This is a genomic window from Streptomyces sp. NPDC007971 (assembly GCF_042958635.1).
GTDB lineage: Bacteria > Actinomycetota > Actinomycetes > Streptomycetales > Streptomycetaceae > Streptomyces.
Map to the genome: position 1 here is coordinate 1 of NZ_JBIBJK010000038.1, position 55,272 is coordinate 55,272.

The following is a 55,272-nucleotide window of genomic DNA, read 5'->3' on the forward strand; positions in this document are numbered from 1 at the left end:
ATGAAGACCTACAAGATCCTCCGCGACTGCCGCTTACGCGGAGACGGCGTTCACCAAGCCGTCCTCGGCGTGGCCCGACTGCACAACCTGGCCCTGGCCGGGTAGCCCCACCTGGACCAACGATCAGGCCAGCCCTTGCCCGACACCCGCTTACGGGACACCGTTTAGTGCCCCGGGGAGAAGCCGTCCGGAGAACAGCCCGGCTGCCAGCCGCAGCGCGTCACCCAGCCTTTGAGTCCGAGTGTTCAGCGGCAGCCCGGCAGGGTCGGTCGCGATCGTGGAGTACCGGGCCTCCAGCGCGTCAGATTTGAGGGGTGTGGATCTTGTGGCTGGATTCAACTGGGCAGGTCAGCGTGGTCGCGTGAGCCGTCTCACACTTGATTGACCGTGTACGGTCACTGCCCGTTTACTTTCCGAGACCTTTACAAGATTCATATACGGGGGGATTTCGTGAAGCCTCACTGGGCTGGCGTGTCGCCGGCGTGGAGGGCACGAAGAACACGCGCCTGCCTTCTGGGTGGTGCCGTGGCCTCGCTCGTACTGTCGGTACTGCCCGGGTTGCCTGCTGCGGCAGCTCTGCCGATGTCGGGTGCGGCAGCGGGGAAAGGGCCGGTGGATGAGACGACCGCGTCTGCCCGGGCTCAGGTCTCGGGGGAGCCGGTGGAGGTGACGGCGGACCGCACCGAGTACTCCACGACCAGGGCGAACCCGGACGGTTCGTTCACGCTGACGCAGTCCACCACCCCTCAGCGGGTGAAGGAGAGGGACGGCGGGTGGGGCACGGTCGATCCGGTACTGGAGCGCCGTGCGGACGGCCGGGTAGCCCCCAAGGGCGCGGTAGTTGACTTGTCCTTCTCCGGCGGCGGGTCGGGATCGGACATGATCCAGCTGGGCAAGGACGGACGATCGGTCACCCTGGGCTGGCCAGGCGCCCTGCCGCAGCCGAAGCTGAACGGTGCGACAGCGACCTATGCCAACGTGTTCGACGGGGTGGACCTGCAGCTGACAGCCACGGCTGAGAGCTACCGGGAAGTCCTCGTCGTCAAGACGCCCGAGGCGGCGCAGAACCCGGCGCTGGAGCAGGTCAAGTTGACCGCGTCCGGGGACGGCCTGTCCGTGGTGCCGGGAGCCGGCGGCGGCCTGCGGGCCATCGATGAAAACGGCAACGCCGTGTTCCGCGGCCCGGCCGGCCAGATGTGGGACTCGGCCGGTGACAGCGCATCAGGCCCGCAGACACAGTTGATGCGTACTGACGCCGGGGGACCCGCGCAGGGTCAGACGCACGATGATCCGTCGCAGCCGGGGGACGGCGACGCCACCGCGGTGCTGCCGGTGAAGGTCGATGACGGCGCGGTCGCCGTGCACCCCGACCTGGGCCTGCTGCGTGGCAAGAACACCGTCTACCCTGTCTACATCGACCCCTCGGTCGGCCTGGGCGTCTCGGAACGCACGAAGATCTCCTCGGACGGCGACAAGTTCTGGATGTTCGACGGGGATAAGGGTGTCGGCAAGTGCGGTAATGCCGACGGCTACTACTGCGGCGGCGGCTACGTCGACCGCATGTACTTCGAGTTCGCCCCGACCAAGCTGGCTGGCAAGCAGGTCCTCGATGCCACTTTCCGTGCCCATGAGACGTGGTCGTTCAACTGCGACCCGCACTGGCTGGACCTGGTACGCACCGACAACATCTCCGAGGGCACCCGGTGGCCCGGTCCCAAGCAGTTGGACCTGATGGGGGACCGCTACGTCTCGGCTGGCCGCGGGAAACTGTGCAGTCCCGACCAGCCGGATGCCTGGATCGAGTTCAATGACAACGGCAAGGAGTCGGACGAGAACCTCACCAAGACCGTCCGGTCGTTCGCGGACGGCAAGATGAGCCGCCTCACCTTGATGCTGCGTGCGAAGGACGAGAGCGACCCGCGCGCGTGGAAGCGCTTCGACGACAGCGCCGAACTTCAGGTCACCTTCGCCTATAAGCCGGGCGTGCCCACCAGTGTCGGCGTCATCCCCGGCAATAGCACTACCGCCTACTGTGAGAAGTCCTCCTCCGACCCACTGATCGTTACCCGAGCGGATCCGATGGTTCAGGCCCGCGTCCAGACGCAGGTCGAGGCCCACAAGGGCGACGAAGAAGGTTCGCTGCAGGCCGAGTACGTGGTCGAACGCGGTGACGATGCAGCCTGGCACCAGGTGTGGACGGGGCACAGGCCCGATACGGGCTGGGATCCCGATGAGACCCTCGAGAAGATGCGGACTACCGATCGTGCTGACGGTGGCCTGTACCGGTACAAGGCGCGAACCCAGTCGCACTGGTCATACAGCGGGAAAAGCGGCGACCTGTGGTCGCCCTACAGCTCCTGGTGCTACTTCAAGATCGACTCAAGCGCACCCAAGGCACCCCGCATCACTGCCGGCTCTCCCTATACCGAATGCACCGCTGACCTGTGTGCCGGCAAGGGCGGCCCAGGAGTGCCCGGTTCTTTCACCTTCCAGCCCAACACGGCCGACATCACCAATGGGCACACCGACAACACCGCCTATGAGTGGAAGCTGCTGTCCACGCCGGCCAAGCAGGTATCCGGTGGTCTCAACGTTCAGGTCAAGGACGTGAAACCACCGCTCGCCGGTACTCAGGTGCTCTCGGTGCGGGCCAAGGACGTCCGCAACCGGTGGGGCACGCCCGCGGAGTTCGTCTTCAAGGTGGCCCCTGCCACAGGAGCTGTCGGCCGCTGGCACTTCGACGACGCAGCTCCTGGTTCAGGAGTGACCGTCGCCAAGGACACCGCCACGGAGGGCACTAGGCACGACGCCACCCTCTACACCTCACACGCTGGCTGGTCCACTCTGGGACGCCGCGGAGAGTCCGACTACTCGCTCTACCTCAACGACAGCAGCACCGACACCACGCGTGATGGTTACGCGGCCACCGCGGCACCGGCGGTGAACACCAAGGACTCCTTCACCGTCTCCGCCTGGGTCTACCTGACCGACACGTCACAGACTCACGTAGTGCTGTCGGCCCCGGGAACCCAGGCCTCGGCGTTCACGCTGTACTACTCCCCGAGCTACAAGAAGTGGGTGTTCAACCGCACTGCCGCCGACGTCAAGGAAAACCCCGTCTACCTCCGGTCGATCGCCGATGCCGGGCCGCCGCCGCTGAATGTGTGGACGCATCTGGCAGCCGTCTTCGATAACAAGGGTGATACCGACAAGACGAACGACACCATCCAGTTGTTCGTCAACGGGCGCCCGCAGGACAAGCCGGTGGTGCTGAACGATCTGTCCGCTGCCTACCAGCCGTGGACGTCCACGGCCGGCCTGCAGTTCGGCCGTTCGTTGGTCGGTGGGGTCGGGGGAGAGAACTTCCGCGGCCGTATCGATGAGGTCTCTGTGTGGCAGTACGCGCTCACTGCGGAGCAGGTTGCGCAGGAGGCGCAACTGACGCAGGACGGTGTGGCGGCCGACGAGCTCGTCGCGGACTGGGACGCCACCGCTTCCACCGGTACGCAGGTCAAGGAAATCACTTCCTACCCCGCGCCGGCGCTGGCGCTGTCGTCCAGCGGTGTGGTGCTGGATGAGGACAACAACGCCCTTGTTCTGGACGGGACGTCGGGCTATGCCTCGACCAGCAGCCCGGTGGTCGACGAGACCGGCTCATTCACCGTTTCGGCTCACGTGAGGCTGGATGCCGACAAGCTGGCGGCCAAGCCGGTCGGCTATCAGGCTCAGGTGGCCGGGCAGGCAATCGGCGGTGAGTCCTCCTGGGCGCTGTGGGTGGTCAAGCCCGCCGCCGACACCTACCAGTGGAAGTTCACCCGCACCGCCGTCGGATCGGACAGCAAGGTCACGCAGAGCGCTGAAGTGGCAGCTGCCGATCCCGCCGACGTCGACACCGGCGTAGATGTCACGGGCGTGTTCGACGCGCAGGAATCATGGCAATGGACCGACCCGGCCGATGTATCGAAGACCGAGGACCGGTACGGCCGACTGCACCTGTACGTGGGCGGGACAGAGCAGCCCGGCGAGGATAACTCCGGGTTCTCTGCGGTCCAGCAGGGTACCGGCGCGCTGTCGGCGGGCAGGGGAGCGGCCGGTGGATCCACGGGGTACTACCTGCCCGGCTCGCTGGAGTCACTGCGGGTGTGGACCGGGGCGCTGAACTTCGATCAGATCCTTTCCCAGGTGCTGGACACACCGGACGGCACCTGACACGCGCTGAGGCGGCCCGCTCTTTGATCGGGCCGCCCGGCACCAGGCGCCGGAATACCCCACCTCGATTCCCTTTTTCATCCTCCTCAACGGCACGCGTCCGGCGTGACACAGCCCGACGCCGCGTAGGAAGAACCGCCATGAACTCCTTCGGCATACCCAGGCCGACTTCAGGCCGCAGGGGCAGACACAGAACAGGCTGGTCCCGTCGCATCGCTGCGACTACAGGCCTGGCCCTCCTGCCGGGCCTACTCACCCCCGTCGCTTTCGCAGCGGACACCGACCCCCTGGGGCGTCCTCACCTGCAGCCCCCGCACGCCACGAAGGTCAGCCCTTTCACCGCCAAGGTGAACACGAAGGCGGCGGCGGAGGTGAAGAAGGCCGACGCGGCAGACCGAACGGCGGCCGCCCGGGCCCGCCACGATCAGCAGCGAAAAGTCACCTGGCCGAAGGCCGGCAAGGCGTCGCTGACCGTCCCCGCCAAGGGCACTGCCAAAGCTGCCCCGGGCTCCCTGCCTGTCACGGTGACCGACCCAGGCACAGGCAAGACGGCCGAATCTGTCACGGTCGAGGTTCTCGACCAGAAGACCGCTGCCAAACTCGGTGTTAAGGGCGTGGTCCTCAAGGTCACGGGCCCCGAGGCCGGAGGCAAGGCCCGCTTCGGTATCGATTACTCCGCCTTCGCCGCGGCCTACGGCGGCGACTGGGCCGGCCGCCTGCAGCTGATGCGCTTGCCGAGCTGCGCGGGGAAGGATCCGGCGGCCGCGAAGTGCCGCAAGCGCGTCGTCCTCAACTCCCTCAACCGCCGTGACACAGACAGCCTGTCCGCGCCGGTGACGCTGGCGTCAGGCCGGCAGTCCATGTTGCTGGCCGTCGCGGCTGGGGCCAAGTCCGGTGCCGGTGACTACAAGGCGACGCCGCTGTCTGCGTCTTCGACATGGGAGGCAGGAGGCTCATCCGGCTCCTTCACCTGGTCCTACCCCCTGCGTGTGCCTCCGGCCGCGGCCGGTCCCGAGCCGGGCCTGTCGATCTCGTACGACTCCGGCGCGGTCGACGGACAGACCGCCAACTCCAACAACCAGGGCAGCCAGGTCGGCACGGGCTTCGACCTGACCTCTTCCTTTGTCGAGCGTAAATACGGCTCCTGCGATGACGACGGCCAGGACGGCAAGTACGACCTGTGCTGGAAATACGACAACGCCTCCCTCGTCCTGAACGGCAAGGCCACCGAACTGGTCAAGGACGACACCACCGGCAAGTGGCGCCTGAAGGACGATGACGCCTCCACCGTCACCCACTCCACCGGCGCCGACAACGGCGACGACGACGGCGAATACTGGACGGTCGTCACCGGCGACGGCACCAAGTACGTGTTCGGCCTCAACAAGCTCGACGGGGCCGGCTCGGACGACCGCACCCAGTCGGTATGGACGGTGCCTGTCTTCGGTGACGATGAGGGCGAACCCGGCTACTCCAGCGGTGACTCCTTCTCCAGCCGCCACAAGACACAAGGCTGGCGCTGGAACCTCGACTATGTCGAGGACACCCACGGCAACACTGAGTCCTACTGGTACACCGCCGAGCACAACAACTACGACATGCTCGGCGACGACAACACCGGCACCGACTACGTCCGCGGCGGCTACCTGAAGGAGATCCGCTACGGCCAGCGCGCCGGCGCCCTCTTCTCCGGCTCCCCAGCCGCTTCGGACAAGGTGGTTCTCTCCTATGCCGAGCGCTGTTTTGCCTCGGGTAGCGGTTGTGACTCGCTGACCAAGGACACCCGGGACAACTGGCCGGACGTGCCGTTCGACTCCGTATGCAAGGAGGGGGACAAGTGCACCGGTAATGTCGGCCCGTCGTTTTTCACCCGTAAGCGGCTGACGGCGATCACCACTTACGCCTGGAACGCGGCGGCTTCCACCCCGGCCTTCGAGCCGGTGGACGTCTGGTCCCTCAAGCAGCTCTATCTTGACCCCGGCGACACTGGTGACTCCACCGACCAGTCCCTCTGGCTGGATGAAATCAAGCACACCGGCAAGCGGGGCACCGACCTCTCGCTGGACCCGGTCAAGTTCGACCACGTGATGCTGCCCAACCGTGTCGATGGCGCGGCCGACGACATCCTGCCGCTGAACAAGCCCCGGCTGAAGACCGTCACATCTGAGACGGGAGCACAGACGATCGTCTCTTACAAGGAGGCGGACTGCACCGCGGGCGGCAGCAAGCCGAAGCTGGACGAGAACACCAGGCGCTGCTACCCGGTGTACTGGTCGCCTAACGGCGAGAAGGACCCCAAGCTCGACTGGTTCCAGAAGTACCCCGTCAGCTCGGTGTCCACCACCGATCCCCAGGGCGGCTCGGAAGCCGTACAGCACAGCTACCAGTACACGGGCGGCGGCGCCTGGCACTACGACGAGGACCCGCTGACCCCCGCCAAGGAGCGCACCTGGTCGATCTGGCGCGGCTACCAGCAGGTCACCCACCTCACCGGGGTCTCCACCGGCACTCAGAGCAAGGAGACCACGGTCTACTTGCGCGGTATGAACGGTGACCGCGTCCTCGGCTCGGACGGCAAGACCCCCGACCCCGAGAAGCGCAAGACCGTCACGGTCTCCGGCCTCAAGGCCGACGAGATCACCGACTCCGAGCAGTACTCGGGCTTCACCCGCGAGTCGGTCACTTACGACGGCGACGCGGAAGTCAGCGGCACGGTGAACGACCCGTGGTCGAAGAAGACGGCCACCCAGCACAAGTCGTACGCGGACACCGAGGCGTACTACGTGCGCACCGTAGCCACCCACACCCGCACCGACATCACCAGCAAGCTCACCCCGTACGACCGCGTACACACGGTGAAGACGACCTACGACGACTACGGCATGGCCGAGACCGTCGAGGACGAGGGCGACGACTCGGTCACCGGCGACGAGGAGTGCGCCCGCACCTGGTACGCCCGCAACGACGACAAGGGCATCACCTCCCTCGTTTCCCGCGTCCGTACTGTCGCCAAGCGGTGCGCGACCGCGGATTCGGCGCTCGACCTGCCCGCCGACTCCAAACGAGCGGGTGACGTCGTCTCCGACACCGCCACGGTCTATGACGACAGCGCGGCCACTACCTGGTCGCCGTCGCAGAAACCTACCAAGGGCGACGCCACATGGAAGGGCCGCGCCAAGGGGTACGGCAGCGACGACGCCCCCACCTGGCAGAAGGTGTCCGGAACGACGTACGACACCCTCGGGCGTCCCAAGACCGTCACCGACACCAACGACCTGCCGGTGTCCTCCGTCACCTATGTACCGTCGGACGCCGGGCCACTCACGTCGACGGTGGCCGAAGACGCCAAGCATTTCAAGGTCACTGCGGCGCTGGACTTCGCGACCGGTGCGACCTTGAAGGCCACCGACCCGAACAACAAGATCACCGAGAGCGAGTACGACAGTCTCGGCCGCATCACCAAGCTCTGGCTGCCCAACCGCTCCAAGGTGCTGGGTAAGACTCCGAACTACGTCTACGACTACCACGTCACCAGCTCGGGCATGCCCTGGGTGTCCACCGGGACCCTGAAGAACGACGGATCCGGTTACAACACCGCCTACGAGTTCTACGACTCCATGCTGCGCTCACGTCAGACCCAGTCGCCGACCCCGCAGGGCGGCCGGCTGATCTCCCTGACGCTCTACGACGCGCGAGGTCTCGCCGTCAGCCAGCAGTCCGACATCTGGGACAGCACCTCACCTCCCAGCTCCCAGGCCGCGGAGATCGACGGGGGCCAGGCGCCCACCCAGACGGACACCACGTACGACGGAGCGGGCCGGGCGACGAAGGCCGTGACGAAGGTACACGGTGTCACCCGCTGGACGACCGAAACCATCTACACAGGTGACACCGTCGCCACCAGCGCTCCGGCCGGCGGTCAGGCGACCGCCGTGGTCACCAACGCGCTCGGTCAGACGACTCAGCGACGGGAGTACGCCGGCCCGAAGCCGACCGGCACGGACTTCACAACGACCGACTACACGTACACCCCTGCCGGCCGGCAGGAGACGATCACCGGCCCCGACAAGACGAAGTGGTCCTACACCTACGACCTCTTGGGGCGCCAGGTCACGGCGACTGACCCCGACAAGGGCAAGAGCACCACCGAGTACAACAGCCTCGACCAGGCCACCAGCACCACTCCGAACGGCGACGAGTCGAAGAAACTGCTGTACGCCTACGACGACCTCGGCCGCAAGACGGACATATGGCAGGCCGACAAGAGCGACGCCCACAAGCTCGCCACCTGGGGCTACGACCAGGTCGCCATGGGACAGCAGGACACCGCCACCCGATACGACGGCGGTGTGAGCGGTAAGGCGTACACCGAAAAGGTCACGGCCTTCGACGCCATGTACCACGCGACCGGCAATCAGCTGATCCTGCCGGACTCGGAACCTCTGGTGTCCGACAAGTACGTGGCGAAGACGCTGTCGTTCTCCACCGGCTACAACCTCGACGGATCGATCAGCCAGTACTCCGCCCCGGCAGTCGGCGGCCTCGCCGCGGAGGGAGTCTCTTACACCTACAACGCGCTCGGAGGGCAGCTCACCGCCAAGGGCACCACCGGCTACCTGCAGGGTGCCGCCTTCTCCCCGCAGGGCGACCTGCGCCAGCTCATCCTGGGCATGGACGGTACGTCCTCAGCGAAGAAGGCGTACCTCAACTGGGACTATGAGGAGGGCACCCGCCGCCTCACCCGCTCCTTCGTCACCGACGACGTGCACGGCTACATGCCGCAGGAGCTGAAGTTCACCCAGGACGACGCCGGCAACGTCACCTCCATCTTCGACGCCACCACGCAAGGAGGCACGGCCAAGGCCGACTACCAGTGCTTCGCCTACGACGGCGACCGCCGCCTCAGCGAAGCCTGGACCCCGAAGACGGCGGACTGCTCGACCTCCGGCCGGACGACGGCCAGCCTCGACGGGGCGGCACCGTACTGGACGTCCTACACCTACACCGGCGCTGGCCAGCGCAAGACGGAGACCCAGCACGCCACCTCGGGCGACAAGACCACCACGTACACCTACGACGACCCCGCCGACACCAAGCCGCACACGCTCGACAAGACCACCGGCGCCCGCGCCGGCACCTACTCCTACGACAGCACCGGCAACACCACCTCACGCCCCGGACCGACCGCCCAGCAGACCTTGGCCTGGAACACCGAGGGCGACCTGACCAAGCTCACCGAGGGCACTAAGGAGACCAGCTACCTCTACGACGGGGGCGGCGACCTGCTGATCCGCCGCGCCAAGGGAGACGGCGAAACCGTCCTCTATCTGGGCGCGGGCACAGAACTCCACCTCACCACCAAGGGCACCACGAAGACCGTCTCCGCCACGCGCTCCTACACGGCGAACGGCCAGACCATCGCGGTCCGCACGGCGACGTCCGGAGTATCGGGCACGAAGCTCAGCTTCCTCGCCGCCGACCAGCACGGCACGTCCAACATCGCCCTCGACGCGAGCACATACGCGGTCACCAAGCGCTACAACACGCCCTTCGGCGTCCCACGCGGCACGAAAGCGACGTCGTGGCCCGACGACAAGGCGTTCCTCGGTAAAACAGCCGACGGCGCGACCGGCCTGACACACATGGGAGCCCGTGAGTACGACCCCACCATCGGCCAGTTCATCAGCGTCGACCCGCTCCTGAGCCCGGATCAGCACCAGTCGCTCAACGGCTACAGCTACGCTGGCAACACACCGGTCACCCAGTCCGACCCGACCGGCCTGTGCTTCGCCGATGCCTGCGGCGTCGGCACACCCAAGGGCGACGGCTCGGGCAACATCATCACGGACGGCCCCATCGACCCGAACAACCCCAGCGCCGGCAGCTGCCACCACGGCAGCTGCGGCAGAACCCACTACAACCAGACCGGAACTGCCTCCACCAGCAGCTCCGGAAACGTCAGCTCAGACTCAGGCGCTAGCAATCGCTGCGCCCGCACCGGGCTTCCGCGAGACTGCGGTGCCCCAGTCAAGGGCCCCAGCGACAGCAACAGCTACGTCGGGAACTACCTGTCCAGCCTTGGGCAGAATGGTGACTTTTACGCGGGTATCCTTCAGTCCCTCTTGGGAGGGGTCAGTGAAGGCGGCGGCGTCATCCTCGGTGCATCGGGCGTAGTCGAATGCGCCACAGGAGTCCTGTGCGAGGCGGGCATCCCTTCGATCGCCGGTGGCGCTGGAGCTGTTGTCTTCGGCAAGAAGATGCTGGACTCTGGCTCAGACAAGCTCGGCAAGGCATTCCGCGAGGCAGATTCGGATGCCAGTCGCGGCGCGGCTCCCAAACCGGGACCTCGAGGACTGCCAGCGGCCGGAAAAATGAATCCTGCTAAGATCCGATACACCCAGGACAGCATTAAGGGGTCATATAAGGACGGTCGATCCCTGGAGGAGACAATTGATGAATTGAGCTCCGGCGAAAAAAGTGCAGACGACATTCAGCCGATCCGCGTATTCGAACGCGATGGGAATATATATTCCCTCGATAATCGCCGCCTCTATGCATTCAAGGAGGCTGGAGTGTCGGTGCGTTTTGTCAAGGCTTCGCCTCGCGAGGTCGAGCAAGAGTCATGGAAATTCACCACCAATAATGACGGTGAATCGATCCGGGTGAGGTAGCAGTGGATTTCTGGCGAGAGGCCAACGGGGTAAGTGATCGGCAGGAGTTGGTGGTCTTCTTGTCTGCCGCCGCTCAAAATTTCAAAGACGATCCTGAAGGCTGGGAAAGCAGAGATATTCCGGCTCTTTTGGAGTCCATGGCAGCATGGATTCTAGATTGCGAAGGGTTTTTCCGTAGAAACGGCGGGTCGCTTCCGTCGGATGAGGTGTGGGCCACGATAGCGAAGGTTATCGCGGCTGCTCGCGTCTACGAATAGGCGGCGCCCACCTATAGTCACAACCCCGGCCAGGAGGGCCTGGCCGGGGTGGAGGCCGAACTGTGCGTGGTAGTCCTGCCGGCGTTGCAGGAACCATTCCTCATCGTCGGCGTTCCGTTCGGTGGAGGTCCTGCTGGTAGAAATCAAGGCAGCCTCAAGGCCGGACTGGTTCCGCTGTGTGGTCGACCTTTCGCAAATCAGGGCTGTCAGGGGGATCTATACGGGCCCTACCACGGTGGACCGGGGTCGGGCGGGCCCGAAGCATCACCTGATCGCCGACGGGCACGGCAATCGGCTCGCGGTCCTGCTGGCCGGCGGAAATCGCAACGACGTCCCCAGACGGCGTCCTGGCGGGGGGGCGAGGTGCCCGGTGGCCCGCCGGTAGGACCGCAGCGCGGCGAGCTTGCTCTCCCAGACTTCCTCGCCGGGCTCCCAGACCATCCCGGCCTCGTCGAGGAGTTCCTTGCGGTGGGGGTCGAATTCTCCGGCGCGCAGCGCCTTGCGCTGTTGGTGCACCCACCGGCCCAGGGGGAAATCCGTTGTCGCGCCGACGGCGGCCTCAGTGTCGTAGGGGACGGCGTGCAGGCCGGTGATCTCGTTCTCGGCACGCCAGCGGATAAGGGCCTGGTAGCCCTCGAGCCAGACCAAGGACTGCGGGCGGATCACGCGGCAGCGGGTCAGGGCTGCGATGTCGGCGGCGTCGCGGGGGGAGGCGAAGTTGACCACGATCGAGGTGACCCGGTCGACCTCCTGCTGCGCCTGGCTGGTCTCCTCGTCACCGCCGTCGGTTCCCGCTGCGGGGGCGGGGCGGACGTGAACGGGTCGGCGCTCGGTGCCGCGGGTCAGGGCTCGGGAGGCGAGCTGGTCAACTATGCGCTCCGAGTGACTGCGCAGCGCCTGGAGGGTGTCGACCAGAGGTTGGTAGCTGGCGGAGGCGACCATGTCCTTCGGGTCCTCCCCGGGCTGCAGGAAGATCGGGATGATGATCCGAGCCGTCTTCACCGTGCCGTCCGGATGCGGACGCAGCGCCCGCCCGATGTTCTGCACGACGTCGACTTGTGAGCTGCGCGAGCCGACGATGCACACCGCTTCCACGCCGCGCAGTCCGGTGATGTCGACACCGACCCCGAGGGCCCGTACCGAGGCGAGGAACGCCCGGTGTACGCGCCGGTTCTCGGCGCTGATGCCGTTGGCGAACTGGCGGATCACCTCGCGCCGGTGGGCGATGGGGTGGTCGCCGCACAGCCAGTCGGCCCAGACCCGGTCCGGGGGTACGTGCCGGCCGTCCTCGAGCTCGTACAGCTCGGCGTCGATGGAGGAGGCGGGCAGTTCCTCAGCGTCGACCAGGGAGGCGTCTGAGGCTTCGGTGGCGTACAGCTCGGCGGCGGTCGCCGGCATCTGCTCGGCGAACGCGCGGGCTTCCTCGACCCTGTGGTGAAAGGTCATGACGGTGTGCAGGTTCTGCTGCGCCGCGTGCTCCAGCAGCGCGGCCTGGAGCAGCGCCAGGCGCCGACCGCGCAGCGCGTCCTCCGACAGGCCCGGGATCGGGTCGGGGTCCCGGATCTCCAGTACATCGATCTCGAAGCCTGCGAGGATCGAGCGTTCCACCGCTTCCGCCAGCCCGAGGTCGAAAATGCTGGTGCCGTAGGTGGCGCTGTCGTCCTGCATCGATGCGATCACCAGCTCCCGTCTATCCCGGCCGCGCTGTGGGCTGGGCGCGGCGAGGATGCGCGGTGTGGCGGTCAGGTAGAGCCGGAAGTCGATGGGGATGCGGGCGTTGTCGTGGATCGCCGCCCACGGCCGGCCCACGTCCCCGGCCGTCATGTGCGCCTCGTCCGTTTTACCGGTTGGAGGCGTGTATGCATCGAGGTCGGCCTGCTGCTTTGCGTGACGTACATGTGCGCGTCGGCTGGCCGTCCTCTGGCCGTGCAAGGCACTGACTGGTTGCCGGGTCTCGCTGGGGGTTTGAGGTGTGGCGGTGGCCGATGGGTCTCGGGCTACCTGCTGTTGCACATCTGCTACACCTCGAGATAGCGTTGTCGCGACCATGGGCACTCCTAGGTCGCGTAAGGCTGTATAAGGGATTAGATTTGGGAAATCATCCAAAATCGGACATTCGCAAGGCGTTGAGCGCGGCCAAGTCGGAGGGCTTGTCAATATCAGAAAATATTAATGGACATCGGTGGGGGGAACTTACCTGTTCGGGGTGTGGTCAGTCTCTCTCGATTCACCACTCTCCCCGAAATCCGAGTGTGTTTGCTCGTCGCATAGACGAGTTCGTAAGGCGGCATCGAAAGCACTAGGACTGGCCGGCCTTGGGCGTAAGTCCGAGGCGGGCCCTCCAGTGGGGCGCACTTTCTAGCAGAAAATGGCGCCATGCTGGAGGGCCCGTCCGAACCACGCCCGAGATGACGTGAAATTGGATCGGGCCCAAAAGAAGGAGAATATTGTGCCTGCAGAATGGACATTCACTCTAGCCCTCAACCGGCAGTTGACGCGGGACGAGGCTGACTTTATTGACACCAGCACCAGCGAGGATCTTCCGCTTTTTGCGGACGGTTCCGTTTCCTACACAATTGGTGGTTCAGGTGTCTCGGAGCTGCATTGCGATGTGGTGGCTAACACGATGCTTGAGGCCGTCGCATTGGTGTCCGGAGAAATCCGCAAGATAAACGGGCTTCGTGCCGCGCGTGTGATCCACGATGACATCGTGACCTTGGATATTGCTGCGCAGCGAGCTGGGCGAAGCCGACAGTCGTTGGTGCAACTGTCGAAAGGCCAGCGAGGGCCGGGGGGATTTCCGCAGCCAGAGGAGAAAGTGGGCGGGACTGCCTTCTATTCATGGCCGAGAATCGCGAACTTCCTTAGGGGGTTGGGTGATGAGATCGCACCTGTTTCACAAGACCTCGTTATCGCCGACCGAGCGCTACGTCTCGTCGACGAGGTCGAAAATGCGGGGTGTGCTGTATCGGCGTCGGTGTGGAGGGCGTTCGGGCTGTGCACTGCATAGCCCCGCCCTTCGGGCTTACTCGCGCAAGAGATCGGTTTGATCCCCAGAAACCGCTGGGGCGGATGGAGCGTTGGGCGGAGGGAGCGTTGATCTCTTGACCGGTGCCCCAGCAGTGTTCGCAGAACGACTGCATACCCTCATTACGAACCCTCAGGCCATCGCGGATCTGCGGAATTACTTCGGCATAGGCGTGCCGCCCGGCGGGATGCCGTTCACCGGGAGTCGGTTCGAGCACCTGGCGGGTGGAGGAGACCGTCCGGAGGTCGCTGACCGGTTCACGGCGGAGGATTTGGTCGCGGTGCAGACGTTGTCGGTCACCGTTCCGGCGCCTGTTGCGCTGGACATTCTGGAGGGCCGCCTCGGCGCGCGGCTGTCCGGTCTGCTGCAGGCCATTCCCCGGGACATCGACATGGTCGACGCCGAAGCGGACGTCCTGGCCGAGGGCTCGCCGGCGGATCAGGCCTGGAGTCTGCTCTGCGCCCAGTACGGAGTCGACTGGGTGATCGCTGGGAAGCTTTTGGCCCGTAAGCGTCCGCGTCTGTTGCCGGTCTACGACAAGGTAGTGCGCTGCGCTCTGGGTCGCCCGCGCCCCTCGTTCTGGCTTGCGCTACATGCCGCGCTGCGTGAGAACGACCGCGCCCTGCACCGCGAGTTGCTCGCGCTGCGGCAGGTCGCGGGGGTGCCAGAGACGGTGAGTGCGCTGCGGATATGCGATGTGGCGGTGTGGATGGGGCACCGGGCGGAGGGGCACGCCTGTCCTCGCTGACTTCGGCAGCGAAGGAACCCCTCCGGCGTTCTGGCGTGTGAGGGTGACGGACTTTACCAACCGTCACTGGGTGTGTGTGACGTTCGCGTGGAGTGGTCCATGGGTGTGGGGGAGGGGTGTGGACTCGGGGCCAGGGTGCCGCCGGCGGGGCGGTTCCCGGTCCGGAGGGGGCGGTGCGGGGTGGGTGGTCGGCTGGTGGTGGGCCAGTTGCGGGTGCAGGAGGTCGTCCGTGCCGGGGGCGCGTGTCTTACACGGTCGTGGACACGGACTGCTCGGTGGTGGCGGAGGCGGACGGGTTCCTGCGTACCTGCGCCGCGGGCACGGACCGGACGTACGCGTATGTGCTGGTAGATCATCTGCGGTGGCTGCGGTTCGCAGGCCTGGACGCAGGGTCGGTGTCGCTTGAGGATTTGCGGCACTACATGGCGGCACTCGGGGCTGACTATCCGGGGCCGTTCGGGTTGCCGTGGCGGGAGGGGAAGCGCCCGTACGGGCACAGCGCGTTGAAGACCGCGGCGGCCTGCCTGAAGGGCTTCTACCTTCGCCTGGGCATCCACGGCGTGAACCCCGCTCTGGCCGATGCGCTGCGGGCAACACGGTTGCCGACCTGGGTGGATCGGCGGCGGGCGATGTGACAAATCCGCTATGGATCACTAAGCCTTTTCAGCTTTGACCCTCCGGAGTGAGGATGGCTGCGGTCATAAGCCCTGGGCTTCTCGGCCGCCTGGTCATCGCCTGGGCAAGTGAGGTCGCGTACTACTCCGTCGATGTGTGGATCGTCGGTGTGTGCTCCTCGACCCCGTCACCAACCACGTCACGCCAGTGCTTTTCAGCGGAGCGGATGAGGTCGTCGCCGAGGCGTTCGAGGAACCGGCCTGCCAGGGCCAGTCGTGTTCCGGCAGCGGTGTGGGCTCCGAAGACTTCGGCGCCGCGCAGCGCGGTGGCGGCGAGCCGCTGGTTGGCGGCGGCGCTGGCCACGACGGTCCGCAAGCCCGCGTTGTCGTCGAGGAAGTACCGGTGGCGGCGGCTCCGGTCGTCGCGGCCGCGGCGGATTAGATCCTGCTGTTGCAGCAGGCGGACCGCCTGCGAGATCGTCGCGGCGCTGACGTGTAGGTGCTGCGCCATCTCGATGGCCGTGCGGCTGCCGGTCTCGGAGGCGAAAAGACAGCCCATCACGCGGGCTGCTGTGCGCGGGAGGCCGGTTTCGACGAAGGCCGCCGTGAGGTCCGTGATGAACGCAGCCGTTGCGGCGGGGTCGGGGCCGAGGTGCTCGATGGTCCGCTGTGCAGACGCGGTCGACTGCGGCCTGCGTCGGGCTCGGTGGGTGGTCGCGAGCTGTGCTAGTTCCGCGTGGTAGTGGGCGGGTCCGCCGTTGCGTGCGACCTCGCGGCTCACCGTCGAGGTGGGACGGTCCAGGCTCCTGGCGATGTCGGCGTAATTCAGGCGCTGTGCCAACCCGGCGGCGATCAGCTGCCGGTCGGCTCTGGTGAGCCTGCGTCCTGGCATCGGGGTCGGTTCCTCTGATTGGGGCGTCCTGGCCACAGTGTGCACTGCCGCCGATCGTTGCAACATCCCCTCGTTCGGCGTGCATTGACCCTCACTGTCATTGCAATCGCCAGTTGCATGGCTGACCAGCACAAACAGCAAGGTCCAGGAGAGATCGCCATTGACCGGCTCTTCGACTCGTACCTAACGTTCGGCTCCGATCGCCGAGCACGGGTGTGAGGCGATCTCTCAGGGAGGAGCGAGGTGACAGCGTGATCGAGACCGCCATCGAGCTGCCGACCGACACGCCCCGAGCCGTCCACGCGATCCGCCCGCCGAACCGACCCGCATCAGCGCCCGGTGAGACGCAGCAACAGATGTCGATCGATTGTCAGGAGCATCCATGCGAGCCAAAGGCATCACCTACGACACCGGCTTCACTCCGGGCGGCAAGAGTTCTCGGCCCGTCTTCAACGCCGACGTGGTACAACGCGAGATCCGCATGATCGCGGACGACCTGCACTGCAACGCCGTACGGATCACCGGTGGCGACCCAGGGCGACTGGCCCTCGCGGCCCGGCACGCCGCCGACGCCGGGCTGGAGGTCTGGTTCTCCCCGTTCCCTTGCGAACTGTCCGCCGAGGAGCTGCTGCCCTACTTCGCCGACTGCGCCGATCGCGCCGAAGAGGTGGGAGCGAACGTCTTCGTCGCCGGCTGCGAGTTGAGCCTGTTCGCCGCCGGTATCCTCCCCGGAAACGACAGCATCGCCCGAATCGAAGCCCTGATCAGCGGCGCTCCCGACGAGACAACACTGGCCGCCCTCGCCGAGGTTCCTGCCCGGCTGAACTCCTTGCTGTCCGACATCGCGGCGACGGTCCGCTCACGCTTCCGCGGCAAGATCACCTACGCCTCCGGAACGTGGGAACAGATCGACTGGGCGCCCTTCGACATCGTCAGTGCCGACGCCTACGGCGATGCCAGTGACGCCTTCCGTCAGGGCCTGCGCGAGTACCTCCGACACGGCAAACCGCTCGCGGCGACCGAATTCGGCAGCTGCACCTACCGAGGCGCCGCAGCCCGAGGAGGCCTCGGCTGGTGGGCAGTCGTCGACCACGATGCGGACCCGCCCCGCCTCGACGGCGACTACATCCGCGACGAAGACGAACAGGCCCGCTACCTGCGCCAGCAATTGGACGTCTTCAACGAGGAAGGTGTGGACACCGCCTTCTGGTTCACCTTCGCCAGCTACGCATATCCGCACCACGAGGATCCGCGCTTCGACCTCGACATGGCCTCCTACGGAGTGTGCAAGGTCATGCCCGACGGCAGCCTGGCACCGAAGCGTTCCTTCCATGCCATGGCTGAGGCATACCGAACAGCGACGTCAGCGTTGCCTCTCCAAGGTGAGGACAGCCTTGGCCATTGACGACATGCGATTCGGGCTGCAGCGGGAGCGGCGGAAGATTCGCCATGCCTTCAAGCGTGCGACGCCACGCTCGACCGGTGCCCGTGCCGCAGACAGCGCGCGGTTGACGGTTTGCTGGGTCGGTGTGAGCTCGCGGCCCGGCGGGCGTCTGAAGGGTGTCGTCACCCACGAGCCAGCCCCCATGTAGGCGCGATCGGCTAGCACCGCGATGCCCTGCCGTTCGCAGATCCGGATGATCCGGTGGGCGCGGGCGGCCGTCAGGTCGTGGGCACGGCCCGGCAGGGCCGGCGAGATCCACAGCAGCCGTCCTGCGGAGTCGGTCACCACCTGCACGTTCACTCCGTGCCGACGATGTTTGTGGGAGTAGTCGGCGCGGCTGTCACCGACCCGGTCGCACTCCGCGAGGGTGCCGTCCAGCAGGACGTAGTCGGGTTCGGTTTCACGCAGCGCGCGCAGCAGGCCCGGCGCACGGTCGGCAAGCAGGCCGACCACCGCAGCCGTGTAGGCATGTGCGGTACCGACGGAGATACCGAAGCCGGCGGCGATCTGCGCGAGTGTGTCGTGCCGGCGCAAGTACACGAGACCGACCAGGGCACGCTGATGCGGCGGAAGTTTGCAGCGGCGGTCACCGTCGCGGGTGACGATGAGCATCGTGACCCACTCGACCAGGGCGTGCGGCAGGTCGAGTGCGGCAGAATATGGAACCAACGCGGCCCCTGTGCCTGTGGGTTGAGACTTCGAACACCTCCCTCAACGACACGGGAGCTTCGTACGTTGCGCACACCACCAGCGTCACCCGATCAGCGGCCATGCTGAAAACGCTCACTGTCTAAGTAATGCGTTGACCTGCTGATCTAGTGACCATTCAGGATTTCTGGTGGTGGTGCCGTATTGGTCTGACCTGGGGTTTCCGTGGAGGGTCAGAGATCGGAGGGCCGTTTGAAGTGCGAATTTAGTGATCGTTCCGGAAGGTGGTGATCTCAGTAGGATTTTCCATTGTTGGGCGGCTCGGGCGGAGCGAGTCTGTGCTGATCAGGGGTGGTCGCGGTGGGCACCAGGGTCCCGTCCACGATCGGGACGGTGTCCTTGCGGAACCGCTTGCGCTGCTGCAGAGCGAGCGCGGGTCCGAGGTGGTCGATGATGCGGTCGGCCGCGGACTTGGACACCCCGAACAGCGGCACGAGCTGGCGCAGGGTCAGGTTGGTGCGCTAGTACGCAGCGACCAGCAGGACCCGGTTCTCCAGTGGCAGACTCCACGGCCGGCCCTTGCGCACCGGGTCCACACCCTCGCGCCGCAGTGCGGTCACCAGCTTGCCGAACAGGCGAGGGCTCAGCCCGGTGAACAGGGCTATCCAGGACGGCTCCGAAGCCGTGATCACACCAGACACCGCGAGATCATTTTACTCGTCACCGAGGGTCACGTTCACGGCAGTTCTGGACTGTCTCAGCGAACCTTGAGGGGCGCTTCTCGCAAGCCCGGGTGACCTGAGTCAGTCGAAGAGGGCAACAAGTCCGTTCACCCAGATCGCGAGGAATCCAAGGGCCGCGACCAGGCAGCCGACGCCCGCCAGCACACCGCCGACCGTCCACGGCTCTGAGGGCGCCTCGTACTCCCCTTCCAAGTCATTTCCATAGGAGGCGGGGTCCTTCCAGTCGACGGGGTGCCCCAATTCCTCGGCGCAGGCGGTCCGCACCGCGACCAGCTGCTCCTCCGCGAAAGCGGTGGCGGCCTTCGCCTCGGGTCCGTGCCAGGCGAGGGCCTTCATCCGCCACCCGGGAGACCCGTACCGCGCCTCGAAGACAGCGGTCTCGTCGGCGTTCCGGTCCTCTTCGAGGTACATCCAGCGTCCAGCCTCGGCGGCGTCGCCGTAGAGCCGGTAGACCTCGGCCAGACGACGGCGGAGCGTCAAGTCGTGCGGGAAGGACGAGATGAGGCCGCGCAGGCGCTGGCGCGCGACGGGAACCCGGCCGGCAGCCAGGTCTGCATCGACTCGGACAAGGGTCTCTCTCAGAGGCATGAACGCATGATCGGGTACCGCACTGACCTGCGTCGACCTGGTTTCGCCACTCAGCACTCGCTCGCTCTTGCCGGCATCGGCCGAACCTCACTGAGACGGGACATCGCCAGCTACGGGACAGCCCTTAATCGCCCCTGTCACTGCAGTCGGAGTCTCCGTCTCCGCCGTCTCCGCCGTCCGCCTCCCAGCCGTCGCCGATAAGTTCTACGGGCCCCAAGGACGTATTGCCTGCTGGTGGCGCAGCAGTCAGCTTGTGCCGACGAGCTGGGAGAGGACGTCGTCCATGGTGACGAAACGGAGGACGGTGCCCTTGGCGCCGGTGACGGCGGCCAGGTGGGTGCCGTCGGCGCGCATGGCGGTGAGGGTGTCGTCCAGTGGCGTGTCGATCTTTACCCGGGCCACGGTGTGCAGTACGGTGCGGGGGAAGGGCTTGTGTCGCTCTGGGGCGCCGAGGGCGTCCTTGATGTGCAGGTGGCCGAGGACGATGCCGCCGGGTGCGAGGACGGGCAGCCGGGAGTAGCCCGCGCTGGTGGCGGCGTGTTCGAGTTGGGCCGGGGTGATGGTGTGGCTGGCGGTGACCATCCGGCTGAGCGGGACGAGGATCTCACCGACGGGGCGGTTGCCCAGTTCCAGGGCGTCGCGCAGGCGTGCGCTGTCGGCGGGATCCAGCAGGCCGGCCTGGCTGGCGTCGTCGACCAGGCGGGCGAGTTCAATGTCGGTGAAGACGGACTCGACCTCGTTCTTCGGTTCGACCTTCAGCATGCGCAGCAGGGCGTTGGCGAAGGCGTTGATGCCGAAGACGACCGGGCGCAGGGCGCGGGTGAGGGCGACCAGCGGGGGTGCGAGCAGCAGCGCGGTGGGTGCGGGGGCGGCCAGGGCGATGTTCTTGGGGACCATTTCGCCGATGAGCATGTGCAGGTAGGTCGCCAGCGTCAGGGCGATGACAAAGGCGATCGGGTGCACCAGGGCGTGGGGAACGTGGACGGCTTCGAAGGCCGGTTCCAGCAGGTGGGCGATGGCCGGTTCGGCGACCGCGCCGAGGATGAGGGAGGAGACGGTGATGCCGAGCTGCGCGGTGGCCATCATCGCCGACAGATGCTCCAGACCCCACAGGGTGATCTTCGCGCGGGTGTTGCCGGACTGCGCCTTGGGTTCGATCTGGCTGCGGCGTACGGAGATCAGCGCGAACTCGGCTCCGACGAAGAAGGCGTTGGTCAGCAGGGCCAGGGCACCGATGAGAAGCTGGATCGCGGTCATCGGGTGTTCTCCTGATCAAGCGGGGTGGCCGTGGGCGCGGTGAGGGTGACGCGGTCGGCGCGGTGGTGTTCGACGGTGCGGACCGTGATCTCCCAGCCGTCGATCGTGAGGGTGTCGCCGTCGGCGGGGATGCGTTCCAGGCGCCCCTTCCCCGAGGACGCGGCAGCTGGCGAGGAACGGCCGGGGCAACCGCCGGCCCGCGGCGTCGATCCCGTTCGCGAACTGGCGCAGCACTTCGCGGAGCTCGTTGACGAGGTGGTCGCCGCACAATCACGCCGCCCACACCCGGGCCGTGGGAGCGTGCCGGCCGACGGCGACACGGTCCGGGAGGGATGGAGCTCACGGACTAACGGCTCGAGTTGCTGCTGGATTAGGCGGCTACGGACCGCCGACGAGGCGGGCTGACCCGGCGGCGGTCGATGCGGTTATGGAGCCGTTGAAGCATGCTGTTGTGCCGGTCGGTTTTGCTCGGTGCGGTTGGGCGGTGGCCTGCCTGTCAGCCGGCATCGCGGCGTGGGCCGACTGCTGAGTAACCCAAAGGATCGCTTGCCATTCGGTGCGTCGCCGCAAGAGTGCTCGGGTGGCCGAGAGCGGCGGTGGTTGGTCCGGTGGGGCGGCACCTCCGCGTCTTCATGCCTCATGCTGCTCCGCCTCGTTCGGGGCCCGGTGCTCGGGCGACGTGGTGCTTGCGGCGTTCCTCGTATTCCTCCTGTTGACGATCACCGTCATGAGGTTGGTGAGCGCCGTGGCCAGCGTGAGGAAGCCGCCGGCGTTCTGGATCAAATCCGACCAGTGCATGATTCTCCTGATGCTGGGGCGAGCGACGAAATACGCTCGGTGGATTGCCCCCGATAGAAGAGGTCGGGAAAGCCGTCCGGCAACGGAAATGGACGGGGCTGGACGTTGCGGGCCTGTGCGTGAGGGCCTGACCGGCGAAGACGGCGCATGAGGGAGACGTGTGGATGACCCGTCCACTGGATGTTCACCAGATCGATCTGTCGACGGTGACGACCCCGCAGCAGCTGGCCGATCGCTTGAACGAACTTCGTCAAGGCGTGGGACTGTCGTTCGCAAAGATCGAGGAGAGGTCCAAAGATCTTGCGGCCAAAAACGGAAAAACGTTCGAGAAGCTGTCGGCGTCTACAGCGCACAACTACGCCATGAAGTGCAAGCCGTTCCCGTCTGAGAGGCGTTTCGTGACGTATCTGGCCGCGTGTGCCGTGCCACCGCAGCACATCCCCGACTGGGTGGCAGCGCGTGCACAGGTGCTCCCGGACGCCCGCTCCGCGCCCCCGGGCGCCGTCCGGGTGCGCGAAGCCCGGCCGCTCCGGCTGGGGTTACGTGCCCCGATCGCGTTCGAGGATGTCCGCGATGAGAGTCCCGCCTACGTTCCGCGCGATCTGGACGACGGCCTGCGGCAGGCTCTGAGGGCCGCCGCCAAGGGCGGCGGCTTTCTGCTCCTGACGGGCCGGTCGTGCGTGGGCAAGACGCGCACGCTGTACGAGGCCGTCCTGGACGTCCTGCCCGAGTGGTGGCTCGTCCATCCGACGAGCACCGACGCGGTCCGCGAGCTGGCGGCAGCACCGACACCTCGGACCGTGCTGTGGCTGGACGAACTGCAAGGTCACCTCGATACCGCTGACGCGCTGACAGCTGGCACCGTACGGACCCTGCTCAACGCCGGCACGGTGATCGTGGGAACCATGTGGACGAACGCCTACCAGGCCCGCGGCCCGGCTCACCGCCGCGAAGGGAACAGTCGCGGGGATGAGGACAGCAGGCTGCTCGATCTCGCTCATGTCTTCCATGTGGCTGCGGCATTCACCGCCTCGGAGAACGCGCGGGCTCAGGAGCTGAGGCACAAGGACCGGTGGGCGCAGGCCGCACTCGACAGTCCGGACCTGGGATTCACGCAAGTCCTCGCCGCGGCACCCGACCTTGTAGACCGATGGGAGGGCGCACCGGATCCGTATACCGAACACGTCATCACCGCCGCGGTCGACGCCCGCCGGTTGGGCGTGCACACGCCCGTCTCGGAGGAATTTCTGCGGGCAGCCGTGCGCGGCTACCTCAAGGACCGGCGAGGCGTCGCCCCGCCTAACTGGCTCCACACTTCCCTCGACTACGCCAAGACCCCTCTGCGCGGCGTCGCCCCGGCCCTGATGCCTTGCCAGGATGAGGACATTGAGGTCATCACTGGATACATCGCCGCTGACTACCTCCTGCAGCGTGCGTGGGAGACCCGTCGCACTCTTTGTCCCGATGATGTGGTGTGGCAGGCACTGAGCGAGCACTGCCACGATGCAGAAGACCTCCAACGCCTGGCCGCAGCCGCCGATCGGCGGATGCGGTATGCACAGGCCGCTGCCTTCCATCGGAGACTGTCTGAGCGCGGAGACCACGGCGCCACCGAGGCCCTGGCAGAAGCACTGATCCGGCACGGCCGGACCGAGCTAGCCATAGAGGTGCTTCAGTCAGCCGTGCACGCCGACTGGTACCCCGGCCAGGAGCGGGTCATGGCCCGGTGGGCCGGCCTTCTGGCCGCACGCGGCCGGGCGCAGGAGGCGATCGATGTGCTTGGCACACAGGGCACGCGCCAGGAGTTGTTGAGGCTCCTGGTCCGCGTGGGGTGTCCGGACGAGGCTGTCGAGGTCGCACAGCGGTGGGCGGCTGACGGGAGCCGTGGTGCCGATGGTTACCTGGCCGACTTGCTGGTAGAGCTCGGTGACGAGGAAGCTCTGCGGGTCCGGGCATCGGCCGGGCATGTGAATTCGACTGGACGGCTGGCGGAGCTACTGGCCCGGCGCGGCCGACGAGACGAAGCGATCGCGCTTTACCTGCCGTACATCCACACTGAGCGGGGCGCTGCGGACCGCGTGGTCGAACTGTTGGTAGAGGAGGGCCGCGTTGAGGAGGCCCTGGCCACGTTGCGCCCTTTTGTCCAGGCTGGATATACAAACGCCCATGCGATGCTGGCCGAGATCCTTCACGCTCACGGCCGTGAGGAAGAGGCCATGAGTCATCTGCGCACGGTCGTCGCCCGTGTCCCCGACCTCGACGGGCTCTTGGCACAACTGTGCCCGCGGGAAGAACTGTCCGTCTTGGCGGCGACCGGCATGTGGCCCGCAGTCGCCCGGTGGACCCGTCTTCTCGCCGAGCAAGGCAAGCTGGACCAGGCGCTCAACATCGTCGAGCCTTTGGCCGACCGTGGGAACGCACTGGCCACAGAGCACCTCACGCAACTACTTGCCGACCACGGGCGTCTGCCAGAAGCCCTCGACCTGCTGAGAAACGTGATTGCCTCTGGCAGTGCCCTCTCGGCGGGACGGGCCTCCGCCAGTGCCCTCTCGGCATGGTGGGCCCCCAAGCAGCTCAGCCGCCTCCTGTTCGAACATGGCCTTATCGGCGAACTACGCACGGAGGTCGAGGCGGGCACTGAAGGCGCGGCCGAGATGCTGCGTCGTCTCAGCGATGGGGAGGCGGAGGCGAAAGCTACTGCGCAGCCCGAGCGCTCTCGAGGGTGGATCCTCCCTGAGTACGGCGTGTGTTGACGACCTCCTTGCACCTGCCGCGACGGTCAGCAAGTGCATGACTTTACGGTCCGGCACTCGCAATGACTTTCTTGGCCGATTCCCGGTACAGCGTCGAGGTCCGCCCCTACTTGCCCTGCTGGCGCTCCGCCTCGCGCCGCTCTTCGGCGGCTATCCAGCCGTCGAGCTGGCGAGGGCGGCCGGCGCCGCAAGTAGAGCAGCATCCCCGGAGCCCGCATCCCAGTCACCGACACAGACCCCGCGCCGTACCGGGAGGGGGGCTTGCGGCTGTGGTGGTGACATGGGAGCCGGCACCGGGCATCGGTCCAGCACCGCACCCGACCGAGCACGAGAGCATGCGGGTGGCGCTGCGCCAGGCGCTTACGGTGATCCTCACCCAGACCGGGCATGCGGTATAGGTTGACCCCGCATCAGGCGAAGTGCAGGTCAGGCTCCTGCCTTGAGCGCGCAAGGATCGCCAGGCGCTGCTGCCTGCCGCGGCTCGCCGTCTGGTGCGGTGGTGTGCAGGGACGCGGTCGAGAACTGTATCGGCCCTGGCGCGCCTGCGGAGCCCCGATGCTTATCTATGTCACCCCCGAAGGTCACGGGCTCCGGTCGTAGGCCTGCAGGCGACCCCGCTCCTCCGCACTCCCCGTGGCGGAGGGCAGGGTTTCACCAAGCTCATATTCTGCGGGGCTGTGACACCACCGGTCCTCTTGGCGCGGTAAGGGTGGGCCCAGGACCCAGCGGTCCCGTGACGCTCGCTATCCCTCGAGCGAGCAGCCGCATACAAGGGGCAGGCAGGAACGTCCCCCGTCGTCTGCCTGCCCCGTGTGCGGTGCTGTCGAGGTCAGTCGGTCAGCGCTTGGGGCAGGGTTTCGTGGCAGTCGATGACGGTGTCGAGGCCGACGAGTTGCAGGATGCACAGCACCGCATCTGTCGGGCTTGCCAGGCGGATTCAGCCGCCGGCCTCCGTGAGGGCGCGGTGGGCGGCGATGAGGATGTTGATGCCGGTGGAGTCCATAAAGGCCACCTGCCGCAGGTCCATCACGACACGGGGGCAGGGCATGCCGGAGAAGTCCAGGGCTTGGCTGAGCGCGTCACCGGTGTGATGGTCGATCTCTCCGGCCACTAAGCCTTTTCCGTCATCAGCCTGAGCTGGCCAAATGCAGGGTCAGGACGGCTTGGACGAGGCTCGTGATGCGGGTGGTCGAGCACCGCAGCTTGCGGAGCAGCCGCCAGGACTTGAGGGTGGCGACGGCCTGCTCGACCAGGGCTCGGATTTTTGCCTGAGACCGGTTGACGGCCTTCTGGCCTGTGGAGAGGTTCTCCCAACGTCCCCAGTACGGAACCCGGACCGTGCCCCCGGCACCTCGGTATCCCTTGTCGGCCCAGCAGGTGATGCCGGCGTCCGTGAGAGCGGCGATGATGCCGTGTTCACGGGCGGCCCGGACATCATGGATGGCTCCGGGCAGAGCCGGCGACGCCCACAGCAGCCGGCCGGACGGATCGGCCAGGACCTGCACGCTCATCCCGTGTTTCTTGTGCTTGCCGGAGTAGAAGGGGCGGTCCGCGGCGATGCGGTCGATGGGCAGCAGGGTGCCGTCCAGCAGCACGAACGCCTTCGTCGATGCCGTCCGGGCCGCCTCCGCGAGAGTCGGGGCGAGGGCGGCTAGGAGCTCGACGGCCTCGGCGACGTACCGGTAGGCCGTCGTGGTCCCGATGCCGAAACCGGCTGCGAGCTGGGCGTACGGGTGGCCGTTGCGAAGGTGGGCGAGGGTTAGCAGAGCCTGCCGGCCCGGGCTCAGACGCCGCCACCGGGTGCCGAGCTGCCGGCGGTGCTGGCGGAGCTTGGCGGACAAGAAGCGAAGGGCAGAGCTGGACACGTCGACGCCGGACGGGTAGACAAGCACACGAAGCCTCGGGTGGAGACGGTTCTTCTTGGTCGAAAACCCATCTACCAGGGGCTTCACCTGTCTGTCAGCCCAACTGACCCGCCCAGCCGCCAGGTTGGAAAGGGCTCACTGTCAGGACGTGGGTGCCGTCGGTGGTGGTGGCCACGATGGACAGCTGCCCCTACTGCGCAGCCTGTTCGATGTCCGCCACTTTTTCCTCAACCATGCCGGTGATCGTGGCACAGCCAGGGCTTCATTCGGAATCCGCTGCCCCGGATGGCCCGGGTGATGCCCGGGTGAGACGGAATAACACCGACGCTTCCGGCATCACTCTCACCATGACGCGTATCCGGCGGCCGCCATATGAACGGGGTAATAAAGGTGGCCGTGATGGAAGCAGTGTCCGTGGGCGAGGAGGGCACCACGCCCGGGGAGCGGGCCCTGCAGGCCACCGTGGCCCTGCAGGGGGACGGCCTAGTCATCGCCCAGGCCCGTCACCTGGCCGCCGACTTCCTCACCCGCGTGCAGGCCGACCACGGCCTGCCGGTCTCTCAGCGGGCCATGGATCTGACCCAGTTGGTGGTCAGCGAGCTGGTCACCAACGCCCGCAAGTACGCTCCCGGCCTGGTGCTGCTGGACCTTCGAATCACCGGTGACACGGTCGAGGTCGTGGTGTGGGACTCCGACCCGGTGCTCCCCGTGGCTCGGGCTGCGGACGCCGGCCGGGTCGGGCAGCACGGCCTGGAGATCGTTATGGCCGTCGCGCAGGCTTTCGAGGCGCAGCGGGAGCCGGTCGGCAAGCGCATCACCGTCTGCATCGCCCTGCTGGACGATCCCGGCGGCGCCATCGCCGACCGTGGCCCCCTGTAACAAGGGCAGGCGGGCACGACGCACGGGACTTCCACGGGAGCGGGCCGGTAGCCGGATGCGTACCGGGCACCCGTCTACGGCTGTCTTCCGGCACGGGCCCGACACCGCGGCCATCGTTGCCTGCCTGCCACTGCCGATGGCCGCGTAGGCGGCCGGCTCGGCACACGGACCGAGCCTGTTGTGGTTCACGCCTGGGGGAGTGGATGCGCGGAGTCGTTCGTCAGCGGCCAGTGGTGGCGTGGGTGTGGAGGTGTTCCAGGGCGTCGAGTATGACGGTGCGCCGGTACCAGGAGTGCCAGGCGGCGAGGTCGGCGGCGAGGGTTTCCAGCGCTGTCTTACTGGGCGTTGGTCATCCATAGTCCGGGCCGGTGCCGGCGGAGCCGCGGACGATGCCGTGGCCCGCCGTGCGGGCGAGTCGCAGGACCCGCACGGATACTCTCCTGCGGGGCGTTTCATGTGCGGAGGGGGCCGTATGAATCTGGCAGACCGGCTGAGCAAGGCCAAAGACCTGCTTATCGGTGACGAGCCTTTCGCGGAACTTCCCGACGTCATCGGCTACCAGGACATCGTCCATCAGTGGGACCACGGATACCGTGCGAGGCTGGAAGCCCTGATCCGCTCCGGCGACACCGGCCCCAGAGGGGCTCAGATCCACGATTTCCCCAAGAACGAGACCGTGGTTAGGCCGCTCGCTCACTTCGACCCGCGTGACCGGATCATCTATGAGGCCATGGTCTACCGCCTCGCTCCCCGGATCGACCGGCATCTTCACCCCTACGTCTACGGCTACAAGTGGTGGCACCGCTTGGCCCGGCCCGTACCGTGGTCGGCCTGCTGGGGACGGATGAAGGAGAGCACCCGCAGCACCCTGCGCCGCAATCCTGCGCTGCGCATCGCGCACACTGACGTCTCCGCCTTCTACGAGCACATCGACATCGGATCCCTCGTTGAGAGCCTGTACGACCTGGACGGCGACGAGAGTCCGGGCGAGGATCTGGCAGCCTTCTTGAACCGTTTCCAGTCCGTCACCGACGCCCGCGGACTGCCTCAGGGCCCAGACGCCTCTGGCATCCTTGCGAACCTAGTCCTGATGCCGATCGACGCTTTTCTGGCGCGCGAGAAGTTCCCGTTCGCACGCTACTCGCATGACATCAGCATCTTCCACCGGGATCGAACGGCCTTACGTGATGTGCTCATAGAGATCACCCGGCTTCTGCGCGGGATGGGTCTGACCATTGCCGGGGCCAAGACCCGGATCCTGGATCCGGAAGAAGGCCTGGCTGAAGAACTCGACACCCGTTACAGCTCCCTGAAATACGCCGTTAAGAACGGAGTCCCCGGATCACGGGACAAAGTCAGGGATGAGTTCGAGTCCCTGGACAAGGAAGGCACGTTCAGCGGAACGAAGACCCGATTCGTCCTGAACCGCATGAGCGAGCTCGGTGATGACTACGCAGTCAGTTGGTGTCTGGAAAGCCTGGAGCGTACCCCCCACGCCGTCACCGAGGTCTTCCGCTATCTCGCCATCACCGGCCGTTCGCGGGAGCGCGAGATCACCAGCCATCTGGCACGGTTCATCGATCAGGGGGCGAGTGCGTCATTCCCTTTCACCGAACAGCGCATCCTGCGCTACTTCCTGAGCACCCAGGACAGCCCTGCGAAGACGAAAGAGGCCGCGTGGATGGTCCTCGAAGACCGCAACCGCCAGGACTACTCCCGCGAGGTCGCCGCCCGCTACGCCGGGAAGCATGCCTCCCTCGCCGAGTCCCGTATCCTTCGCAACCGCTTCGAGCGCGAGTAGATACCTGCTGTGCGGAGGGCGCTGCTTGTAGGCCTGTACGAATCCGGACATCTGACGAGCGACTACCTCAGCAAGGTCAAGGACGCCTACGCGCACCTTCGATGGACCTGCACATTCCTGGCCACCGAACCCGACATAGCCCTTCCGAAGATCGGATGATCATGACCCAACCGTTCCGGCAGATCGACACCGTGCGCGCCGAACTGGAGCGCATCAAGGGCAACTGCCTCTACACCGCGCAGGGCTACTTCGAAGCTGCGAAGAACGCCGAACTGTGGGGGCGGCTGATGGTCTTCGTTCCGGCCTGCATCACCGCCATAGCCGGGCTGCTCGACGCCATCGGCATCAAGGGGCCATTCAGCGCGGTCGCAGCCGTTGCTGGCTCTGTTGCCGCCACCGCCTCCTTCCTCGGCTCCCAGAAGAACGCCGCGGATTACCTGGCCTCCGCGCGGGCCTACACCGCGCTCAAGCACCGAGTCGAATCCGAACTCGGCCTCTTGGCGCCCGACGCCGATCCCGCGGACTTGTCTGCCAGAGCGCGGGAGCTGAATGCCGACTACATCAGAATCACCGCCAACGACATCCCGTTGCCGAACCGGTTCTTCGACCAGGCCAGCAAGCGGATAGAGCAGGGCGCCGCTGAGTAACTTCAACGTCACCGCCCCAGGCCTGCGCAGGCCATCCGGTGCAGGCCTGCGGTCTTGTCATCCGGTGACAGCCTCTGTTAGGAGTTCGGCGCGCGCGCCGGGACGATGCCAGCGAGGACGAGGCCGTCTGTGGTGGCATCGCGGGCACGGTGGGCGGCCAGCCAGGCGACCTAGTCGACGCGCAGGGTGCCGCTGGTGTTCCTATGTCTCCGTCGGGTGTTCGGGCTGGGTTCCGATGCGGGTGACGCGGTCGGGGCCGGGGTGGTCGACGCCGGGGACCATGGGGTTTTCGTAGTCGAACTCGACCTTGCCGAAAGAGTCGCTGGTGAGGGGCGGCGGATCGTTGTCGGCAATGATCAGTTGCACGCGGTCGCCGTATGCGTCGGCCAGGGTCCTGAAGCGGCTGTAGATCTCGGCAGCGCGTTGCCGGTCGGGGGCGTTGTTGCCGAAAGCCTTCCGGGGTGAGTCGATCACGAGCAGGGATGGGACCAGGACTTCGGCGTGGTCGAGCCCGGAGGTGAGGAGGGTGAGGCTGTAGGCGAGGTTGACGGAGGTGGCAAGGCCTCCGCCGGAGGCTTGCAGGCTCTCGAAGGGCTGGCCATTGACGACGGGCAGGTAGCTGTCGCGGTCGATGACGGCCGTTTCGACCCAGGGCAGGTTCCAGCCGGTGAGCAGCCTGCCGAAGTCGGTGCTGACGTCGCCCAGCAGTGACTGGTTGGCTTTGAGCTGATCGGATTTCTCCTTGATGTCCTTATTGACTTGCCGGCGCTCTGCCTTGATCGAGCGGATGTCCGCGTCGATGGCGCGTACCCGGGCCCAGGATTCCCGCAGGTGGGTGATGGCATCAATGCTGGCTTTGAGCGCGGCGACGCGGGAACTGGCCTCGGCGATGGCGTCGAAGCGCGGGGCGACCGCATCGCGGGTCTGGGCGTCGAGTTCCCGGCGCAGGCTGCTGATGGCGAAGCTGAGCTGCTGCGACCGCTCCTGCGCGGTCTGCAGGTGTTCCTCGTCGGCCTGCTGGATGCGCTGTGCGTCCTCCAGCTGGTGCTGGAGGACGGTGCGTGTCTCCTCAATGGCAGCCGGGTCGATGTCGGCCTCTACGGGGTCGGGCTGGAGGCAGACGAGGCAGTGGCCGTCCTCGACGGGGCGGGTTGCCAAGTACTGCATACACCGCGGGCAGACGACGAACTCGAAGGGTGAGAGTTGGTCGATGGCCGTGGCCGACCGAGCGAGACGGGAGAGATCGAGCTGGACCTGGGCGACGACGGCCCTCCGCGCCTCGACGAGGTCGGCGGCCGCCGATACTTCCTCCTCGGCCTGCCGTGCGGCGCGGATCGCCGCCTGGAGTTCGTCGCGCAGCGCGGTGTCGGCGGCGGTCTGTTCCTCGAGTTCGGTACGGAGACCGGCCAGGGCGGAGTTGGCCCGGCCGAGGGTGTCGCGCAACTGTGTGAGTTCGGCCCGCAGCTCGTCGTCGCTGCGGGGGTCGGAGGCGGCCAGGAAGGCGCTGACGTTCGAGTGCTCAGCAACTCGGGCGTTCAGCCTTTCCAGGAGCTGGTTCCTGGTGCGCTTGAGTTCCATGAGAGCGCTGTCGGTGAGCCCGAACATCAGGCGGAAAAGCTCTTTGCGCTTGGTCTCGAACCAGCGGTCCAGGTGGCCGACGACCTGGCGGTCTATCTCCCGGCCCTGGAGATAGACATAGGCGTACAGGTCGTTGAAGGTGAGGTTCTGCGGCCGTGCCGCGCCTTCTCGGCGTGCGGCGATCTGTTCGCGTGGGAAGCCGAGCGCGTCCAGCAGGTAGTCAGAGAGCGTGGTGGCACCCTCGGAGGCGCGCACGGGCAGGGAGCGCTCCAGGGCGAGGGAGTGGGGGTCTAGGAGATCCACGACGTTGGCGGTGTCGCCCTCGATGGTCCGCCTGAGGACGAGACGCTCGTCGCCGGCCACGATCTCGGCCTGGACCGACAGCACGTGCTCGCGGACCGCGGGGGTGAGCATGGCGCTGCCGCCGAGGACGTGTTTAAAGAGCATCAGCAGGCTGGACTTGCCGGTGCCGATGGGGCCTGTGATCACCGTTGCCGGCCGGTCGAAGGGGTAGGTCTGCTCCGCCTCGGCGGTCGTGACAGTCAGGGAGACGATGCGCAGATGAACGGCCATGTCAGATCTCCGTCCGCCAGGGCCGGTCGACGGCGTCGGGCAGACGGTCGTAGATGAGATTTTTCAAGGCCGATCCTGACTTGTTGAAATGCCGTTTGAGCAGCTTGATCCGGCTGTCGACGACCGCCCATTCCGGCGTTGCGGCCAGACTGGACGCCGCGGCGACGCCCTGTGGTGTGGCGCGGAATTCGGCGCGTGCGCTGCCGCTGTAGGTGATCAGGCCGCGGGCGGCGAGCGAGCCAAGAATGCTGTAGTAGCGCTGGTCCCAGGGCCCGTACTTGTAGCGGGTCATGCGGCTCTCGACCGCGAGGCGCTCGGGCGGTGTCGGGGCCGTTCCCTCCGGCCACGACGCCTCGCCCGCGGGCAGGAGGCGTTCCAGCATTCCGGGATAGCGCAGCAGGAAGTCGAGCTTGGCGAGTTTCGTCAGTCCCGAGAGCCCACCCTTGGGGGTGGTGAACCGCGCGATGAGCAGGAGGATGCGGGCCTCGTGGTAGTGGCCCTCGCGCTGCTCGGCCTGCCGTCGCTGAGTTCGCATCCGCGCTGCGGCGGTCTCGAAGTCGGCGCTGCGCGTCATGAGGCTTCCTCGTCCGCGTCGAACGGCTCAGAGAAGAAGAACAGACACTCGTCACACAACTGGTAGGCCAGTCCCCGCAGGTGCAGGTGGTTGAGCTGGAACGGCGGAGGCGAAGGCAGAGCATCGACTTTGAGCCGCTCGGCCAGCAGGTCGTTCATCTTGATGCCGAACTCGCTGCCCTCGGCCATCTGCGCGCGCGCATGGCGTCGACAGTCGAAGGCTATCTCCAGCACGTCCGTGGACAGATTCAGCAGATCAGTCTCGTCCCCGGCAAGACCGGAGCGCCGCTCCGACCAGGTCGTGTACCACGCGGAACGCAGCCTCTCCGCGAAAGCCGCCTCGTCCGAGGGCACCCGGCCCCGACGCATCTTGCGGAGGAGCTTGGCGCCTCCCGGTGCTACCACGGGCGCCTGGCCGCGAGGGAACGTGGGTAGCTGGACCGACGTGAACACGATTTCCCGGCGGATGATGTCGCGGGTGATTCTGCGTCGGCCTATGCGCTGCTGCATCTGCGTGCTGTGCCGCACCCGGCTCGGGTCGGCTAGGTAGACAGCCAACTGACCGCGGTCGCTCTCGTCACGGTTGGCGCGCTCGATCCGGTCCACGATGGCCCGATAGCTGCTCTCAAGATCGACATGAGCCAGCTTCAACTCTTCTACAGCAGGAACCAGAAGGCGCTGGATGTTGACGTCGGTGATGTTTTCACGGTGCGGTGGCTTGCAGGAGATCTCCAGGACCGCCAGGAATCGTACGACCTTCTCCACGAAGCCTTCGGGTATCTGGATGTCCGCGTCCCTACCCACCTGAGGGATGGCCGGGACATTCGGGTAGGGCTGCTTCCAGCGGACTTTGAGCATGTGGCGTGCTATGACCTCAGCCATGTCGGCGAGCCCGGCCGTGACTTCCGGCTCAGGGCCGCACATCCGGGCCAGGACGCCTGCATTGCCCTTACCTGGCTTCAGCGCCGCGTTCGTCGCCAGTCTGAGACGGACGTTGGCGGCACACTCGCACGCGCACCAGCGGTCGAAGAGATGGGCCAGGCCGCCGCTCTTGCACAGCTCCGCGAGCGTCCACGGGCCCTGAGTCTCTTCGCGATGCTTGACCGACACCAATTCCACTGAACCGTCGGTCCACACCACGACGAAGTCCTCGTGCCACTCGCAGACGACGGAGTCGATGGTGTCCTGCGTGAGCATGACCAGGCAGTCCCTTGCTGCTACTTCCGCCTGATATCGGTAGCGACCAAGCGTGTCCGAGCCACTGTCTTCCTCCGGGACGATGTCGAAGATCGTCAGATCCGAACCGTTCAGACCGCCCGGTCCAGAAAGCGCTCCGACGTCTTCAGCGCCAGCGTCCGCGCCTGCCGTATCGACCATCGACGTCCCCCGCTCCGCCCTGCATGAGAGCACGCCTTCCCCCGCTCCGTTGCGACGGTCAGGCTTAAAGATCTCAAGCCGTATCACACTCCAGCATCACCGCGTAACTGTGTGTCGCGGCTGAAATGAAAAGGCTGCTGTGGGTGCCCGCTACTGGAATGCCGCTCAGCTGTCCAGACGGCGCCTCTGGGGGCCGTGGTGGTCGAAGAACAGGGAGTTGCCGGTGTCGAGGGTGGCGATCTGGGCCATCTGTTCGTCGGTGAGCTGGAAGTCGAAGACGTCGACATGACCGGCGGCATCGGCGCCGACCGCGTCCTGGAATGCGTCGGCACCGACCAGTCCACCCGGCCCGGCGGCGGTGTGGGCATCGCCGGTGTGCCCCATGGCGTCCAGATCGACGGCACCGCCCTGTTCTACTCCCACGCCACCGTCCAGGGTGGCCCCGCTCCCGTGCGCCGCTTCCTGCCCGATCTCGTCGACCGTGTCATGATCGGCCGCATCAACCCCGGACGCGTCTTCGACCTCACCCTGCCCCTCGACCAGGCCGCCGAAGGCTACAAGGCCATTGGACGAACGCGCGGGTGCCCGCGCCGGTCGCCTGGTTCAGCACGACCGCTCCCCGGCCGACCACGCGCCATCAAGTCTCTGCTCCGGCCCTGACCACCACCGGAGGTAGGGACCCCTCCCCGCGGTCCGCCGAGATTTGGTCGGTGAGACCGTGGGCCCACCGACCGCCAACGATCCCACATAGCTTTCGTTGAAGATCGGCGACCGCGAGAGCTCGATCACCTTGAACGCCAGGATCCTCGGGGTTAGCCCCGGCACCCTCTACAACAACATCCCCGACCTGCCACCCCCGGCCGCATCTCGGGGCAGCTCACCGGCTGACCGCTCTCGCTACTGGCCGTTTCGGTCCTGCCCAGAGGACATACTGTGATGGACGCCAAGCCCGAGCTGTTTTGTTCCGTTCCTACCGAGCTGCGGCCCTACCTGACGGAGCTCGTACGCCGCACGCGCGCGGTGTGCGGTCCCCGGCTGACCGCAGTGATCGCGACCGGTTCCCTCGCGCTCGGCGACTACCAGCACGGCCGCAGTGACATCGACGGCCCGCCCCATCCAGGGCCGATCCTGGTAGAGGGCGACTGGGGAGCGGACAGGCTGCGCCGGGACGCCGTCCGTCGGAGCCAGGGCCGGGAGCGCCTCACCCGCCCGAGAGCTGCGGACGACCGAGACAGAGGGCTAGTAGGACTCCGTTAGGTCTCTCTGGCTCTTGGGTTCTGGCTGGTGGCGGGTGTTCTGGGCAGGGGGCGGTGGCAGGTGGTGCAGGTGCCGGTCCAGCAGTTCAGCAGGTCTTGGATGGTGTCGAGGATCTGGTAGCGGGTGAGTTAGCTGTATCGGCTTTTGGGGCCAGGCGCTGTTCGGTGAGGAACGCGTGGGCGGCGGTGACCAGGGTGACGTGGTGGTGCCAGCCCATCCAGGAACGTCCCTCGAAGTGGTCCAGGCCGAGGCCGTGCTTGAGTTCCCGGTAGTCGTGCTCGATCCGCCAGCAGATCTTGGCCAGGCGGACCAGCTCGGCCAGCGGGGTGTCGGCGGGCAGGTTGGACAGCCAGTAGTCGGTGGGTGCTTCGGCGCCTTCAGACCACTCGACCAGCAGCGTGGCGTCGGGCAGGACACCGTCCCAGAAGCCGTCTTGCGTGATGGCGGCGCTTTGGGCCAGGCGGCGGGCCCGGATGCCGGCCGGCCGCACCCGCAGCGCCAAAAAATGCGAGCGCATCGGTCCGCGGGAGCCTTGCCGCCAAGTAGCCTCGGTGAGCGCCTGTCGCCCGTGGCCGGCCGCGAGCGCGGCCACTGGGGACGGCTTGTCGCGGTACCGGGGCTGCGGCTTGCGGCCGTTGCCGGACCACGGCGACGTGACCGGCTCGGCGTCGTGCGGATGGGCGGTCACATCCGAGCGGACCGCGACGACATTGCCGATGCCCCGGCCCTGAAGGCCGTCGCGGAAGTCGGCGTTCTGGCCGTAGCCGGCGTCGGCCACCACCGCCGGCGGCACCAGACCCCATCCCGCCAGCTCATCGATGCTGTCCAATGCCAGACGCCACTTCTCCCGGTGCCCGGCCCCCTGCGGAATCCCGGCCTTGCGCCGCCGTCCGGCATCGTCCGCCCACTCCTTGGGCACGAACAACCGCCACTGCAGCGGACAGGACGCGGTGTCGGAGACCGCGTGCACGCTCACCGCGACCTGGCAGTTGGCCTGCTTGCCCAGCGCACCGCAGTACTGATGGGCGACCGCCACCGACATCTTCCCGTCCTTCGGGAACGCCACGTCATCGACCGCCCAGGCATCCGGGCCGATCAGCGGTACCATCCGCTCCGCGATCCGCCGCCGTACCGGCACCGGATCCCACGGCTACTGGTTCACGAACTGCTGCAGGTTCTGCTCGTTGCCATCCGGCAGTCGCTCCGCCATCGGCTGGATCGACTTGCGCCGTCCGTCCAGCATCAGCCCCCGCAGATAACAGTCGCCCTTGGCCCGCTGATCCTTGCGCGGCACCGACGCGAACACATCAGCCACGAATAACGCCAACTTCGCCCGAGCACGGTTCACTTCGTGTGCGTCCACACTTCAACATGCCCCCAGACGGGACCGATAGACAGACCTAACGGAGTCCTAGTAGTGGAGTCCACGCTCACCATGGACCAGTCGATGCGGCCCTCGGCATCCGCGTCGGCTAGGACGGCCCCGTAGATCTTGTCCCACGTGCCGTCCGCCGACCAGCGTCTGTGCCTCTCGTACACGGTCTTCCACTTGCCGAACCGCGCAGGCAGATCCCGCCACGGCACCCAGTCCGGTTCCGGTACAGGACCCCGTTGATGATCCTGCGGTGGCTTGCCCAACGCCCCCCGCACTGACCGGACTTGGGCAGATGCGGCTTCAGCCGGGCCCATTCCTCGTTCGTGAGATCTCCCCGCCCCATGGACATGCCAACGCGCCGTAGTGCGAGAAGTCACATGATCCGCCGGACAGGCCCTAGCCGCAGTTGAAGGCTGCCGCCGCGGGCCGGCAGGGAACGATGCCAGCACGCGCGGTGGCCCGGCGGCCGGCATCGGACAGGTTTAGGGCGGAATTCCGCGGGTAATCGACGCGCGCTAGTGGGGGAGCGGCGCGGTACCTGGGGAGGTCGAGCGCCGCTCCCTGCCGGCAGCGTGTCACGGCAAGACGCCGGCCGGCGGCCAGGATGGCATCGCCCTTCGGGGGCATCCGGTAGGACATGGCTACTGGATCGGCATCGGCAACGACACGCGGACTGGGTCAGGTTCACCGTGCGGCGCACGGCAGAGCGGTCGCGGCGGCGGCCCGTGCGGGCTTCGTCGGCCGCGGGGTCATCTACGCACTGATCGGTGTTCTCTCACTGCGGATCGCGTTCACCGGCGGGGGCAGACAGGCCGACCGGGGCGGCGCGGTCGCCGAAATCGCTCAGAAGCCCTTCGGGACCGTATTGCTGTGGTTGCTCGGCATCGCCCTGGCTGGGATGGCTCTGTGGCGGCTGTCCGAGGCTGTCTTCGGACAGGCGGGCCCCGACGGCGGGAAGCCGGGCAGAAGGGCGGTGGCCGCGGGCCGTTTCTGCTTCTACGGATTCGTCGCGTACTCCGTGCTCTCCTACGCGGCCGGAGACAAGGGCAGCGGCAGTGGCAGTTCCGACAAGAACTCCCAGGACGTCACGGCGAAGGCGCTGGCCTGGCCGGGCGGACAGTGGATCGTCGGCGTGGCGGGCGCCGCGGTGGCCGCCGTCGGCATATGGATCGCCGTCCGGGCCCTCCTGCGCAGGTTCGAGAAGCACCTCAGGATGTCCGCCATGTCGCAGAGGATGCGCAAAGTCGTGTCCTTCTTCGGCATGTTCGGCGGTACGGCCCGGGGCGTCGTCTTCGCCACCGCGGGCTGCTTCGCCATCGCCGCGGCCGTCCGCCACAGGCCCGGCAAGGCCAAGGGGATGGACGACACCCTGCGCACGTTCGCCGACACCCCTGCGGGCCCCTGGCTGCTGGCGCTGATAGCGGTCGGCCTCATGTCCTTCGGGGCCTTCTCCTGGGCCAGCGCGCGCTGGCGCGACGTCTGACGGCGGGCCGGCGCCCCGAGCGGCCGCGGGCCGCCCCAACCGGAGAAGCCGGGCTGCTGAGACCGGGTCGGCCGGTGGGCGGCGTCAGAGCTGGGTGGCGGCGTGGCTGTCGGGAAGGATGGGAAGATTTGGTCGAGGCCGACGATTCGCAGCACGCGCAGGGTGTGGGCCGGGAGACCACGACCGCTACCGCGACCGGGGTTGGCACCACGGCTGGGGGGAGTCGGATCGGCGCCTTCGCTCTCGTGCCCGACGTCGCGTTGGAGGTCATGGTCGGCAAGCGGCAGGAACTGCCCCTGCACACCGGCCACGTCGCCGGCCTCACCCAGCTCCTGCGGGACTCCATTGGCACTCTCGGTGCCCGCAGCACACCAGGGGGCGGCCAGTGCTTCCACTGCGAGGGGACCGGGCATGGCCGCCCGCTGTGGGAGCGGTCGCGGTCAGCCGGCTACGACGTCGCGTAGTTCCCGTACAGCGCGCTCGCGGTGGTGCTGTGCGGGGATTCGCCTCGTACAGGTCCAGGGCGCGGCGGCGGACCAGGCCGGTGCGGTAGTCGACGGGCAGCGCCGTCAGGGCGACGACGGTGCGACGGCACGCCTCTTCGCTGTCGCCGTCGTGATGGGAGCAGGCGGCGGCGTCGATGGTCAGCAGGGTGCGCGTCATCGTGCTGGTCGGCGCGGACAGCTCCAGCGCCCGCTGCTGGCTCTCGTTCGCGCGGCGGGTGTCTGCGAGCGTGGTGAACGCGTGGCTGAGGTGGACGTGGTGCTTCTGCTCGCCGTACGTCAGCCACGTGTCCGACCGCTCGCCCTCGGGGAGCCGTTCCATGAGGGCGTCGGCGTCGGCGAGCGCCTGGCGGGCCTGTTCGGGCTGGTGGTTGAGGGCGAAGGCACGGGCGGCGACGGCGGCCGCCAGCGTCGCCGCGGCGGTCGGCCGGGTGCCGGCGATGTGGCGGGCCTGTTCGGCGAGGCCGGCTGCCGCCCTCGGAGCGCCGTAGTTGAGTGGCACCCCTGTCCGTCACCGTTCCGGTACCGGTCGCACTGGATCTCCTGGAAGGCCCGCTCGGGCCCCGCCTGTCCGGCCTGCTGCAGGAGATTCCCTCCGACCTGCCAGCACGGTCTTGGACCGCGTGCCGTTGCGACTGTTGCCGTTGTTCTTCCCGGCCGGATCGTGCTTCTCGTAGACACCGCCCACCTGGAATCGGACTCGCCGGCGTCCAGGGCGTGGGACCTGCTCGTCGGCCAGCACGGCGTCGGATGGGTCATTGCGGGCAAGCTCCTCGCCCGCAAACGACCTCGGCTGCTGCCCGTCTACGACGATGTCGTGCGCTGCACACTGGGACATCCCCCCGACTTCTGGCTGCCCCTGCACGCGGCCCTGCGCGCGCAGGAAGGGGCATCGCAGCGTGCGCTGGTCGGACTGAGACAGGCTGCAGGGCTTTCCGACTCGGTCAGCGCGCTGCGGGTGTGCGACGTGGTCGTGTGGATGCAGCACAGGACCGGACACCGCAACTGCCCCTGATCACACGACCCATTCGAGTCCGAGAGCGGCCAGCTGCTGGAGCTTGTCCGCGGTGAGCCTGGGCCCGCCTGGTCTTCGTGCAGTTCGGCCAGGTCCGTGGCTGCGAGGGCGGAACCATTGCGCCGCAGGTCAGCACGCATTGCGGAGCGCCCTCTAGATGTGCCGTCTCATGCGGTTGGTGCCAGGGAACCGCGATCTGCGAAGTTGTGGCCCTCGTCGGGAAGGACGACGAAAACCCCGGATCCAGGCGGGTCCTCCACCGATGCTGTGCGGATGCGAGCTTTCCACTCAGGGGTGGGCCACTGGGTGTCGCTGTCCCATCGGACCCCTGCAAGGTCGACCTCAACAAGATCCACGATGGTGAGATCAGCGCCAATGAAGTTATTCGCCGCACAGATCAGGTTGTGGTGAGCTTCGATGAAGTCGGAGTCGAGGTCGAGGTCGAGGTCGAGGGCGGGGTCGAGGTCGCGAACGAGAGCGCGGATGAGGGCGCGGTCTCGGTCGAGGTTGAGGGCGCGAGCACGGTCGAGGGCGTGTTCGAGTTCGAGGTCGCGAGCACGGTCGAGGGCGCGGACGAGGGCGGCGTCGAGGTCGCGGTCGCGGTCGCGCGCGCGGTTCAGGGCGCTGACGAGGGCGAGGTCGAGGTCAAGGTCCCGGGCAAGGTCGCGCGCGCGGTCGCGGTCGCGGTCTCGGTCCCGGGCAAGGTCGCGAGCGCGGTCTCGGTCAAGGTCGAAGGCGCGGAAGCGGTCGAATTCGCGAGCGCGGGCGCGGACGTCGTCGTGACTGCTGTCACGGTCGAGGGCCTGGATGATGGCAAGTTGAAGGTCGCTGGTGAGGCTGCGGATGAGGTAGCGGTCAAGGTCGAAGTCGTGGCCGAGGTAGCGCTCGAGGGCGCGGGCACGGTCGCGGACGTCGTCGAGCCTGCGGGCACGGTCGGGGGAGTGGAGGAGGGCTGCAACGTCAGACTTCAGGAAATCTGCGACGGCCAGAAGATCACCACGACGCCGGAGCCGCTCCTGTGGAGACACAGACTTCCAGCGAGCCGTTACGTCAGCCAGACTGAGCCCCGCCATGACTTCCTGGGCTGGATCGCCCTGAGAAGTATCGCCAAGGCCGGACGGCAGGCTGGCGGCCCGCAGGGGAGGCCGGAAGCCTGGGGAGCGACGTGAAAATACAGCCAGGACACGGCCGGCGAAGGACTCCGCAGCAATCGTCACGTTGCACTCCCTCCGCCCGTTGGATCTTGCTGTGCGGCAATACCCGTATCTGTCTGGGGATTCCCTGCTGGAGGACTACCCGGCCGGGGTCCCGGCAGGCGACCATCCGGCGCCCCGTGGCCAGGCGGTTGTCCGGTCGCCTCTCCGCCAAGGCCACTCAGAGCAGCCCGCCCGGCACTCTTGACCATCAACGGCACCAGCGTGGTGGCCTGCTGGACAGCGGACAGCGCGCCCAGCCCGATGAGAAATGCCGCTAGGGGATTTGTGCTCTGCGGATAGGTGGCCGCCACGACACCAGTCAGGGCGCCGCTGACGAGCAGCCGCATTACCCCAGCGACGCAATATGCCTTCCATCCGGGTGCGGGCAGATGCTCCTCGCCGGGCCGTACCTCAGCTCTGCGCTGAGGCGGATCGATGGTGTCCGACTGAACGGTCCATGGCATCTGACGGTGCCACTTGATGGCCTTGACGATGTCGACGGCCTCCATGGAGGCACCGCCAGCCGCCCCCACCAACGCGGCCAAGAACCAATCCATGATCCGAGGCTAGTGCTGTGACCGCGTAGGTTCGCCGGGTTGGTGGTTGTTGCGGTTGGATGTGCGGTGACGTCCGATCCGACCGCTGGAGGCGCGGTGGCCGAGCCTGTCCGTGTGCGCAGACTGACCGACCAGGAGGGGCAGCGGCTGCAGCAGATCGTGCGCCGCGGCAGCACGAGTTCGGTGCGTTATCGGCGTGCGATGATGCTGCTGGCCTCGGCCGGCGGGAACCGGGTGCCGGTGATCGCCCAGCTGGTGCAGGCCGACGAGGACACGGTCCGGGATGTGATCCACAGGTTCAACGAGATCGGCCTGGCCTGCCTGGACCCTCGGTGGGCGGGAGGCCGTCCCCGCCTGCTCAAGCCTGAAGACGAGGACTTCGTCATCCAGACGGCCACCACCCGCCCCACCAAGCTCGGCCAGCCCCTCACCCGCTGGTCACTGCGCAAACTCGTCGCCTACCTGCGGAAAGTCCACGGCCGGGCCATCCGGATCGGCCGCGAAACATTACGCTGCCTGCTCGCCCGGCGCGGCGTCACTTTCCAGCGCACCAAGACGTGGAAGGAGTCACCCGACCCGGAACGCGAGACGAAGCTGGACCGGATCGAGGAGGTGCTGGACCGCTTCCCGGACCGGGTCTTCGCGTTCGACGAGTTCGGCCCGCTCGGGATCCGGCCCACCGCAGGCTCGGGCTGGGCCGGTCAGGGGCAACCCGACCGGGTGCCCGCCACCTATCACCGCACCCACGGGGTGCGCTACTTCCACGGCTGCTACTCGGTCGGCGACGATACTTTGTGGGGCGTCAATCGCCGCAGGAAGGGTGCCAGAAACACGCTGGCCGCGCTGAAGTCGATCCGCGCCGCCCGGCCCGACGGCGCACCGATCTACGTGATCCTGGACAACCTGTCCGCCCACAAGGGCGCCGACATCCGCCGTTGGGCGAAGAAGAACAAGGTCGAGTTGTGTTTCACCCCGACCTACGCCTCGTGGGCGAACCCGATCGAGGCGCACTTCGGCCCGCTGAGGCAGTTCACCATCGCCAATTCGAACCACCCCAACCACACCGTGCAGACCCGGGCCCTGCACGCCTACCTGCGCTGGCGCAACGCCAACGCCCGCCACCGCGACGTCTTGGCCGCCGAACGCAAGGAACGTGCTCGCATCCGCAGCGAGAAGGGCATCCGCTGGGGCGGACGCCCTTTTAAAGCCGTCGCCTGATCAACCCGGCGATCTATGCCGCCACGGCGCCAGCAGTCGGCGCGGACGAAGTGTCGGACATGTGGTCCTGGTGCCGGATGGAGCCTCAACGCCGGGCGTGGCGGATCTGCAATCGTCCGAATCCCATGGCCCCAGAGATGCGGATCGTCGGCCCGCCAGGTCGGGAACGCCGCGGGGCCTTGTAGCGCAGGTCCTTCCACTCAGTGCGCAAACCCTCGACGTCAACGACCGCGTCGCGAGGCACCGTGATTTTGGCCCCGCCGGTTCCGAGTTGCAGCTCGATGTCGACGACCGGATGCTCGATGATCGCCCGGGACAGATCCAGGCGCACCCTTCCGTATGCGGACTCGACCTTGAGGACCCGAGGTACCCGCCATGCGCCGCGCCGCTGGATCCGTCCGCCGGCGGCGGCGATCGTTGACGTGGTGCCGGGGTGCTCCTCCGGGAGTGAGGCCAGAGCCGACACGAGCTCGCTGTGCGCCTTGGCGGTGAGCACCTGGTGGAGGCGTTCGTCCAACTCCTCGTGCGAGATGAGCTGTTCGGTGTATGCCTCCTGCAGGCGCTGCACGGCCGCATCGCGGTCGTCTTCGCCGATCAGCGGCGGCGAGCCTTCCGGTAAGGGGGTCACCGTTTCACCCTACTGCCGTGCCGGTGATGCGAACGCGCCAACGTCCGTAGCAGGCAAGGCATCCGATGGGGAGGCCGCCATGATCGTCCGACCCGGCGAACCTATGCGGTCACAGCACTAGCAGCAGCTGTACCCACCGAAGGCGGAATCCGGCAGTAGGTGTTGTCAGCGGGCGACCGTCCAGAGGCGGATCTTGTAGTCGGCGCCGGCGCTGGCGAGGAGCTTGCCGTCGGTGGTGAAGGCGACCGAGTGAACGGCGCCCGTGTGGCCGACGAGGGGGTGGCCGAGTGGTTTCGGTTCCGCCGGGTCGGTCAGGTTCCAGAGGCGGACCTTCTTGTCGGCGCCGGCGCTGGCCAGGACTTTGCCGTCGGTGGTGAAGGCGAGGCAGTAGACCGCGTCCGTGTGACCGGACAGGGGGGCGCCGATCTGGGTCGGGTTCGCGACGTCCGTCACATTCCACAGGCGGACCGTCCGGTCCCCGCCTGCGCTGGCCAGGATCTTGCCGTCGGGGCTGAACACCACGCTGTGGACGCGGTTCTTATGGCCGGGGACGGGTGCGCCCACGGTGGCCGGCGGGGTGGCCACGTTCCACAGCAGGATCGAGTTGTCGGCGCTGCCGGTGGCCATGAGGCTCTGGTCGGGACTGAACGCCACGGAGAGGACGGCGTCGGTGTGGCCGGTACCGGGACGGCCCATCGGTGTCGGCTTCACGGGGTCCGACACATTCCAGAGTCGGAGCGTCCGATCCGCGCTGCCGCTGGCGAGGATGGTGCTGTCGGGATTGAAGGCGACCGAGAAGACGGCGCCCGTGTGGCCGGTCAGCCGGCTGAGCGGTCTCGGTTTCGCGGGATCGGTCGTCTTCCACAGCCGGACCGCGTTGTCGTTGCCGCCGCCGGCCAGGAGGCTGCCGTCGAAGCTGAACGCCACCGCGTCGACGTTGTCCGTGGGGGCGGTGAGGGAGACGAGCGGTGCCGGTTTCTCCGGGTCGGTCACCTTCCACAGCCGGATCGTCCGATCGGCGCTGGCGCTGGCCAGGATCTCTCCGCCAGGGCGGAACGCCACCGACAGGACTGCGCCCTTGTGAGCGGCGAGGGTTCGCCCGGGAGAGGGTGCACCGGTCCCCTTCATCACCGGGGAGCCGCTCGGCGACGGTCCACTGGAGCCCGATGTGCCGTGGTCCGACCCGCCTTTGACGAGCCATTCCAGGGCGCCGGCACCGAGGGCCAGACCGACGGCGGAGCCCGCGACCAGGAACCCGCGCCGGTTCCACCGGGTCGGCGGCGCCCCCTCGGCGTGGGGCGTGTCGCCGGGGTGCGCTGCGGTAGGCGGGCCCTTCACCAGGGTCAGGCCTCCTGCCGTGTTCATCACCCGCCGCTGGGGCAGTGGTAATGACCGGGCAAGGAGGTGGTGGTGCACCTTGTCGAACAACGCGTCGAGGGTGAGCGGATCCGGGCGGCACAGCGTCGCGAGCAGTGCCTCGGTGAAGGCGGTGTGGGTCGCGCCCGGCAAAGCCCGCGAGGGCTTGGTCGCCGATGACGAAGCGAGGACGTACGTGCCGGCGATGTCGATCTGCCCGCTGATCAGCCCTTGCTCGTCTCCCATCGGTCCGGTCGCCCGGCCGGAGAAGCAGCAGTCCAGTACGAGCACCCTGACCGCCGCACGACTGTCGACCATCGCCTCCCGCAGGACGTCGTAAGGGAGCGCGGTCACGCTCGTCCGTGCCGGGTCGGTGTGGAACACGGCCAGGTGGAGCCTGCCCTGCCCGTCGACGACTCCGTGCCCCGCGTAGTAGACGAGCAACACGTCCGTGGCCCCGCCGGCGGCCTCGGTGACGGGGATGCCGAAGTCGGTCGGGACCCGGGGCTCGTCGACCACGACACAGTGCTCGTCCCGCAGAGTCCCGTTGACCGGATCCGTGAGGACCGCCCTGAGATCGGCGAGGTTCGCCCGCACCGCCGGGAGCCCGGGCAGTTTGGGGTGCTCGTACCGGCTCACGCCGATCAGGACGGCTCGCGAACCAGCCCGATCCGGGAACCGGGTCACTCCGGCGTCCCCTCCCCGTCCCTGCCTGCCTGCCCGGCCGCCAGCAACCGCTCGACAGCCTCGACCAAGGCGGGGACGTCGACGCGCTTGCCGTCCACCTCGACGGTGCGTCCGTTCTCGTTGGTGACGGTGATCCGCAGGTCCGCACGGCGATGCTGGAACCATGTGGCCAGAGCGCCGATCAGCGCGCCGACCGCGGCCGCGCCCACGCCGCCGGGACCGAGGGCCACCACCAGGGCGTCCAGCCCTCCGCCCATCTCGCCCGGCGTGATCGGGGCGTGTTCGACGCGTACGCGTCCGCGCAGCGCGTCCTCGTGCCGCAACCAGTCGAAGAGGGATCTCAGCTCGTCGAACCCATGGTCGGTCTCGCCGGACCCGGACTCGGTACGGATGCGCAGCTCTTGAGATGTCGCCGATGTCACCCGCTCATCATCCCGCGCAAGAGCCGGAATCGGGCCGAATCTCAGCACTTCGCCTTCTGTACCTGCGCATCAGATCCATGGTCCGCGCGGAACAAGCATGACCTCAGGTTACGGCTGACAACGGCTGACACGATGAGTTGAATTGCCGGTGGGTGATCAGGCAGCAGGCGAGTCTGAGGAATGCTTCGTGGATGTCGGCCCGGCGTTCCCAGCGGATCTGCAGGCGGCGGAAGCCGTGCAGCCAGGCGACGCTGCGCTCGATCACCCACCGGTAGGCCCCCAGCCCGGTGCCATGCCGCGTTCCGTGGCGGGCGATCGCCGGCACGATGCCTCGGTCGCGGACCTGGTCGCGGTAGGCGTTGTGGTCGTAGCCGCGGTCGGCGAACAGCGAGTCCGGCTTGCGGCGCGGGCGGCCGATCCGGCCGCGCACCGGCGGGATCGCGTCGAGCGGGGGCAGCTTCGAGCCGCTTCCAGTACGCGGTCGCCTCGGTGTCGTGGGTGGCGTTGCTGAGGGGGAGGCGGGGCAGGGCGCACGTCAGGTGGGGGAGCGGGGTACGGGCCAGGGCGGCGAGGTGCCGGGCGCGCCCGGAGTGAGGATGAGTTCGGCGGTCGGTGGCGTGCCGTGGCGGTGGAGGATGATGCCGGCGCCGTCGAGGAGCTGGGGCAGCGTCAGCTGGTAGCTGTCGGCGAGGCGTTGCACGTATGAGGCAGTCGCTTCCCCAGGCAGCGGCCGGACACGTAACACTCCCGGCGCGGTTGACGGGGTCTGCGGCCACGTTGTCGTGGTGATGGTGCTGGACTGCGCGGGGACGGCCGCGGCAGCATCACGGGCCGCGAGGGCTGTCCGGCTCACGGGGTGCTGGCATGCGGCTTCTTGACTGGGTGCGGGGGCGGTAGTGCTGTTCGGCGAGGTGGTCGAGGCGGATCGCGTCGAGGGTGGTTTTGGTGATGCGTTCGGTGCCGTCGATCAGGGCGGTGATGGCGGCCTGGCGGATGAGGCGGGCGAGGCTGCCGATGCGGCCGGCGGTGCGTTCGTGCAGGTAGGTGGCCAGTTGGGGGAGGGTCCCGGGCTTGTGGTGGCGCAGGTCGAGCGCGGCTTCCATCGCGGTGATGGGCCGCGGAAGGGTTCGCTGTCGCCGAGGCGGGCGGGGAAGGCGGCGCAGTCGATGAGGGAGGCGCGTCCGGCGAGCTGGGCGCCGCGGACCCCGGTGAACAGGGGTGTGGCGGTGACGTCGATGCCGACGTAGACGAAGGTGGCGCCGATGCGTTCGGTGAGGTCTTTGAGCAGGTCGGCACTCTGGGCGCCGGTGGTCGGGCGGGGGTTGAGCCGGTGATTTCGTCGATCATCACCAGCTGGACCCGGGCGGCGGTGTAGGTGTGGCAGACGGCGCCTGTGATCTGGGCCTGGGACATGCCCGAGGCGACGGGGATGCCGAGGTAGCGGGCGAACTCGGTGGCCAGTGTCTTGGCGCTGGCGGCGGGCGGGACCAGGACGTAGGCGACGGCGACCTGCCCGGCTGCTGCGGTGCCGTGGCGGCGGGTGTGGGCGAGGTGGCAGGCGCGTCCGACCTGGAGCAGGACGGTGGTTTTCCCGGCGCCGGCGGGGCCGGTGACGATCAGGGACGGCCGTGCGGTGACGGCCTGGTGGCGGCCGAGGATCATCAGGGTGCGCACGTTCTTGGCGAGTGCGTCGATGGCCGGGGTGCGCACGGTGACGAACCGCGAGTGGTAGGCCAGGCGCTCCTCGAGGCTGCGGCATTCCGCCCCGTGTGGGGGAGGAGCGGCCACGGGCGTGGTGGCGAAGGCTTGGAAACCGTCCCAGGTGGTCACCGACTGCTGCTGCGCCTCGGGGGCGCCGGCACCGGCAGGGCTCGCCGTGGTGCCGGGCGGCCGGTCGGCCGCTGATGGGGAACTGCCGGCCGTGCTGTTCACCATTGCTCGGCCTCTGCTTCGGCGTCCCACAGTCCGTATCCGCCTGCTTCGGCCGGCAGTACGCCCGTGCCCTTCAGCTTGCTCGTGTCGGTGTCGGTGTCGGCCGCGGCGTCGACGCCGATGAGGTCGTTCAGGCTCTCGTTCCAGTCCGGGGCCGGTGCGGGCTCTTCGTTGAGTGGCCGCCGCTGACCTGGCAGATCGGGCAGCGCTGGCGTATTGCCGGCGCGCCGGGACTTGCGGCGAGGGGTGTTGTGCTCGGTCCCGGCGGGGTGGCGGATGCGGCGCAGGAGCTGGTCTAGGGCGTCGGCGAGGTCGGCTTCGTGCTGGTCGCGGTCACCGCGTTGTTCGGCCTCGGTCTGGATGTGGCGCCAGATCTGGTAGTTGAAGGGCTGGTGGACGTGGGCGCGGTGGATCCACGGGATTTCGTGGAGCTGTCCGTCGGTGAGACGGACCCAGATCTGGCGGGCGTCGTGGGGGTTGTGGTGGACCTCCCATTTGCCATCCTTGCTCGCGATACCGGAGCGCTGGCCGCGATGGGGGTCGAGGCCGGGGTCGTTGTAGGTGCGGTAGTCGAGCCGGGTGCCGCGTTCGGTGAGGGGCTGCCAACGCACGGGCAGCAGTTCGAGGTAGTCGGCCCCGGTCAGTGGCACCGGCACGTGGCCGCTGATGGTGATCAGCGCGGCCCACATCTGGTCGGCGTGAGGGCGGTTTTGGGAAGAACCGGGTGGCGCAGTCCGTCGTGGCGCCGGTTCTGCCAGCCAAGTTTACCGACCGCGGGAGTCCATAGATGGCCTTCGACCTGCGGTGATACGCAGCGTACATGTAATCGACGGGAGATCAAGAGAGGTCGGGAGGTCTGCCCCTTTGGCAGCGGACAGGCCGGACGGTCGGCCGCATTGTTTGGAATGGCCTCACTCTGAGAGGATGTCGTCTATGACGAACCAACGAAAGGCCTATGGCGCGTAGAGGGCCAGGGCAGGTGCGCGCCAAGCTGTCGCGCAGGCTCCGCTCGGAGCACGGCAGGAAGATCGTTCCTGGGGTCTCGGCGCGAGCACAGAGCGAGATTGCCACGTTCGAGGATTCGCATTTGTGGCCAGGGGCCATCGCTGACGCGATGGCTCGGTGGGTCGGCACCGTTCACGGGCCGGCCCGTAGGCTGACAGATCCACAGGCCCGTGGCTGCGGAGTTGAAGCGTGCTGTCCCTCTGACGCCCATCCACGCGAGATGCTGGAGCAGGCCCTGCGCGGGCTGCCGACAGGTGCGTCGCGGGAGCTCCGGCGGCGGGTGCATCCGCTTGACGAGTTCTACTGTTCCCGCACGATCGTGGACTCCTATAGCGATCCGTCTCAGCCATGGTGGATGCGGAGATGCTAAACCTCGAACAGGACGATGCCTCGTAAGCGTCCCTCCGCCGTCCGGCCGAAGTCCGGATCATGCCTGCGGTGTGGCACCAGGCAGGACTACTGCGAACGGTTTGACGCAGCGCTGTGCGTGGTGTGCGACCAATGGCGTGAAGGCGTCTGCAGCGATCCTGATTGCGCGTATTGCCGACGACGGCCCGCACGGCCGAGCCTTGCCTGGGAACACGCCCCAGAAGCTGTCTTGCGTCGGGCGATCCGTCTGGCCAACCGTCGATCGCTGTGGTCCCTGCGGAGGGGCCCGGTCACCTGATGGGTGATCGGGCCCCTCCGCAGGGGTGTTGCTGGCCTACTTTCCGACGGGTGAGTCGAGGAGTTGGGTTTCGAGGTCGGCGACGCGGCGGCCCTGGAAGCGGAGGTTGGAGCGGGCGGCCTTGAGTCGTTCGTCGAGGGTGCGGTTGTCGGTGGTGAGTTGGCGGACGCGTTGTTTGAGGGTGGTGTTCTCGGTAGTGATCCGCTGGATGGCCTCTTCGGTCCACTCGGCCTGCAAGTCCCTTATCTGGCCGAGCAATTCGCCGATCCGGGTGGGCTGGGCGAGGATTTCGGCCTGGGCGGCCCTGAGTGCGTCCTCGGCGTTCAGCGCGCGCTCGCGCCAGGTTGTCTCGCGTTCGTCGTCATGTTCGACGAGCATGCGAGCCCGGCGGTCGCCTGCCTCCGCCATCGCCGTGGCGATGGCCGCCCGGGCCTCGCGGTTGTCGTAGAGGAAGGTGCGTGAGACGTTCGCCCGCCGGGCGACAGCGGCGACGCTGACCTGGGCGGGACGGGTCTTGCGCGCCTGGGCCCAGCTTCTGCTACGGCCGGCGGCGGACGGCAACAGCAGCGGTGCGGGCCCGTTCAAGCGGCCGCGAAAACGTAGTTCGTAGCAGAGCCGAAAGAACCATTCAACGGCGAGGGTCCGCAAACCCGCAGGTCAGATTGTGTGAATGGACGTGCCGGGCGGTAGATCCTGCCAGCGCATCGCCCCCGGCGGATCGGTACTTGCGGGGCTACTACACAGCCAGGGCTGGAGTCAGCGGCTCCCGGCCGGCCGTGGCAGTTTCAGGTTCAGCGGGCCGCAGCCGAGGCGGGCGGCCTCGGCCTCGACGTAGCGGGGGAAGAGGGTGCGCAGGTCCGCGCTCACCCCGCCCTCGTCGGCCTGCACGAGGAACACCGTCGCGCCCGCCTGGCAACGGGCCCGGAAGACACCGAGGTTGGGGCCGAGCCCACCGTAGCCGGCGGCGGAGCGCACCCGGTCGCCCTCGTTCAGCGTCATCCTCGTGAAGATCGCGGCCAGCCGCGGGTCCTCGACGGTCATCAGGCGTTGCTCTGGCCGTGAGCCGGTGATGTCCCGGTCGCAGGTGCGCACCGGGCCGTCCCCGTCGGTGATCACGGGGTAGTGGTCCGGCTTGCGTTTCTTGCCCAGGGTCAGCCCCTTGATGCCGCAGAGCGCGTCCGGCTTCTCTGTGCGGGTGTAGCGTGCGGCCTTCGGCAGGCGTTCGACCGGATCGGCGATCGTGCCGGTGCAGCCCAGGTCCGCGCTGACCTTGTTGACGAGCTTCACGACCATGCGGGCCATCCCGTCCCGCTCCTTGGTACGCGGCTCCATGTCGGTGATCCAGCTGCCCAGGGCGATGTCCACAACGGTCGGCCCGTCGAGATCGCTGGGACGACCCAGGCAGCCGTCCGGGATGGCGAGCCAGGCGCGGTTGTCCGAGGCCATGCCCAGCAGGCCGCCGCCGAGCGGGGTGAGGCGTGCGGAGAGGAACTCATCAGCCCACTTGCCGTCGTCGCCGGCCCGGTCGTCCAGCCGGTGCACCCGGGCGGTGAGCGCCCATTCGTCGCCGTCGCTGTTCGTCAACTGGCAACTGCCGGTGGGGCCGTCCATGGAGCGCCCGCCGTGCAGCACGGGCGCCTCGACCGCCTTGACGTCCTCGGGCTTGCGGAACGTCGGGGCGAGGTCATCGCGGGACAGCGCGCCCCAGCACACCTCGTCCGGCGCGAACGGCCCGGCCTGCGTCTGCCAGGCCATGCCGCCGGCGCCGAGCAGCGCCCCGGCGAGACCTGCGGCCAGCAGCGGCCGGAACCGGCCGCGCAGCAGTCTGCGCCACTGCCACCAGCGCAGGCGCCGCTCGCTGAGCAGCTCCTGCTCGGCGGGCAGGGGCTGCTCGTATCGGTTCGGCTCGTTGGCAGTGCTGCTCACCGGGCGGCTCCCTTGGGGGCGATGGGGGCGCAGCCCAGGCGGGCGGCAGCTGCGTTGGCGAAGGCGGCCAGGTGGCCGGGGTCGGTGGAGGCGCCCATCAGGAACGTGGCCGGCCGGCCGGCGCAGTCGGCGCGTACGATCGCGTGCTTCTCGCCGATGGTGCCCGTGCCGCGCCAGCCGCGGGCCGCGGGGCGTTTGCCCGTGATGCCGTCGAACACCGCGGCCAGCCGGGGCTGCGCGACCATTGCCAGCTCCAGGTACGGCACGCCGTTGCGATCGCCACGGACGCTGCACGTCTGCAGGTCGCGGGTGGCTGCGCCGGTCTGGTCCTCGATGTCCTCCGTGTCGAGGTGCAGGCCGCGGATGCCGCAGACGTCGTCAGAGGTGCTGAAGATGCGATCCGGCTTGCCCGGCAGGTCGTAGAGCGGCGAGTTGACCCTCAGCGGCTCCTCGGGCGCGCAGCCGGCCGCCGCCATTCCACGGTTGGCCGCCGCGACGAGCAGCACCGCCGCCTGGCGGGCGCCGCCCAGATCGGCCGGATCGTTCTGGGTGTACGAGGGGCCGCTGGTGTATGTGCCGGACGCGTGCATGGTGACGACGGTGGGCCGGCCGTCCTGCGTATCGCAGGACTTCGGGAGCACCAGCAGGCCACCGCGCCCGTTCACCGTGCCCGGCAGGCCGTCCGGGAGCGGGACCATGTCGCCGCCCAGGAAACCGTCATGGACCATCGCGAGCCGGGCCTCCGCGGCCTTGGGGACCGGGCCGTACTCGACGGTCACCTGCTGGTCGGTGGAGACCTTGTCGCCGTCGTAGCTGCTCTTGTAGTCGCTGGCGATGGCGACCTCGCAGCTGCCGGTCGGGCGCTCGCGGGTGGGCGCCGTCTCCTTGCCGGTGCGTGACCCGTCGTCATCGTCGCCGAGGAAGTCCGGGCCGCTGTCCTCCTCCCATGCGCCCCAGCAGTAGCGGTCCTTCGGCCACGGCCAGGTGTCCGCCGTCCACGTGCCGAGCCCGGTGCCCGCAAGCACGAGCACCAGCGCGGATATCAGCGACAACCGGCCGCGCCTGCTGTTCGGCAGCGCTCGGCGCAGCCGACCGGGCGCCGCGGGCGCCTCGTCTGTCTCACTCACCCCGTGATCCCCTCCGGCGCAGGAGTGTATCCCTCGTCGTCACTCGGCTGCCCAGTTACAGCTGGCCTTCCAAAACCGGCCTCGCATGAGGTCGCGCATGTTAGCGGCGGCTCACACGGTCCACGCGGGTGCCAGCCTCGCAGGACGAGATCGGCAAGGGATACGAGCTGACCAAGACCCAGGTGGTCCCGATCACGGACGAGGAGCTGAGCAACCTGCCGCTGCCGCTGGCGAAGGCGAAGGCGATCGAGATCGAGGAGTTCGTGCCGCTGGAGTCGGTGGACCCGAGCCCCTCACTCCAGAAGTCCAGCTCCGAAGGTCCAGAGGGAGTACGGGCTGCAACTCGGCGGACGCAGGCGATCAGCGCACTGGCTGCTGTCGGCTGTTGTACCTGAACAGTTCAGTCGGTGTCCGTCGCGGCGAGTACGCCGATGCGGCGGCAGTCGGGGGAAAAGGCGACGATGCCGTAGTCGCACAGGTCGTTGTGGAACCATTCGGTGTCGGCCTCGAACCGGTACCAACTGCAGGCTTGGGCCAGCTCCTCGACCTCGGCAGCATTTGCCTCGGGGTACTCGGCCCCGCAGAGCCCCGCGAGAGCCAGCCACGCGCTGAAACGCCCCCAGGCACCGTGGACACCTGGTGAGCCGACCCCGCCGGCCGAGGCGGTCATGAACAACATCAGCCAGATCGAGTCGAGCGTGCACGCCTCGCCCTCGAACCGGTCCTGCTCAGCCAGCCCGCGCAGGCAGTCCAGCGGTAGCCTCGTCACGACGCCCGGCAGATCCTCCGGGGCCACGGGCTCGTCCAGGACGAAGACCCGTGCTTCGTACTTGCACCATCTGGACGACGTGCCGGATCCCGCACCAGCCGGCCTGGACGGGCCTATCGCTGGACGAGATCCAACCGTGGCGATGGCTGACAACAGTCCGCGAATTCAACGGCCGCCTGGCGCGGCAGAAAGCCGACGAGGAGATCTCCCAGGAGACCCAGCCGGACGTCGGCTGACCGCTAACGACCGCGGCTCGCCACCGTCACGCCACAGGGCCAGGCCTCACTCGGTCGACGGACCTTGCATGTCAGGTGCCTCCGGGTGATAGATCCGGTAGGACTTCAGTCCCTCCGTCGCATCTCCCGTCACACCGTCGCGGTCAGACGTCAACGCAACCGCGCTGCCGTCGGCGTGTACCGTCCAGGCCCCGACGCCCTCTACCTCACCCACCCCCAGAACTGGCCCTACCACCAGCCTGGCGGCTACCTCCTGCGCGGCCGCCTCAACGGCCCCTTGCCCGCTCCTACCGGTGAAGAGGGACTCCTCGCCCTGCGAGACGCTGGACGCACCGTCCTCACTACCAGTCAGGTGCCCTGATGTCACCCCGTCGCCGACACCAGGCCATCAGCCGGAAGGCCTTGAACGAGGCGGTCCGACTGGCCGACCGCCTCCAGGCAGTCGGCTACACCAAATGGGACATCGTCCGGATCATCGACCGTGACCCCTCCCCGGTCTCGCAGTTCTGCACCAAGAAAAAAGGCGCGGCCTTCGTCCTCGCCCTCCGCGAGGTCCTCACAGCCGTCGAAGCAGGCGGCATCACCGACCTGCCCGAACTCACCGCCATCGCCGCCCGCCGCATCACCGGCCGCACCACCGCCTCCGGCACTCGCGGCCGCGTACGCGGCAAAGCCGTCCTGATCACCCCCACCGGCACCGGCACCGGCCGCGTCGCCGCCCAGGCCATCGCCTCCGGCTCCGCCCGCCTGCGCCCCCTGATCGCCGAAGCCGCCCGCCTGGGCCTGCGCCTCGCCTGGCAAAAACCGGCTACCTGCACCCTTCCGGCAGCCGCACCGACTCACCCGGCGTCCGCCGAGGCGTCGTCCAACGCGCCGATCACACCGAAGAACGCTCCTACGGCTCCGCCCAGAGCGGCGGCTTCGGCGCTGTCGACTTCGCCCGCCGAGTCGACACCGCCGGCGGCGACGTCACCGCAGCCGTCCACCAATGGCTCGTCGAAACCGGACGCATCCGCGCCGACGCCCAGATCCTCCACCTCGAGATCCGCACCTGGCGTCCCCGGTAGCCCACCGCCGCTTGACGGTTTGACGGAGCGACGCCCGAGCAGGTGCAGGGTGCATGTGAACCGTCGCCGTGGCGCAGGCGCGACGAGGACGACGTCGTCGTGACGGGCCAGTCCTCCTGCACCCGCCCCGACAGCCGAAGCGGCCGCAGTTGTCATCCGTAGACGACCCGATAGCCACAGGCGGGAGTGTAAATCTGGCGGGCGAATCTGACGATCATGAGAGAGACGTCAAGTGGCCGGTTTTGCCGTGGAGTTGCAGACCGCGTAGCCTTTCGGGAGTGCCCAGTGCGGGCGACCTACGCCCGTGTCCGACGAGCAACTGGTCGCGATGCTGGCGGAGCGGGCCCGGTCGGAGGGGCTGCAGCTGACCGGGCAGGGTGGGCTGCCGCAGCAGCTGACCAAGCCTGTCTTGGACTCTGCCCTGGAAGGTGAGATCACCGATCACCTCGGTCATGAGAAGCACGATGCGGTCGGCCGTGGCAGCGGCAACCCCGGCAACGGGGGCCGGGCCAAGACCCCTGCTGACCGACGTCGGGCCGGTCGGGATCAAGGTCCCGCGCGACGCCTCGGGCACGTTCGAGCCGCAGATCGTCAGGGAGTGGCAGCGGCGGCTGACCGGAGTCGAGGTGAGGGTGCTGGCGCTGTCCGTGAAGGGGCTCATGTACGGCGAGATCGCTGCCCGCGTGGCCGAGGTCTGTGGGGCTGACGTGTCCGAGCAGACCATCTCCACCATCGCTGGCCAGGTCATGGATGGCGTGGCCGGCTGGCGGGGTCGCCCGCTGGAGTGTGTCTACCCGGTCTTGTTCGTAGGCGCGGCCTGCTTCATCAAACACACTCGGTTGGTGGGGGGTGTAACCGACCGTGACTGACCGGACTGCTCGATCCCGCACCGCAGGGGCCTGC

At 67.6% G+C, this 55,272-nt stretch carries 38 protein-coding genes and 10 pseudogenes; 18 read left to right on the forward strand and 30 right to left on the reverse strand.

Annotated elements, in window-relative coordinates; all coding sequences use genetic code 11:
• The 3 genes and pseudogenes from ACFZCP_RS43960 to ACFZCP_RS43970 form a co-directional block, all read left to right on the forward strand.
• A pseudogene (locus ACFZCP_RS43960) lies at positions 1 to 105 on the forward strand (IS5/IS1182 family transposase); the annotation flags it as partial.
• Positions 106 to 582: 477 nt separating this feature from the next.
• Positions 583 to 4,209, forward strand: a complete 3,627-nt coding sequence (locus ACFZCP_RS43965) for a LamG-like jellyroll fold domain-containing protein (RefSeq protein WP_391442449.1) — start codon at positions 583 to 585, stop codon at positions 4,207 to 4,209.
• Between the two features lie 140 nt (positions 4,210 to 4,349).
• Positions 4,350 to 10,880, forward strand: a complete 6,531-nt coding sequence (locus ACFZCP_RS43970) for an RHS repeat-associated core domain-containing protein (protein WP_391442365.1) — start codon at positions 4,350 to 4,352, stop codon at positions 10,878 to 10,880.
• A 521-nt stretch (positions 10,881 to 11,401) separates the two neighbouring features.
• On the opposite strand, the gene ACFZCP_RS43975 is transcribed toward ACFZCP_RS43970, so the two are convergent.
• Positions 11,402 to 12,961, reverse strand: a complete 1,560-nt coding sequence (locus ACFZCP_RS43975; protein WP_391442366.1) for a Helicase associated domain protein — start codon at positions 12,959 to 12,961, stop codon at positions 11,402 to 11,404.
• Positions 12,962 to 13,586: 625 nt separating this feature from the next.
• On the opposite strand from ACFZCP_RS43975, the gene ACFZCP_RS43980 reads away from it, so the two are divergent.
• The 3 genes from ACFZCP_RS43980 to ACFZCP_RS43990 all read left to right on the forward strand — a co-directional run bounded on the left by ACFZCP_RS43980 (position 13,587) and on the right by ACFZCP_RS43990 (position 15,548).
• Complete coding sequence (locus ACFZCP_RS43980; RefSeq protein WP_391442367.1) at positions 13,587 to 14,147, forward strand: hypothetical protein; 561 nt, start codon at positions 13,587 to 13,589, stop codon at positions 14,145 to 14,147.
• Positions 14,148 to 14,259: 112 nt separating this feature from the next.
• Entirely contained in the window at positions 14,260 to 14,913 is a 654-nt protein-coding gene (locus ACFZCP_RS43985) for a DUF6308 family protein (protein WP_391442368.1), read from the forward strand.
• Positions 14,914 to 15,170: 257 nt separating this feature from the next.
• Positions 15,171 to 15,548 carry a hypothetical protein gene (locus tag ACFZCP_RS43990; RefSeq protein ID WP_391442369.1) on the forward strand — a complete coding sequence of 126 codons (378 nt, stop codon included), beginning with the start codon at positions 15,171 to 15,173 and terminating at the stop codon, positions 15,546 to 15,548.
• A gap of 121 nt (positions 15,549 to 15,669) precedes the next feature.
• On the opposite strand, the gene ACFZCP_RS43995 is transcribed toward ACFZCP_RS43990, so the two are convergent.
• Positions 15,670 to 16,419 (reverse strand): helix-turn-helix domain-containing protein, encoded by a 750-nt coding sequence (locus tag ACFZCP_RS43995; protein WP_391442371.1) that lies wholly within the window; start codon positions 16,417 to 16,419, stop codon positions 15,670 to 15,672.
• A 382-nt stretch (positions 16,420 to 16,801) separates the two neighbouring features.
• On the opposite strand from ACFZCP_RS43995, the gene ACFZCP_RS44000 reads away from it, so the two are divergent.
• The gene (locus ACFZCP_RS44000; protein ID WP_391442373.1) at positions 16,802 to 17,824 is read left to right on the forward strand and encodes a hypothetical protein; all 1,023 of its coding nucleotides are present in this window, start codon (positions 16,802 to 16,804) and stop codon (positions 17,822 to 17,824) included.
• Here ACFZCP_RS44000 and ACFZCP_RS44005 read toward each other — a convergent pair.
• The 7 genes and pseudogenes from ACFZCP_RS44005 to ACFZCP_RS44035 form a co-directional block, all read right to left on the reverse strand.
• Positions 17,783 to 18,532, reverse strand: a complete 750-nt coding sequence (locus ACFZCP_RS44005; protein WP_391442375.1) for a transposase family protein — start codon at positions 18,530 to 18,532, stop codon at positions 17,783 to 17,785. The genes ACFZCP_RS44000 and ACFZCP_RS44005 overlap by 42 nt on opposite strands.
• 338 nt (positions 18,533 to 18,870) lie before the next feature.
• Positions 18,871 to 19,212 (reverse strand): annotated as a pseudogene (locus ACFZCP_RS44010) (transposase family protein); the annotation flags it as partial.
• Positions 19,213 to 19,314: 102 nt separating this feature from the next.
• Positions 19,315 to 19,842 carry a DUF6584 family protein gene (locus ACFZCP_RS44015; RefSeq protein ID WP_391442378.1) on the reverse strand — a complete coding sequence of 176 codons (528 nt, stop codon included), beginning with the start codon at positions 19,840 to 19,842 and terminating at the stop codon, positions 19,315 to 19,317.
• A gap of 246 nt (positions 19,843 to 20,088) precedes the next feature.
• The gene (locus ACFZCP_RS44020; protein ID WP_391442381.1) at positions 20,089 to 21,099 is read right to left on the reverse strand and encodes a CNNM domain-containing protein; all 1,011 of its coding nucleotides are present in this window, start codon (positions 21,097 to 21,099) and stop codon (positions 20,089 to 20,091) included.
• The gene (locus ACFZCP_RS44025; protein WP_391442452.1) at positions 21,096 to 21,239 is read right to left on the reverse strand and encodes a transporter associated domain-containing protein; all 144 of its coding nucleotides are present in this window, start codon (positions 21,237 to 21,239) and stop codon (positions 21,096 to 21,098) included. Before ACFZCP_RS44025 ends, ACFZCP_RS44020 begins: the two co-directional genes overlap by 4 nt.
• A pseudogene (locus ACFZCP_RS44030) lies at positions 21,223 to 21,408 on the reverse strand (hypothetical protein); the annotation flags it as partial. The pseudogene ACFZCP_RS44030 and the gene ACFZCP_RS44025, both read right to left, overlap by 17 nt.
• 321 nt (positions 21,409 to 21,729) lie before the next feature.
• The gene (locus ACFZCP_RS44035; RefSeq protein ID WP_391442383.1) at positions 21,730 to 21,897 is read right to left on the reverse strand and encodes a hypothetical protein; all 168 of its coding nucleotides are present in this window, start codon (positions 21,895 to 21,897) and stop codon (positions 21,730 to 21,732) included.
• Between the two features lie 164 nt (positions 21,898 to 22,061).
• On the opposite strand from ACFZCP_RS44035, the gene ACFZCP_RS44040 reads away from it, so the two are divergent.
• The gene (locus ACFZCP_RS44040; protein ID WP_391442386.1) at positions 22,062 to 24,650 is read left to right on the forward strand and encodes a hypothetical protein; all 2,589 of its coding nucleotides are present in this window, start codon (positions 22,062 to 22,064) and stop codon (positions 24,648 to 24,650) included.
• Positions 24,651 to 25,587: 937 nt separating this feature from the next.
• On the opposite strand, the gene ACFZCP_RS44045 is transcribed toward ACFZCP_RS44040, so the two are convergent.
• Both ACFZCP_RS44045 and ACFZCP_RS44050 read right to left on the reverse strand, forming a co-directional pair.
• Complete coding sequence (locus ACFZCP_RS44045; RefSeq protein WP_391442389.1) at positions 25,588 to 25,761, reverse strand: STAS domain-containing protein; 174 nt, start codon at positions 25,759 to 25,761, stop codon at positions 25,588 to 25,590.
• A 16-nt stretch (positions 25,762 to 25,777) separates the two neighbouring features.
• On the reverse strand, positions 25,778 to 26,542 hold the full coding sequence (locus ACFZCP_RS44050; RefSeq protein WP_391442391.1) for an IS5 family transposase: 765 nt from the start codon (positions 26,540 to 26,542) through the stop codon (positions 25,778 to 25,780).
• Between the two features lie 372 nt (positions 26,543 to 26,914).
• Here ACFZCP_RS44050 and ACFZCP_RS44055 point away from each other — a divergent pair, with 372 nt between their 5' ends.
• From ACFZCP_RS44055 to ACFZCP_RS44065, 3 genes are all read left to right on the forward strand, one after another.
• Complete coding sequence (locus ACFZCP_RS44055; protein WP_391442394.1) at positions 26,915 to 27,394, forward strand: ATP-binding protein; 480 nt, start codon at positions 26,915 to 26,917, stop codon at positions 27,392 to 27,394.
• Positions 27,395 to 27,866: 472 nt separating this feature from the next.
• On the forward strand, positions 27,867 to 29,195 hold the full coding sequence (locus ACFZCP_RS44060) for a reverse transcriptase domain-containing protein (protein WP_391442397.1): 1,329 nt from the start codon (positions 27,867 to 27,869) through the stop codon (positions 29,193 to 29,195).
• Positions 29,196 to 29,350: 155 nt separating this feature from the next.
• A complete protein-coding gene (locus tag ACFZCP_RS44065) occupies positions 29,351 to 29,842 on the forward strand; it encodes a hypothetical protein (RefSeq protein ID WP_391442399.1) in 492 nt (163 codons plus the stop codon).
• Between the two features lie 201 nt (positions 29,843 to 30,043).
• On the opposite strand, the gene ACFZCP_RS44070 is transcribed toward ACFZCP_RS44065, so the two are convergent.
• The 3 genes from ACFZCP_RS44070 to ACFZCP_RS44080 are packed head-to-tail and all read right to left on the reverse strand — an operon-like array spanning position 30,044 to position 33,943.
• Complete coding sequence (locus ACFZCP_RS44070) at positions 30,044 to 31,993, reverse strand: hypothetical protein (RefSeq protein WP_391442401.1); 1,950 nt, start codon at positions 31,991 to 31,993, stop codon at positions 30,044 to 30,046.
• A gap of 1 nt (position 31,994) precedes the next feature.
• Positions 31,995 to 32,567, reverse strand: coding sequence for a hypothetical protein (locus tag ACFZCP_RS44075; protein WP_391442404.1), 573 nt, complete (start codon positions 32,565 to 32,567; stop codon positions 31,995 to 31,997).
• Positions 32,564 to 33,943 (reverse strand): dsDNA nuclease domain-containing protein, encoded by a 1,380-nt coding sequence (locus ACFZCP_RS44080; RefSeq protein WP_391442407.1) that lies wholly within the window; start codon positions 33,941 to 33,943, stop codon positions 32,564 to 32,566. The genes ACFZCP_RS44075 and ACFZCP_RS44080 overlap by 4 nt, the downstream gene beginning before the upstream one ends.
• A 282-nt stretch (positions 33,944 to 34,225) precedes the next feature.
• On the opposite strand from ACFZCP_RS44080, the pseudogene ACFZCP_RS44085 reads away from it, so the two are divergent.
• A pseudogene (locus ACFZCP_RS44085) lies at positions 34,226 to 34,603 on the forward strand (hypothetical protein); the annotation flags it as partial.
• 682 nt (positions 34,604 to 35,285) lie between these two features.
• Here ACFZCP_RS44085 and ACFZCP_RS44090 read toward each other — a convergent pair.
• Both ACFZCP_RS44090 and ACFZCP_RS44095 read right to left on the reverse strand, forming a co-directional pair.
• Positions 35,286 to 36,563, reverse strand: a pseudogene (locus ACFZCP_RS44090) (IS701 family transposase).
• Between the two features lie 50 nt (positions 36,564 to 36,613).
• Positions 36,614 to 36,918 (reverse strand): annotated as a pseudogene (locus tag ACFZCP_RS44095) (IS5 family transposase); the annotation flags it as partial.
• A 294-nt stretch (positions 36,919 to 37,212) separates the two neighbouring features.
• Here ACFZCP_RS44095 and ACFZCP_RS44100 point away from each other — a divergent pair.
• Entirely contained in the window at positions 37,213 to 38,058 is an 846-nt protein-coding gene (locus tag ACFZCP_RS44100) for a DUF1206 domain-containing protein (RefSeq protein ID WP_391442409.1), read from the forward strand.
• 321 nt (positions 38,059 to 38,379) lie between these two features.
• Here ACFZCP_RS44100 and ACFZCP_RS44105 read toward each other — a convergent pair whose 3' ends face one another.
• Positions 38,380 to 39,063 carry a hypothetical protein gene (locus ACFZCP_RS44105; protein ID WP_391442411.1) on the reverse strand — a complete coding sequence of 228 codons (684 nt, stop codon included), beginning with the start codon at positions 39,061 to 39,063 and terminating at the stop codon, positions 38,380 to 38,382.
• A 162-nt stretch (positions 39,064 to 39,225) separates the two neighbouring features.
• Between ACFZCP_RS44105 and ACFZCP_RS44110 the strand changes: the two genes are divergently transcribed.
• The 3 genes from ACFZCP_RS44110 to ACFZCP_RS44120 all read left to right on the forward strand — a co-directional run bounded on the left by ACFZCP_RS44110 (position 39,226) and on the right by ACFZCP_RS44120 (position 42,547).
• Positions 39,226 to 39,576 (forward strand): DUF6308 family protein, encoded by a 351-nt coding sequence (locus ACFZCP_RS44110; protein WP_391442414.1) that lies wholly within the window; start codon positions 39,226 to 39,228, stop codon positions 39,574 to 39,576.
• A gap of 407 nt (positions 39,577 to 39,983) precedes the next feature.
• Positions 39,984 to 40,745 carry a hypothetical protein gene (locus ACFZCP_RS44115; protein ID WP_391442416.1) on the forward strand — a complete coding sequence of 254 codons (762 nt, stop codon included), beginning with the start codon at positions 39,984 to 39,986 and terminating at the stop codon, positions 40,743 to 40,745.
• Positions 40,746 to 41,425: 680 nt separating this feature from the next.
• Positions 41,426 to 42,547 (forward strand): IS630 family transposase, encoded by a 1,122-nt coding sequence (locus ACFZCP_RS44120; RefSeq protein WP_391442418.1) that lies wholly within the window; start codon positions 41,426 to 41,428, stop codon positions 42,545 to 42,547.
• Between the two features lie 85 nt (positions 42,548 to 42,632).
• Here the strand turns inward: ACFZCP_RS44120 and ACFZCP_RS44125 are convergent, their stop codons facing one another.
• The 10 genes and pseudogenes from ACFZCP_RS44125 to ACFZCP_RS44170 form a co-directional block, all read right to left on the reverse strand.
• Positions 42,633 to 43,175 (reverse strand): DUF1707 domain-containing protein, encoded by a 543-nt coding sequence (locus ACFZCP_RS44125; protein WP_391442421.1) that lies wholly within the window; start codon positions 43,173 to 43,175, stop codon positions 42,633 to 42,635.
• Between the two features lie 165 nt (positions 43,176 to 43,340).
• Positions 43,341 to 45,170, reverse strand: coding sequence for a caspase family protein (locus ACFZCP_RS44130; RefSeq protein ID WP_391442423.1), 1,830 nt, complete (start codon positions 45,168 to 45,170; stop codon positions 43,341 to 43,343).
• A gap of 44 nt (positions 45,171 to 45,214) precedes the next feature.
• Positions 45,215 to 45,640 carry a hypothetical protein gene (locus ACFZCP_RS44135; protein ID WP_391442425.1) on the reverse strand — a complete coding sequence of 142 codons (426 nt, stop codon included), beginning with the start codon at positions 45,638 to 45,640 and terminating at the stop codon, positions 45,215 to 45,217.
• A 103-nt stretch (positions 45,641 to 45,743) separates the two neighbouring features.
• A pseudogene (locus ACFZCP_RS44140) lies at positions 45,744 to 46,097 on the reverse strand (transposase); the annotation flags it as partial.
• Positions 46,098 to 46,175: 78 nt separating this feature from the next.
• Positions 46,176 to 46,340: a hypothetical protein gene (locus ACFZCP_RS44145; protein ID WP_391442427.1), complete on the reverse strand. Its 165-nt coding sequence runs from the start codon at positions 46,338 to 46,340 to the stop codon at positions 46,176 to 46,178.
• Between the two features lie 124 nt (positions 46,341 to 46,464).
• Positions 46,465 to 47,470 (reverse strand): annotated as a pseudogene (locus ACFZCP_RS44150) (TniB family NTP-binding protein).
• A gap of 98 nt (positions 47,471 to 47,568) precedes the next feature.
• The gene (locus ACFZCP_RS44155; protein WP_391442431.1) at positions 47,569 to 48,261 is read right to left on the reverse strand and encodes a hypothetical protein; all 693 of its coding nucleotides are present in this window, start codon (positions 48,259 to 48,261) and stop codon (positions 47,569 to 47,571) included.
• Positions 48,262 to 49,280: 1,019 nt separating this feature from the next.
• Complete coding sequence (locus ACFZCP_RS44160) at positions 49,281 to 49,829, reverse strand: hypothetical protein (protein ID WP_391442433.1); 549 nt, start codon at positions 49,827 to 49,829, stop codon at positions 49,281 to 49,283.
• Positions 49,830 to 50,000: 171 nt separating this feature from the next.
• Positions 50,001 to 51,170 (reverse strand): hypothetical protein, encoded by a 1,170-nt coding sequence (locus tag ACFZCP_RS44165; RefSeq protein ID WP_391442435.1) that lies wholly within the window; start codon positions 51,168 to 51,170, stop codon positions 50,001 to 50,003.
• Positions 51,167 to 52,297, reverse strand: coding sequence for a hypothetical protein (locus tag ACFZCP_RS44170; protein WP_391442438.1), 1,131 nt, complete (start codon positions 52,295 to 52,297; stop codon positions 51,167 to 51,169). Before ACFZCP_RS44170 ends, ACFZCP_RS44165 begins: the two co-directional genes overlap by 4 nt.
• A gap of 128 nt (positions 52,298 to 52,425) precedes the next feature.
• Between ACFZCP_RS44170 and ACFZCP_RS44175 the strand changes: the two are divergent.
• A pseudogene (locus ACFZCP_RS44175) lies at positions 52,426 to 52,584 on the forward strand (Ku protein); the annotation flags it as partial.
• A gap of 113 nt (positions 52,585 to 52,697) precedes the next feature.
• Here ACFZCP_RS44175 and ACFZCP_RS44180 read toward each other — a convergent pair.
• The 3 genes from ACFZCP_RS44180 to ACFZCP_RS44190 all read right to left on the reverse strand — a co-directional run bounded on the left by ACFZCP_RS44180 (position 52,698) and on the right by ACFZCP_RS44190 (position 54,339).
• Positions 52,698 to 53,219 carry a DUF6183 family protein gene (locus tag ACFZCP_RS44180; protein ID WP_391442441.1) on the reverse strand — a complete coding sequence of 174 codons (522 nt, stop codon included), beginning with the start codon at positions 53,217 to 53,219 and terminating at the stop codon, positions 52,698 to 52,700.
• A gap of 446 nt (positions 53,220 to 53,665) precedes the next feature.
• Positions 53,666 to 54,103 carry a hypothetical protein gene (locus ACFZCP_RS44185; protein ID WP_391442443.1) on the reverse strand — a complete coding sequence of 146 codons (438 nt, stop codon included), beginning with the start codon at positions 54,101 to 54,103 and terminating at the stop codon, positions 53,666 to 53,668.
• Between the two features lie 38 nt (positions 54,104 to 54,141).
• A complete protein-coding gene (locus ACFZCP_RS44190; protein ID WP_391442445.1) occupies positions 54,142 to 54,339 on the reverse strand; it encodes a hypothetical protein in 198 nt (65 codons plus the stop codon).
• 358 nt (positions 54,340 to 54,697) lie between these two features.
• Here ACFZCP_RS44190 and ACFZCP_RS44195 point away from each other — a divergent pair.
• A pseudogene (locus ACFZCP_RS44195) lies at positions 54,698 to 55,184 on the forward strand (transposase); the annotation flags it as partial.
• Between the last annotated feature and the right edge of the window lie 88 nt (positions 55,185 to 55,272).

What these genes read in the sequence shown, in the direction of transcription:
- ACFZCP_RS43965 (WP_391442449.1), top strand. Translation starts at nt 583, where the DNA reads ATGTCGGGTGCGGCAGCGGGGAAAGGGCCGGTGGATGAGACGACCGCG.
- ACFZCP_RS43970 (WP_391442365.1), top strand. Translation starts at nt 4,350, where the DNA reads ATGAACTCCTTCGGCATACCCAGGCCGACTTCAGGCCGCAGGGGCAGA.
- ACFZCP_RS43975 (WP_391442366.1), bottom strand. Translation starts at nt 12,961, where the DNA reads ATGACGGCCGGGGACGTGGGCCGGCCGTGGGCGGCGATCCACGACAAC.
- ACFZCP_RS43995 (WP_391442371.1), bottom strand. Translation starts at nt 16,419, where the DNA reads ATGCCAGGACGCAGGCTCACCAGAGCCGACCGGCAGCTGATCGCCGCC.
- ACFZCP_RS44000 (WP_391442373.1), top strand. Translation starts at nt 16,802, where the DNA reads ATGCGAGCCAAAGGCATCACCTACGACACCGGCTTCACTCCGGGCGGC.
- ACFZCP_RS44015 (WP_391442378.1), bottom strand. Translation starts at nt 19,842, where the DNA reads ATGCCTCTGAGAGAGACCCTTGTCCGAGTCGATGCAGACCTGGCTGCC.
- ACFZCP_RS44020 (WP_391442381.1), bottom strand. Translation starts at nt 21,099, where the DNA reads ATGACCGCGATCCAGCTTCTCATCGGTGCCCTGGCCCTGCTGACCAAC.
- ACFZCP_RS44035 (WP_391442383.1), bottom strand. Translation starts at nt 21,897, where the DNA reads ATGCACTGGTCGGATTTGATCCAGAACGCCGGCGGCTTCCTCACGCTG.
- ACFZCP_RS44040 (WP_391442386.1), top strand. Translation starts at nt 22,062, where the DNA reads ATGACCCGTCCACTGGATGTTCACCAGATCGATCTGTCGACGGTGACG.
- ACFZCP_RS44055 (WP_391442394.1), top strand. Translation starts at nt 26,915, where the DNA reads ATGGAAGCAGTGTCCGTGGGCGAGGAGGGCACCACGCCCGGGGAGCGG.
- ACFZCP_RS44060 (WP_391442397.1), top strand. Translation starts at nt 27,867, where the DNA reads ATGAATCTGGCAGACCGGCTGAGCAAGGCCAAAGACCTGCTTATCGGT.
- ACFZCP_RS44065 (WP_391442399.1), top strand. Translation starts at nt 29,351, where the DNA reads ATGATCATGACCCAACCGTTCCGGCAGATCGACACCGTGCGCGCCGAA.
- ACFZCP_RS44070 (WP_391442401.1), bottom strand. Translation starts at nt 31,993, where the DNA reads ATGGCCGTTCATCTGCGCATCGTCTCCCTGACTGTCACGACCGCCGAG.
- ACFZCP_RS44075 (WP_391442404.1), bottom strand. Translation starts at nt 32,567, where the DNA reads ATGACGCGCAGCGCCGACTTCGAGACCGCCGCAGCGCGGATGCGAACT.
- ACFZCP_RS44080 (WP_391442407.1), bottom strand. Translation starts at nt 33,943, where the DNA reads ATGGTCGATACGGCAGGCGCGGACGCTGGCGCTGAAGACGTCGGAGCG.
- ACFZCP_RS44100 (WP_391442409.1), top strand. Translation starts at nt 37,213, where the DNA reads ATGGCTACTGGATCGGCATCGGCAACGACACGCGGACTGGGTCAGGTT.
- ACFZCP_RS44155 (WP_391442431.1), bottom strand. Translation starts at nt 48,261, where the DNA reads ATGTGGGCCGCGCTGATCACCATCAGCGGCCACGTGCCGGTGCCACTG.